Raw genomic sequence first — 44,100 nt, forward strand, 5'->3', positions numbered from 1 at the left:
GCAGAAAAATTAGCCATAAAAAACACCCCGTAAATGTTAGTTTGGTGTCTAACATTTACGGGGCAGTTCAACTCGATGAAAGTTGAGTTTGTCTACAGTTTTTTATGGCTTGTACAATTTGGACGTTGCTTTCCACTCCAGGCACTCGCTTTCCGCGGGCGGTCCGGGAGCCTCCTCGGCTTTCGCCTGCGGGGTCTCCCCTGGACACGCTTTTCCCGCAGGAGTCTCGTACCTTCCGTTCCAATCAACTTTGTTTTAACTTTTAGATAGAACACTTTTGCCTAGAGTCATTTTTGTTTTAAAATAGAAGTATTAGAACCTGAGGTAATGAGGATGCTTTCTAAACATGATTCTATTCAGCGAAATCAACTTGAATAGAGGCTGCCATTGACTTCACTTTCATTTATGACTTGGTGAAAGATATGTAATCAGTAGGACGCCCAAGTTATTGATCCAGTTATTTTAATTAAACTGACTTTCATTCAATATTCCTTCGGTATTCGTTCCATGCGTAAAATGATTGAAGAAGTTGAAACAAATATGGCTTACCGTTGGTTCTTAGGTTATGGTTTCCATGATAAAGTACCTCCTACTCCACGTTCGGGAAAAATTATAAGCGACGCTTTAAAGATACAGAACCTGTTTGAACAGATTTTCAATCGCATTTTAATGACAGCTACTAATAAAAAGTTAATAAGTGCTGAACACGTTTTCGTGGATTCCACACATGTGAAAGCCAGTGCGAATAAACGGAAGTTTGAAAAGAAAACGTCTTCAAGAAGAAATCATTCCAGATCGTGAAAACCATGGAATTACAAGCTACCTATTTAAGAGAGAAATCATACCCGCTTTACATTATACACATCCTCGCACAAACTTCCGCAAACAGGACTATGTCGATGAATATATTGATTGTTACCTTCGCCCTTCGGGAGAGCTATTAAAGTACTCAACAACAAATAAATAGGGCTATCGCGAGCATAAATCCCCAAAACACATCTGTGCAACATGCTCATTTTTATCTCGGTGAACAGAAAGCAAAGACGGTCAAAAAGTGGTGACTCGGCATATCTGGCATACATATGTGGAAGAAGCAGATCATCTGCGTCATCATCAAGATGTAAAACCTATATATGCGAAACGTAAAGAAACGATTGAGCGTGTATTCGCAGATGCAAAAGAAAAGCATGGTATCCGTTGGACTTCTTTAAGGGGACTTAATAAATTGTCGATGCAGGCGATGCTTACTTTGGCTGCCATTAATTTAAAGTAGATGGCCATTTGGACATGGCAAGGTCCAAAAATGTTCTAACATAGTGGGCTCGTAGAGCCCCAATCTCTGAACATTGGGGGAAAATTCAATGGGAATTTCAAAAGGGGTTCGGAATTTTTAATTCCGAACCCCTTTTGCTTTATTTCGTTTTTGATTTTCTTATTTTCACTGCCCTTGTTACCGGTTGTTTTTTAATCCACTTTAAATATTTTTTTAATGCTTCATCATCTTTTAACAAAAGCAAGGTATTTAGTCGGATGGCCAGTTCTCGGTTTGAATACAGTGCGTGAATCTGTTTGTGGCAAGATTTACAGAGATAGGCTATGGGTAAATGGCTTCCGCCAAATTCTCTAGGTGTTAAATGATGGATGGTCAGTTCTATCTCATCCCTGTCACAAAGCTCACAAGTACCTATCATTACATTACTCGGCCAATTATGGCTTTACGGATTTTCCTTCTTCAACAATATGAAACATCAAATGGGCAAGATGATGGATTGGTCCGTACTCTTCATTGTCATCATCTTCTTCATCCTCCACTTCCACTTCATCCATCCCTTGTAAATAAAGTGCCATGAACTCATAAAAATCATTTTTAGTAAAGGAGTAACAATCACTTGGATCCTGATTATCTTCTTCATACTGTAAAACTAGATGGGATAAATCACCCTCATCATCTTCAGCATCAAAAAATACGAAATAACCGATATTTGTATCCAGTTCAAATAATCTGCGAAATCCGCGTGATGTTGCTTTTTCAAACTCAGCCGACGTCAATTTTTGCACTTGCATGCTGTCTACATTATCTTCTTGATGAAAGCCCACGATAAATGTGTTCATAATCAAACCTCCTGTTGAATATGGATAACCATTAGTATCCCCATTTAACCGAATTTATTCCATTTAGAGGTTTGTTTCTAAAACGACCGGGCAATGATCGCTGCCCATGACATCGCAGTGAATGTTTGCCTCTATTAAAGAATCCGCCAGACGTTTTGAAACAATGAAATAATCGATTCTCCACCCAATATTCCGCTCCCTGACTTTTGCCATATATGACCACCAAGTATAAGAGCCTTCCTGGTCTGGATAAAAATGGCGAAATGTATCGATAAACCCTGAATCAAGTAATTCAGTCATCTTTCCACGTTCTTCATTTGTAAAACCGGAATTCCCTATATTGGGTTTTGGGTTTTTTAAGTCGATTTCCTGGTGTGCGACATTGAGGTCACCACAAAAGATAACCGGCTTCACCAGGTCCAGTTCCTTAAGATATTTTATCATCTCATCTTCCCATTCGAGACGGTAATTCAATCTTGATAAATCCCTTTTTGCATTGGGGGTATAAATATTCACCATATAAAAACTCTCGAACTCCAGTGTTATGATCCTGCCTTCCGGCTCCTCATCCAGCTCTCCTACACCATATTTCACTGAAAGCGGTTTTTCCTTCGTGAAAATGGCTGTGCCTGAATATCCTTTTTTCAGTGCATAATTCCAATATTGATGGTACCCTTCCAACTCAAGTGAAATCTGCCCTTCTTGAAGCTTAGTTTCTTGAAGGCAGAAAATATCTGCATCCACGTCTTTAAAGTAATCTAAAAATCCTTTTTTAACACAAGCCCTAATTCCATTTACATTCCAGGAAACCAATTTCATATTCTCTTAAATTCTCCTTATGGCCAATTAATTTCTTTACATTTCAACTATACTATTTATCTGCTTTTTTTCCCATTAGAGTACATTCGAAAACAATCTGGCAAATGATTCTTTTGAACGTTCCAGTAAACCACGATTGTTATACCCGATAGGATCTAGTTTGTCACTATCCATCATATCCTCTTTGTAATGAGTGATGAGATCTTCAATGGTACGGCTGCCCATAAGAAAGACATTCACTTCAAAATTCAGGTGGAAACTCCTCATATCCATATTTGCCGTTCCTATGGAAGCCATATCACCATCTACGATAATAAGTTTCTGATGTAGAAAACCTTTTTTGTACGAGTATACCTCTACGCCGAATTGAAGCAGCTCACCGAAATAGGAGCGACTGCCGTATTGGGTTAAAAACCCATCATTTACTGCCGGAACCATGACCCTAACTTGTATCCCCTTAATTGCGGCATGTTTAATTGCTGCTTTAATCGCTTGATTTGGTACGAAGTATGGACTTGCAATCCAGATTGATTTTGTGGCGTTCGTGATAAGTGAATAGTAAAAGTCACTCATGATCCCCTGTTGTGTATCAGGTCCGCTCGCTACCACTTGGACAGCTCCATCCCCTTGTACCACTTTATTCTTGAATTCTGGACGTCCTTGCAATACATCTTCGCCGCTGACATATTCCCAATCCAAAAGGAAAACGGTATGAAGCATATATACCGCTTCACCTTTAAGGATCATATGTGTATCTCTCCAAAAACCAATGCTTTTATTTCGGCCTAAATATTCCTCTCCTACGTTTAAACCTCCTACAAAGCCAACTTCCCCATCTATGATGATGATTTTGCGGTGATTCCTAAAATTAAATTTTTGATTGAAAAAACCGTGTTTCAATGGCGAAAAGGGATAGGCTTTAACCCCTGCATTTTTCATCCGTTTAACCTCATTATTTGAGAGGCTTAAACTTCCTGCCGCATCAAAAATGAATAAAACCTCCACACCATTTTTTGCTTTTTCAATAAGGATATCTATAATTTCAGTACCAAGCCTGTCGGAACGAAAAATATAGTATTCAATATGGATGAATTTCTCAGCTTTTCTTAATTGTTTTATGATTTCTGTAAACGTTTCGTTGCCATTTTTCAATACTTCCGTTTTCGATGATGTACTAATGGTGGTCTCAGATGCATTTTTGGCAAAAGCTGCGAATGATTTCTGATGATCATTCAAGAACGATAAATCTGGAGAGGATACCCGTGTAACAAGACTCTTCCATTCTTCTCGATCTTTTTTCCTTTTACTTCGGAATAAATACCCCTTTAAATAGAGCTGACCTGAGAATAGATAAAATACATATCCAAATACCGGGAAAAACAAAAGCACATACATCCATAAAAGTGTCTCGTGGGCAAATCTATTTTCGAGCATTAGTGAAAATAGGGTGATAAACATGACCAAAATATATAATCCAATAAAAAATAGCTTCACGTCGAAGCTAACTGAAGTGAACAGGATCATATAAACTGAAGCAATTAATATAAATAAAAATACAATTTCCATCCTTCTTCTTTTCATCTTTTCATTCTCCTACACAGCAATATTTTATATATAAATATCATATACCCATATTTGATGGTAAAAGAAACAAAACACTTACGAAAACCATGTTCGCAAGTGCTTTGTGTATTACCTATCTAGTTATCACTTCATGACAGGAATCAAACTTTCATACAGCTCCATATACTTTAATGACGATGATGTCCAACTGAAGTCTAACTTCATTGCATTTTCGGCCATTTTCCTCCATCTTTTCGGCTGGAATTTGTACAGGCCAACAGATTGCTCAATTGTATGGAGCATATCGTGTGCATTATAATTCGTAAAACTGAAGCCATTGCCTTCACCAGTAAATTGGTTATACGGTATGACCGTATCACGAAGTCCGCCAGTTTCCCTCACTAAAGGCAGTGTACCATAACGCAGTGCCAAGAGTTGGCCGATACCACATGGTTCGAATTGTGATGGCATCAGGAATAAATCAGAACCTGCATATATCCTTCTTGCTAACCCCTCATCAAAATATGTATGGACTGAAACCTGATTTGGATATTGGTCAGCTAAATGACGAAATGCCGATTCATATTGCTCTTCACCCGTACCTAAAAGAATGAATTGAACTCCTTGTTTCATCATTTCATGAAAAACATGGAGAACAAGATCTATTCCTTTTTGATCAACAAGCCTCGTTACCATTGATAAAACCGGGACGTCATCATTGACAGGAAGACCCAGCGATTCCTGTAGCTGACGTTTATTCTCCATCTTACCCTCATAAGAATCGAATGGAACAGCAAGATGTTCATCTGCTGCAGGATTATATTCCTCATAATCGATTCCGTTGATAATACCTTTAAGTTCACCTTTTCTCTTACGTAAAAACCCATCCAGATTTTCCCCGAAATAAGGTATCTGAATTTCTTCCGCATAACTTGGGCTTACCGTTGTGACAATGCTAGAAAAAGCCAGGCCGGCTTTCAAATAACTTACATTCCCATGAAATTCAAGACCATCGATATTAAAATATAACTCACTCAAATCGAGTAATTCAGCTAATACAACCTTAGGATAAACTCCTTGATAGCGTAAATTATGTATCGTAAATATCGTTTTAATATCCTGATAGAATGGATGGTTATGATAATGGGCTTTCATCAAAACGCTGACAAGGCCCGTTTGCCAATCATGGCAGTGTATAACATCCGGTTTTTCTTCCAAATAGGGTAATGCCTCTAAAATGGCACGGGAAAAGAAGGCGAACCTTTCGCCATCATCGAAGAAACCATAACTACCATGCCTTTTGAAATAATATTCATTATCCAGAAAATAATATGTAATTCCGTTAGCAACAAGTTTTTCGATGCCACAAAATTGCTGGCGCCAGCCAACAGGAACTTCTATACTCGTCATATGTTCCAATTCCTGTTTGAATTGGTTAGGAAGATCCCCGTATTTAGGTAGGATGACACTTACATGGACTCCCTGTTTTTTCAGCGCTTTCGGGAGCGCGCCTATAACGTCTCCGAGCCCTCCCGTTTTTATAAAAGGGGCGCATTCTGAAGCAGCAAATACAACATTCATTGCCGCACCTCCTCTATCCTCTATTAAATTACTTCCGCTTTTTTTATTACAGTAGGCTGTTTTAAACCAATGACTGATTTTTCACTAGTAACTCTCACTTCTTTATCAGTTATGATATTTTCAACGATGGCTCCTTCTTCAATCACGCCTTTTTGCATGATGATGCTATTTCTTACTATCGCACCCTTTTTCACCTTTACCCCACGGAAGAGTATACTGTTTTCGACAATTCCTTCAATATCACAACCGTTGGCTATCAATGAGTTGGTAACCTTCGAAGAACTTGAATATTTGGTCGGTGCCTCATGTTTGATTTTCGTATAAACATCCCAAGTATCCCCGAAGAAAGAACGGATTACCGAAGGGTTCAGGAAATTCATATTACTGGCATGAAAGCTTTCAATCGAATGGATGAATGGCATATCACCTGTAAAGTTATAGCCTTTTACGGTAAAACGATGAAGATTTGCTTTCACAGCGTCTTTCAAAAAGTCATATTCCCCACTGTCAACACAGCTTTTGATCAAATTCACCAATAGCGATTTACTTATGATGAAAGTTTCTAGACAAACATGGTCACCAGGTCTAGGGATTGTATAAAAGCTAATGTCAGTTATGTCTTCATCCGAATCTACCGAGCAGGTGTGATAGATTGGTTTTTCAATCAATTCCCCTACATAATCCTTATATACCACCGTGATATCCGCTTTATGTTTTTTGTGATAATCAAGCACTTCATTAAAATCCAATTTGCATACATGGCTTCCTGGGGAAATGATGACAGTATCTGCCTCTGCACGTTCGAAAAAGCTGAGATGATCATAAAATTGCTTCATATCGCCTGTTACCGTTTCATCCGGATGGATAGGGGGCAAGATGTATAAGCCTCCTGAACGCCGATCCAAGTTCCATTCTTTACCTGAGCCAAGATGATCCATAACTGAAAGATACTTTTCTTTTGGGAAAACGGCTACTTTTGATACATCTGCATTAATGAGATTCGACATAGTAAAGTCAATCAAACGGTAGCGTCCACCAAATGGCACAGATGCTACATTACGGTGAGCAGTCAGTTCTTTTAAATGTTGTCTTTCATTGATTAAGTTTATAATACCCAACACATTTTCCATAGCATCTTCCCCTTTTTCTAGTTAAGAGTGATCTTTTTTTTGTTTGGATTGATAATGGTCTGATTTTCACCAATTAAGGTAATATCGGATGTCACCGCTGAATTGCCAACTACGGCACCATCTTCTATAACACAATTACTGGCTATGATGCTTCTTTCTATATGAACGTTTTTACCAATCGTGACATTAGGCATGATGACTGAATCTTTTATGGTTGAACCATAGCCCACCTGTACATTATAGGATAAAACCGAATGTTCAATGTTCCCATGTATCATGCATCCTTCATTGATAAGCGACTGACTGACCTCGGCATCCGGTGATATATATTGCGGTGGATGATTTGCATTACGGGCAAAAATTTTCCATTGCTGATCATTCAACTGGAAATTTGGCGTATCCTCCAATAAGTCCATATGTGCCTGCCAAAGACTTTCGACCGTTCCAACATCTTTCCAATAATCATTAAAACGGTAGGCATATAGCTTTTTTCGATCTTCAAGCATTTTTGGAATGATGTTGCTGCCAAAATCATTGGAAGAATTTTCGTCTTTTTCATCATTGATTAAATACCGTCTTAGGGTTTTCCAATTGAAAAGGTAAACTCCCATGGAAGCAAGATTACTTTTTGGGTATTTTGGTTTTTCGTCAAATTGTGTGACTTTATCATCATCATTAGTATTCATGATTCCGAAACGACTTGCTTCCTGCCACGGCACTTGAATGACCGCTATTGTTGCCTCTGCATTTTTTTCAATGTGATAATCCAGCATCTTACTGTAGTCCATCTTATAAATATGGTCACCAGAGAGAATCAGTACATGTTCCGGATCATAGTTATCAATGTATTGGATATTTTGATAAACAGCATTTGCCGTCCCTTTATACCATTCACCGCCTTCTTTCCCTTGATAAGGGGGAAGTACGGAAACTCCGCCAACATCCAAATCAAGGTCCCAAGCTTTGCCATTACCAACATAATCATTTAGAATCAATGGCTGGTATTGGGTCAGTACCCCAACCGTATCTATACCAGAATGAGTGCAGTTACTTAATGGAAAATCGATGATTCTATATTTACCGCCAAAGGGAACAGCTGGTTTTGCCAAACCAATTGTCAATTCGCCTAACCTTGAACCCTGGCCTCCTGCCAATAACATTGCTATCCATTTTTTCGCTCCCATTATTCGGTCACTCTCCCCCGTCTTTTTTTTGTTTGCTTCATAAAAATAGAAATGCCTAATGGAGGTACAGTTATTTCCATGCTGTATGGTTGATTATGGTATGGTATCTTTTTGACATTAATGGGTTCTTCATTGATCTGACCCGATCCTCCGAAAGCTGCTGAATCACTGCTGAAAACTTCAATATATTTGCCTTGCGATGGTACACCTATTTGATAGTGAGCATGAGCCTGTGCAGAAAAATTACAGACAACAATGCAATAATCGCCTTTGCGTTTACCTTTTCTCATAAAGGTGATGATACTTTGTTCACTATTGTTCGGATCGATCCATTCAAAACCTTCCTGGACATGATCCAGTCTCCAAAGGGAGGAAGTTTGGCTGTAAAAGTCCTGAAGGGTACGGAAGTAATATGCCATCTTTTCGTGGGATTCATATTCCAAAAGCAACCAATCCAATTGTTCCTCATCTTTCCATTCTATGAATTGGCCAAATTCTCCTCCCATAAAGAGAAGCTTCTTCCCAGGATGCGTCATGAAATACCCAAAAAGTAACCGTAAATTTGCAAACTTCTGCCAATAGTCACCTGGCATTTTATTTAATAATGACTTCTTGCCATGAACCACTTCATCATGTGAAAAGGGCAAGACGAAATTTTCTGAAAAAGCATAGAAAAATGAAAATGTTAAAAGGTTATGATGATATGGCCTTTCATTTGTTTCAAGTTTCATATAACGAAGGATATCGTTAGTCCATCCCATATTCCATTTGTAATTAAAGCCCAGGCCGCCTATATCGGTAGGTGAAGTGATAAGTGGCCGGTCTGTCGCTTCTTCAGCCATCATTAATGCATTGGGATATTTCTTAAAAACCACTTCGTTAAGTTTTTGTAAAAATTGTATGGCTTCAAGGTTTTCCTCACCGCCAAACTGGTTTTTCAGCTTGACCGGCAATGGATTATCATGATTCAAGTAAACCATTGACGATACCGCATCGACACGGACCCCATCAATATGGTATACATCCATCCAAAACATTACATTTGATATAAGGAAACTTATTACTTCTGGTTTAGTAAAATCAAAGTTGTATGTCCCCCATAACGGGCGATCTGCTCTCGTGTAATCAATTGGTTCATAGAGAGGCGTACCATCAAAACGGGAAAGTCCATGCGCGTCTTTACAAAAATGGGCGGGAACCCAGTCAAGGATTACACCTATGCCCTTTTGGTGGCAAAGGTTAATTAAATATTTAAAATCTTCCGGTGAACCGTACCGACTGTTTACGGAATAATAACCTGTGACCTGGTATCCCCACGATTTATCAAAAGGGTGTTCCATTATGGCCATGATTTCAATATGTGTAAAACTATTATCAATCACATATTCAACTAATCTATCAGCCAATTCACGGTACGAATAAAATTCACCATCTTCTTTCTGTTTCCATGTTCCTGGGTGCACTTCATAAATGGACATGGGTTTTTGATAAATATTTTCCTTTTTCCTATCGGCTATCCACTTCGAATCTTGCCATTCAAAATTATCCAGCCTTTTAATGACCGAAGCAGTATTTGGTCTGACCTCCGAATAAAAGGCATATGGATCGGCTTTTAGGATACGTTTATTTCCGGGTGTATGTATTTCATATTTATAAAGTTCCCCTTCTTGTAATCCTGGTACGAACAACACCCAGATACCTGAACGCTCGATCCGTTTCATCACATGATCTTTTCCGTCCCAATTATTAAAATTACCGACTACTGAAACTTGCTTGGCATGGGGGGCCCAAACGGTGAAGCGTACTCCTTCATTACCTAATGTTGTCACAATGTGTGCACCAAGCATTTTATAGCTTTCATAAAGGGTGCCTTCATGAAACAAATACAAATCGAAATCGCTTGGATAAATCTCTTGTAGCTGGTCAATAATTGTACTCAATAAAACCCCTCCATCAGTATTAACTCGATAGTATTTTACCCATCCTTCCCCAGTTATTATATATATTCGATGAAAATGATATTAATCCTTCAAATGGAGGTGAAGTTATTGTTATAAATAGCCGATTTTTTGTAAATTTAAACACTTTTTTAAAGAAAAAAGACATTTATTGTAAAAATATTATTATACCAAGAAAAACTCTTCCCTTTTTTTGGGAAGAGCTTTAAGGAATCCAGTATGAATGCTTCATGTTATTTGTTCATTTCGAATCATGGAAGTCTTCGTCAAGAATAAATAGGATAATGAGACTGACCATGCCAAAGGAGTATTCCCGTTTGGTATATTACTGCCTCCAATATATAACTCAGGAACTTCCCAATTTTCCGGAATGATCATTTTTGTTTTATCTATATATTCATTAACTTTGTTCATCATGCCAAGTTCAAGGTAGCATAAGCCCAACCATGGAAGCCCGAAACACCATTCCGCTTCTTGACCGTCATTATAATAAAGGTCCTTCTCATATCTAATGCAACCATTTGTTCTTTCTAGTCTTTCTGTGACATTCTTCAATATTTCAAGTGCTATTTCACGGTCTACCAGCCGATACGGATAAATCAACGATAAAAGGGCTAAATCCGTCTCTTTTGAATAACTTTCCCTTGGAAGCAGGAAACGAAGTGTTTCTTCTCCCTTTTTAATCAGTTCTTCCTTGACGTTTACCAGCATTTTGACTGAATTCAATCCAGCAACACATGCACCTATGCTTGAAGCGTGGATTTCTATATTTTCTTCCCACATCCCGTTATCTTCCGACTGCCAATATTGCAGGCATTCCAAGTAATTGACCAGCTTTTGGACAATTTCTAAATCACGTTGGTTTCTTATCACCTTTTTACCATGCCTATATCCTTCACCGACACCCCATAAAAAGGCACCTACCGCATCATTTTGGGCATGCCCCCACTCATCGGGCAGTTCTTTTAGCTCAGTGGAATACCTTGCATGGATATGTTCAAATAGAAACTGGGGTTTCTGCACCGTATGAATATCTATCTTCCACTCATAGGTTTGAAATAAGTCGAATAAAGCATGATATGCTTTTTCGTAACGATTGGACGGATCATTTATAAAAGGTATTACTGTATAAACGACATCCCTTATCCAGACATAATTATAATCTTCGGAAACGCTTGCAGTATATGCACCATTAGGAAGCCGCATGCGATCAAGAACCTCTAGGGCACCATTAACATTCATCAATTGAACACCTCCATAGTTATTTGCTTATTCCCATTGTAGACAGACTCCCGTTTTCTAAACGTTGGTTGTTTCATTTTCATTTAGAAGCGCTTTCATTTCTGCTAACCAAAACGACCATTCAGAAGTACATTCAACCTAGTTTATGTAATCACTGGCCATTTTGATAATCAAGCTTCCAATGTTCATTAAAAAGCGTCATTTGCCTAACCGTAATGAACGAACTCAAAAAGGTGCGGTTTATGAAATATGTTCTTGGGAAATGAAAAACCAGTAATGGCAATCCATTACTGGTTATATCGGCCTATCATTAAAATGTTTAGTAATCATTAAAAGAAATTTAGTAATTTCATCAAGGAAAGCAAGCCAATCATAACCGTAGCCAATCGTCTTCTCGTAAAAACGGCAGCCAGGAAAGCTGTAAAAAGATTCGGCCAAATCCAACCCATTATCCTAAAGTGAAAAGACCTGTTCTATATGCAAAAAGCGCCGCCATTAAGGCTACTTGCTGATGCTTTAGCCAATCGATGCCCTATTCAGGAATCTGCGCATTATTACTAAGCAACGCCAAAAGAACGATTCTAGGTATGAGCGAGCCTGTTAGCAAAACCGATACTTAGGTATCCCATAAAATAGGTATACAATTCTTTACTCCTTGGCAATAATTCACCATCATTGACCTCGGAAAAGCCACCGCTTTTCCATTTTAGCATTATCCTGACTCGTATAATTTCACCGTTGTTTTAATAAGTTTCTTCAATTGCTTTTCAGCTGGCGAAGCAGAATGGGCAACTCACTATATATTTCGATGATCTCACTTATCGGCATTCTAACTAAACCGCTGGAAGAAGGGGCAACGAATTCCATGGTCTCATTGGATGTGGTTTCTTCTTGCAGCCCCCATGAGATTTTTCGTAATTGACGATATTCCTGATAGACACCCTTTCCTACAAAACAGACAAGTTTAGGTTTATACTTTTTTATTTTCCTTTTTAATTGTTTCCTTCCTTTTATGTACTCTTCTTTAGTGATATCGTCCGCTCCTTTTGTAGGCCTGGAAACGATATTGGTAAAACCATAACCTAAATCCAGCAATGACGAGTCTTCAGTCGGTTCATATTTCCTTGGTGTCAGCCCGGACTCGAAGAGGATTTTCCAAAAGCGATTATTTGGATTCGCATAATGATGACCAGTCTCACCTGAACGAATGCTTGGATTGAAACCTACGAACAAAATATCCAAATTTCCCTTTAAATGATCAGAGATGCCTTCCATATTAAAACTCCTTTTCAAATTTGCTATTTAATCATTGTACAAAACTGAAAAATATTTAACTACCTTTTGAACGGTGACGGCTCCATAGTATGGGTGCATACCTGACAAATTGTATTTAGAAGACCTATTTCTCCTAAAACATTATGTTCGCCTTCACTGGACACACTGCCAGACATTTGATATGAATAGGATACCATAGTGGAGGTAAAGATTTTTTTCCAAGGAATAAACCGGTTTTTCCGATGTCCCGGCATAAAGCAAAAACCTGCATGCTTTTCAAAGCTTGCAGGGATTTAAATTAAAGGATATCCGCGATTTTTTTTCATGTACTCATCGTCGGAAATGACAGAAAGCTAAAGGACATTAAGAATATGGCTGAGTGCATTCAATTTGCCCATTCATTTTCTAGTAATGATTTGAAGACCAATTGTAGGCACGGGGAGGGTTATTGGGGAAACCAAGACAAGCGAAAGACCCGTTATTTCTGGTGGAAATCACGGGAATTTTTGGACGCTGAATTAGCCTCCATCAATCAAATGCCGATATCCAAACAGGCAGGGATTTAAATTCGATAGAGTAAAAGAAATAGTTCCTCCTATTATATTATGTGAAAGTGTAAATCACTCATTTGACCAGTAGGAGCTATAAATTATTGATTCTGCTTCTGTTCTAAAATCATTCAAATCTCTCCGATGGCTTACTTTAGTAAAGGGTACTATGAATTCTTATACATTGGAGTGATAAGTCTCTCGATTTTTAGGAACCTTTAGAAATGGTAATGAATCTATTAAATAAGATCAAGATCCTTTATTAAAACCGCAGCAACTTTATAGTCGCAATTCCATTTGGCAAACGACTTTACTCGTAGGCACATACATACCTACGAGTTTATTTACGCATCGGAATATGCTTCTTGTGTACATTCGCTTCTTTCAAACTCGGGAATCAGGAAACATTCTGGCGGTGTTCGATATGATCATGTTTTCTCGCATTGGCCATTTTATTGATGGTAAGAAGAATTCCAGAAAACCATATTATCACGATGCCAGTATAGATGTATATATGGGCTTCAATCGGAATCCATGTAGCTAATAATGTTCTTACATTGATTAAGATAATGAAACCGCCCACTAAAACACCCATTAATTGAGCAGGAAGCATCCTGACAAGCCAGGCTGCAATTGGTGCGGCAACCACTCCTCCAATTATCAACGCTACGACCCAAAGCCAATTGACAGCTTCCCATCCAAGAGAAATGATAAAGCCAAGACTTCCAAAGAAAGCAATGGCAAATTCGCTCGTATCTACAGTTCCTACAGCTTTTCTCGCCGTCATGCCTTTTTTTGACAATAAAACAGGTGTTGCAATCGGTCCCCAACCGCCTCCGCCTGTTGCATCACAAAAGCCTGCAAAAAGGCCTAACGGAATGGATTGTTTTGCTGTCAATGGCTTTACGGTTTCATTTTCCTTTGACGGTTTAAAAATAAATAAAAAGCGGAATAAAACGTATACACCAAGACCAAATAAAAATATGGCAATATACGGTTTTGCTAATTCGGCTGGCAGGTTACTCAGGAAACATGCACCTACAAATGCACCAACAGAACCTGGAATGATCAAGCGATAGACCATATTTTTATCAACGTTCCCAAACTTGATATGTGAAGCTCCGGATACTGCTGTGGTCACTACTTCCGATAAATGAACGGATGCTGATGCTACTGCAGGGGCAATCCCGAATGTCAACAATAAGGAAGTGGAACTCACTCCATACCCCATTCCAAGCGAACCATCAATTAATTGGGCTAAAAACCCGATAAAGGCCAAAACGATTAACTTTTTCATGACATTCCCCTTTTTTCACTAAAATAGAACCTATATCATCGACCCGATGGTACCGTTTGCCTGTATAAATCATTTAGATTTCCTTTAAGGCACAAAGAGGCACCTAACCAAAATGAAATGACATGTTGGTTAGGTGCCTTCAGTTTTTCTGATCAGCCCATCGATATATTTTCTTCAGCTTCTACAGGTAAAAGCCTAGCTAAAAAACGATATCTTTCTTTTAAGGAATATTTATAAATATCCTCTATTGAATCTTTCAATAATTTAGATTTTTCTTCTTTTGAAAATGACCCATTCTTTATAATCATTCTTGCTTCAAAAAGGAATTCAAGATATTCTTCATATGATTCATCATATACTTTACCTAGGTCATTCCGTATTTTTTTTGCGAGCGTTGGACTTGCTCCATTGGTAGAAACACTTATGGAAAGCATGCCTCTATTCAATGTGGCCGGTATATGAAAATTACCCAACTCATGATTGCTGATTACGTTAACCAACTGACTTTCGGATGCATTCTTGTAAACTCGTTCGTTTACTTCAGTAGAATTGGTAGCAACAATGATTAAAAATGCATCATTATAGTCAGTTTCTTCCACTTCTTTAAGTAAGACCCGAATCTTACCTTCTTTCTCCAACACTTGAAAACCTGTGCATATTTCGGGGCTTACGACGGTAACTTCAGCACCAGCTTCCAATAAGGGGCCCGCTTTAAAGTAAGCTATTTTACCACCGCCAATTATGACACACTTTCTGTTCTCGATATTAAGCGTAATTGGATACATAGGCTCCCTCCCCACTCACTTCATGAATTCGTTCTGATATTGCTTGTTCAATCTTTGGGTGATAACCTAAATATCGGCAAAGTATGATTCTTTGCTTCCCCTTTTTTTGGATCTTTTTTATACTATTTTCAATCGACTGCATTAAGAGACCTGTAAACAATAAGTAAGGAATGATAAATACTTGGTTTGATCGAGATTCCACCGCAAATTCTAACGCTTCTCCAAAGCTTGGTGTGGCAGCTGTCAAATAACACTCTTGCACCCGGATTTTTGGAAACCTGTTCCTTAGCAAAACGGCCAATCGAGATAAATCCCTTTTCACGTCGGGGTCACTGCTGCCCCTTCCAACCAATAAAACCAAGGAATCATCTGTAACACTTACATTTGTTTCCTCCAACCGTTCCACTAAAATGTCAACCATTTTCTCGCTGACACCAATCGGCCTTCCGTATTTCAAGCCAACAGCGGGGTACCGTTCTTTCATTTTATTCAATATGACTGGAATATCATGTTTTGCATGTACAGCTGTCAGCAATAGAACTGGAATGGCCAATATGCTCGTCGCACCTTTTTGGACGCATCGTTCGTAGGCCTCTTCAATCGTAGGAGTTTCCAATTCCAAGAAGCAATACTCTTGAATGGAATATGGCTGTGCTTGCATACAAACTTTAATAAAATCAATGGCTTGGGCTGAAGCTTCTTTAACACGGCTGCCATGGCAAATATATAAAATGGCTTCCATTAAAAGGCCTCATTCGCCAACAAATTTTCGGTTTGTTTTCCTTCAAACCATTTGATTTTTTCCCGTAAATTAACGACATCCCCCACGACTATCATGCAAGGATTCGAAATTTGTTCGTAATTGGCGGTTTCCACTACTTTAGCCAACGTACTGACAGCTGTTTTTTGCGTTGTTAATGTACCCCAATGAATAAGGGCCACCGGAGTCTCTGGGCTTTTTCCATGTTCCAAAAGTTTTCCTTGAATATATGGCAGGTTTTTAACACCCATATAAATGGCTAATGTATCGATTCCTTTTGCAAGGGATTCCCACTTGATATTATCCTCTTCATCTTTTTTCCGATGACCGGTAACAATTGCAAATGATGAAGCATAGTCCCTATGTGTAACTGGAATTCCCGCATAGGCTGTAGCAGCGATTCCAGCTGTAATTCCTGGTACGATTTCAAAGCTCACGCCACTTTTGGCAAGGGCTTCCGCTTCCTCACCGCCTCTCCCAAAGACGAATGGATCGCCGCCTTTCAAACGGGTGACTATTTTTCCCTTTTTTGCATATTTAACGAGGAACCGATTGATGGTATCCTGCTGCAACAAATGATAATCCGGCAGTTTACCGCAATTAATCAGCTCGACACCGTCTTTTGCATGATTCAAAAGTTCTTTATTGACAAGTCGATCATATAAAATGACATCAGCTTCTTGGATGCATTTTAATCCTTTTAATGTAATTAAATCTGGATCTCCGGGACCGGCTCCTACTAGATATACTTTCCCCATTTTTGCATCCTGCCTTCCCTTAGAGAATTGTTTCGAATTCCGATAAAACGAAACCTGCTCCATTTTTAATTTTCCTTTTTTCATATAATGAGATGTCATCCACTTCAGGCGTTTTCAAATAATGCTTTTCCAGCTCGATATCAACAAGATCAAACGCCTTTTCATCTGAATCGGCAACAATGATGACATGAATTGGTTTTTCCTTGATAGTGACTTCAAAACGGTATAGATTCATGGAATGCTTACCTTCCCCTATTAAACGGCCACTTCCGCTAATATATCATCAAGTTTACTTTGTAATTCGTCTACCCCTACCCTTTCCACAAAGTCGAGAAAGGTTTCGGAAAGAAGTTTAGTTTCTTTGAAAAATAGGATCATTTCTTTCAAAACATGATGGAGCTTTTCAGCTTCCACTTTTCCTTTAAGCTTTTCATTGAACTTCCCGCCCTCATTCAGCGTTCCTCCAACGTATATCTCAAAAGCCTCGACCATCTTTTTATCCTGATTTTTCATTTTTATGCCTTGCAGCCCTATTTCGGCGATGGCTCTTTGACCGCAATTATTCGGACAGCCGACCATATGCATCCTTACAGGCACATCGAGATCTATTTCCTTGTCCAGTGATTCAGAAATGGTCCTCATTCGGTTTTTCGTATCAACTAGAGCCAGGTTGCAATACTCGATGCCTGTACACGAAACGGAGTACCCAATGAATTTCTTTGGTTGATATGGAAATCTTTCGAAGATGGATTCCTGCTTTAATTCCTCAATTTTTGCATCCGGCACATTAGGAATGATTAGATTTTGAGAATTACAGTTGCGGATTTCACCATTTCCATATTTTTTTGCAAGTTCGGCAAACTCGATCACTTCGTCTGGGTTTAGACGACCAACTGGTATATTGACGCCAACATAGTTCAGACCATCTTGCTTTTGTTTATGGATGCCGTAGAAATACCCTGCATTCCATCCCTTCACCGCACTTTCTCCCTTTTCAGGAAGCGGACCGGTGTATTCCAGCAATTTTTCCTTGAATTGTTCAGGACCCCAGTCAGCGACAAGGAATTTCAAACGTGAGCGATGACGCTTTTCACGGTACCCAAAGTCACGGAATATCGTCGTGATGGCGGCAGCCACTTCCACAGTTTTTTCAGGTAAAATGAATAAGTCAAGTTCTTCTGCCAGCATCGGAACGGAGGAAAGCCCACCCCCTACTTTTACGTGAAAACCGACTTCCGTTATTCCATCAATTACTTTAGTAGCTGGATTGAATGAAACACAGTTGATTTCAGCATTTGAAGCATTATGGATATTGGCACTTATGGACATTTTATATTTCCGCGGAAGGTTCGAATAGTCTTCATTAAGGCGGAAATACTCAAATACATCATATAGTACCTCGCGTGTATCAAATAGTTCATCAGGATCGATGCCTGCCAATGCATTACCGATGATATTACGGGTTATATCACCACAAGCTCCAGCCGTAGTCATTCCAACCTTTTCTAAACGATTCAATATATCCGGGACCTGTTCGATGGTCAGCCAATGGAATTGAATGGCTTGACGGGTTGTAATGTCATATACGTCCCTCCCGTAATCTTTAGCGATGTTAGCTAGAGTTATTTGTTGATCATAAGTCAGGATACCTCCGGGAATAACGACTCGCATCATCCAATAACCAGCTTCTTTTGGCCGTTGCAGGTATAAACCTGCCCACTTGAACATATCCCATTTCTCTTTAGGGATGGAATCAAACCCATTTGCTGCGTAATGTGGAATATCATCAAATATCTTCAAGCCGTCTTTTTCCAATTTCCAGATTTCCGTTTTATTTTTAGCGATTAGTGGATTTTCCGACCAAAATTTCTCGTAAACCATTACATTTCCTCCTTGATTAAATCGCTTTCTTTGCTGTTAAATAACCGATTACCTGTTCAACGCACTCTTCAATGCTGTATTGGTCGGATTCTAAAATGATTTCCGGTTGTTCAGGTTCTTCGTATGGAGAGTCGATTCCGGTAAAATCTTTAATGATGCCTTTACGGGCCTTGTCATAAAGCCCTTTTGGATCACGCACTTCGCACTCTTCAATCGGACACTTTATGTATACTTCAATAAACTCCCCTTCTTCGAGTAAATCACGTACAATCTGCCGATCTGCCCTGAAAGGTGATATGAAAGCGGTCAATACGAACTGCCCACTATCCACGAATAACTTGGAAACCTCACCGATCCGCCTAATATTCTCGGTTCTATCTTCTTCAGAAAAACCTAAATCTTTATTTAAGCCATGACGGATATTATCACCATCCAAAACATAACTTCGAATATTCCGATTGTATAATTCTTTAGCGACCGCGTTTGCAATCGTTGATTTTCCGGAACCCGATAGTCCTGTAAACCATAGAACCGTGCTTTCATGCCCGTTCTGCTTCCGTCGGTGCTCCTTGGTCAATGACGTCTCATGCCATGTGACATTCGTACTTTTACTCATTTGATATTCCCCCTCTTCATGTGACCCTTCCATTTATGTCCAATCAGTTATAAACTTCATTTTTTTTTAGACCTTCTATCAACACCTCGATGACTTCCTTACGGCTAAAGGTAGCTGGAGGAATTTCTCCATTACGCAACATTTCCCTTACCTTCGTTCCAGACAGGATGACATGGTCTTCCTTGCCATGCGGACAAGTTTTAGCGGAAGCCATATTGCCACATGCTTTACAGTAAAAACTATGTTCAAAGAATAATAGCGTGATTCCTAACTCATCTGCGTTAAAGTTCCCGAAGATTTTTTGGGCATCGTATGTGCCATAATAATCGCCCACACCCGCATGATCACGTCCGACGATAAAATGGGTGCAACCATAATTTTTACGGACCATCGCATGGAAAATGGCTTCTCTAGGTCCTGCATAACGCATGGCAGCAGGGAAAACTGCAAGGGAGACGCGATCCTTAGGATAATATTTGTCAAGCAGAACTTTATAGCTTTCCATTCTTACATCTGCCGGAATGTCATCTGATTTAGTGGCACCGACGAGAGGATTTAAGAATAAACCGTCGACGATCTCCAATGCTGTCTTTTGAATATATTCATGTGCACGGTGAACAGGGTTCCTCGTTTGGAAACCGACAACCGTTTCCCATCCTTTTTCAGCGAAAGCCTTCCTTGTCTCGACTGGGTCCAAATAATGAGCTTGAAATAGCGGACGCTCTATTCTCTTGATCAACTTTATTTCCCCGCCGACATATACATCCCCGCGGTTATATAAGTTTTTTACTCCAGGATGCTTCTCATCAGCTGTTTGATATACCAATGTCGCTTCCAATTGCTTATCTGGAGTGTAAATATCAGAAACGGAGAGAACCCCGTATGTTTCACCATCATGGGTTAATGTTACTTCTTCACCTATAGTAAGGCTTCCTGCAGTTTCTTCGGTCAAAGGCAGCGTAATCGGGATGCTCCATACATGTCCGCTGCTTAGCCTCATATCCTTTACCACTGTCTCATAGTCACTTTTTGTAAAGAATCCTTTAATCGGGCTGTAGGCACCAGTCCCTATCAATTCAAGATCGCTTAAAGCAATTTCATCGATTTCGATTGACTTCGTTATTTTACTAATATCATATTTTGGTTCCCAAAGATCGATTAATGTTCCTCCGTGCGGTAAACTGATTGTCATGCTAATTTCCCCCTATGGTTTCTATTTATTTATGCCTATAATTTCTATTTATTTAAGACAAATGCAATCCGCATTCCGTTTTTTGAGCCCCTTGCCAACGGCCTGAGCGTAAATCATCAGCATTGAAGGCAGGTGCAGTACACGTTTTACATCCAATGCTCGGATATCCATTATCATGCAGGACATTATATGGAAGACCATTTTTGTGGGCATAGCGCCAAACATCTTTCCATGTCCAATGTATGAGCGGGCATATTTTAACTGATTTGAACTTATTATCCTTATTGATATACTCGGTCTTAGCCCTTGTTTCGGATTGCTCCCTCCGCAGTCCCGAAAGCCAGGCTGTTGCCGATGAAAGCACATCTGTAAGCGGAACGATTTTACGGATGTTACAGCACTTATTGGAATCACTAAGCCATAATTCATCGCCATATTCCGCCGCTTGTTCCTCAAGCGTCAAGTCAGGTTTCTTCATTTCGATCAAAAGCTTCGGATATCGCTTCTTCACTTCCTCGATCAATTGGTAAGTTTCCTCAAAATGAACATCTGTATCTAGGAAAACTATTTTTGCCGAAGGATTGACCTTCGCCAATAAATCCGTAAGCACGATGCCTTCAATACCAAAACTGCAAGCATAAATCAGTTTGTCTCCATAATGGTCATTCGCCCATTGCAGTACTTCCAAAGCACCTTTTGTCTCAGTGTCTTGAGGAAATACAGGGAAGTCCCCTGTATTGAAATTTTCATAGTTTATTAATGCAGCCAACTTTGTAGCCCCCTCTAAAAACTTGCTGTATCAGGTTAGAGTAACTGTTGATCAATTCCCGTTGTAATCTTCCCCGGGTTATTTGAATCTAGGAAAAAGAGACGAATCTAACCAATACTCTCTTTATATCAGTTAAACCCGCCTCTAGTTTTTCTAGTCAGCAGATACCTTATTTAATTCTTAGTTTTTCATTTCTCTCCATTTGAATGATTTTACCATCCTGGACAATAAGTGTAATGGATCCATATTTCATTGAATTAAGCATTTCTTGAAGTCGTTCAAAAATTTCTTCAAGCTGATTCTCTTTATTCAAACCAGTTCCTCCTTTAAGAAAACCCGCGAATATTTTATTTTAAATTTTTTAGATTTATATAATTCCATACAACCTTACATTGTTATGGTCTGCCTAAAATTTTCACAAAAAACAAAAATCTTTCCATGATGGAAAGATCGCAAGGTAAATATCTTTACCTTATCTTCCAAAATGATCAACATTTTGTTGGAGTTAGCACCTTGCATCCATCATGCAGGTTGCCGGACTTCAAAGGGCCAATTCCCTCCGTCGCTCTGGATAAGTTTTATTATTTTAAATATTAACATATATTTAATCCTTGTCAATGGAGTTTTCTTATAAAATAACTTGGTTTAATATTATGGATGAACTGTTATTTTTATACACACTATTCAATTTATGATTTTATGTTCATATAAATACGAAAATAGACTCGTCTTTTTAGATAAAATCTCCAAAAAAATGAGTCTATTTTCATTAATAGGCCTATTATTGACGCGTGTTATTCTAAAAAAATTTCTAAGGTTCCAGTCTTTTTATAGAAGGAATTAATTTATTGAAGTCATTAATTTCTTAACTGTATCGCTTCTACAAATTCTTGAACCTGACTCTGGACGCGATCAATTAAATGCAAATCATTGATCGGATTTTCTGGATTCTGTTTATCTATTTCCTTATCAACAAAATAAATCCCCTGCAGCGGCTCGCCTTTTAATATTGAAATTAATGGTTTAAGCGCATAGTCAATCGCCAATAGATGCCTGTTACTTCCACCAATCATGATTGGCAACACCGGCTTACCCTTAAAAGCACCTTCTGGCAGCAAATCAATCAATGCTTTCAATACACCTGTATAAGAAGCCTTATAAACCGGTGAACCTATAATGACTCCTCTGGCTGCTTGAATTCGCTCTGAAAGCTTTGAGATATCCTCGCTATTATATTTCCCTTGGAATAAATCATCTGCTGAGAAATCCGTAATCGAGAAATAAGCTGTAGTAAATCCTGCATTTTCGACTAATGATTGAATATGTTTTAGTGAAATGTCCGTTCTTGATGGAATAGCCGGACTTCCTGATAAAATTACGATATCGCTCATTTGATACCCTCCAATGTTACAAGATTTCCAGATATAATTTTCTTAAAGCATTTCGTGAAGTATACATTTATCGTAATTGTCTGAAAAATATAAGTCAAATCTTACACTCTGGACTTCTACTCTTAATGAAAAAAGAAACGGTCATATTTACGGCTTGATTCTCATGCCCTTAAATATGACCGTTTCATTATGTATGATTTTGTTTCCCATGAATACCATATACCAAAAGATGAGCAATGCTCTTAATTCGTTCAGAAGTAAAATATGGCTCCTTTTTTTGTTGATGGATCTCATAATGTGTAGATAAAGCCAATGTGAAAGAAATGATCCCTACATTAAATAAAATAATATCAGAGATATATTGTATCTCTCCGCTATCTATTCTCTTCTGTATTTCAATATGCCTGGCATTTGGCTTGAAAATCTGATCTACATATTGCTTTGAAATATCTTGATCGAATTGTGTTTCCCTAAATAATATCGAAAACTGTTCTTTATTTTCAAGAATTTTTTTTATCATGGTAGTAACATGATTCTCCACTAGATCATCCGTGGATAGATGGCTAGTCCCATCTTCAGATTCCTCTTTTTCATTAGGGGTAATTGTAGCCAAAAGCAAATCTTTTTTGCTGTCAAAGTATTTGTAAATAGTAGCTTCGGAAACATTGCATGCAGAGGCAATTTCATTCGTTCTTGTCATGTCAAAACCTTTAGTGGCAAAAAGAGTCCGGGCTACATTTATGATTCGTTCTTTGGTTTGCTGCCCTTTTTTCAAAAATATCAACCTTCTTTTATAAAGATAAGACCGGTTTCACCCATCTATTTCCCATGATATATCGCTGGTATCAATCGGTCAATATTACCTTTGATCTATTAGAATTCAATATTCCCATATATCATAAATAGAAAACATCAACTGGTCGGGACGATGTTTTCTATTTATGAAAATCACTTAAAAGATGCATAGCCATCATCGACCATGACTACACTTCCATTGATCGCATAAAGACATGGGAATCATCGATAAATTGAATGCAAGTCAAATGCGCGGTGAATTGATTAAGCCAGAAGCCATTGCAAATGCCGTCTATCTATTATCGTTAGAGGAAGCGGATAACCTTGTATGATAGGAGTGTCGACCCCGCCCGGAGCAATGCCCACAACGCGTATGCCATGGGCACCCAATTCCAAAGCTGCTGTCTGTGTCATCATTCTTACAGCGCCTTTAGTCGCCTGATAGGCAAAAGTCCCATGGGAAGCTAAGTAGCCAAACACGGAAGCGGTATTTATAATGACTCCCTTGTTACCCAGTTCCTTCATTTTCCGTCCTGCTGCCATGATTCCAATGGCCACTCCGTACTGGTTCACCCCAATCGTTTTGTAGTAACCTTCCATATCTTGGTCTAGGATCATACCGCCCGCACCAATGCCGGCATTATTAAACATGATATCGAGCCTTCCGTATGTTTCCACTGCTTTATTGATTAACGATTCAACATCTTCCTACTTAGAAACATCCGTTTTAACATAAATCGCCACTCCACCATTAGCTGTTATCTGATCAACGGTTTCCCGACCCATTTCTTCATTAAAATCCGCAACAAACCTTGTCCCCTTTTGCTGCAAATTTCAGGCATGTGGCTCGGCATAAACTGCTTGCTCCCCCTGTGATAACTGCAACTCTTGCTGTCATATACATTCCCCTTCCAAAAAAGTAAGTAAACACTTACTTTTTATTATAAAAGTAAAGAATAGTAAATTCAAGCAAAATGTATTTTTATTGAGTTTTGAGCTTTCAAAAGTAAAGCTGTCCTATTAATAGGACAGCTTCATTTGTTTAGCAGGTTTTCAATTCGGCCTTACTTACGGATGTCTTCACCATTTCAATGAAAAGTTGAAGGAAGCGATCATCACCTGTCAATTCTGGATGAAATGCACTTACGAGGACATGGTCTTGTCTCGCAGCCACTACATTCTCTTCATAAACAGCCAATACTTCTACACCTTCTCCAACTTCATCAGCAAATGGCGCCCGGATGAATACTGCCTTATATGGGGCTTCCATTCCTTTGATGGATAGGTCAGCCTCGAAACTTTCCCGTTGACGTCCAAATCCGTTCCTTTTCACGGAAATGTCCATTAGTCCGAGATAGGCCACCTCATCGCCAGTCAATTCATTTGCCGCCAATACCATCCCAGCACATGTACCGAAAATTGGTTTTTTATCTTCGAAGAAAGTTTTGATCGGTTCCATAAATCCATAACGATCCATTAGCTTCCTCATCGTCGTGCTTTCTCCGCCTGGAATGATCAAGCCATCGATTTCCCGCAACTGTTCCGGTTTTTTTACTATAATCGCTTGTTCGCCGGCAGCTTTGATTTGGTTCAAGTGTTCTTCAACCGCTCCCTGTAATCCCAAAACACCGATCGTTATCATATTACCATCCACGTTCCTGCATCCGTTCTGCCGGAGCTAGTTTGGAAATATCAATGCCCTTCATTGCACTGCCCAATTCTTTTGACAACTTGCCAATCAATTCATAATCGGTGAAATATGTAGTCGCTTGAACGATTGCGGATGCGAATTTTTCTGGAGTTTCAGATTTAAAAATACCAGACCCAACGAAAACGCCATCTGCTCCCAATTCCATCATCAATGCAGCATCTGCTGGAGTGGCAATTCCGCCCGCTGCAAAGTTAACTACAGGCAATTTACCTGTGCGTTTGATTTCTCTTAAAATTTCAAATGGGGCTCCAAGATTTTTTGCCTCTGTCATTAATTCATCATCACTCATGATGCTAACTTTGCGAATTTGTGACTGTACCTTTCTCATATGACGCACAGCTTCCACAATATTACCTGTTCCTGGTTCTCCTTTTGTACGAAGCATGGATGCTCCTTCACCAATACGGCGCGCAGCTTCGCCTAAATCACGGCAGCCACAAACGAAAGGTACTGTGAAATCACTTTTTAGAATATGGTATTCTTCATCTGCAGGAGTCAGCACTTCACTTTCATCGATATAATCCACTCCCATGGATTCCAGGACCCTTGATTCAACGATATGGCCAATCCTTGCTTTAGCCATGACCGGGATTGAGACTGCATTCATTACTTCCTCGACAATTCGCGGATCTGCCATTCTTGCTACGCCGCCAGCCGCACGGATGTCGGAAGGTACCCTTTCCAATGCCATGACAGCGACCGCACCAGATGCTTCTGCGATTTTTGCTTGTTCTGCGTTAATGACGTCCATGATTACGCCACCCTTTTGCATTTGTGCCATTCCTCTTTTTACTGTGTCAGTTCCTAATAATTTTTCCATTTTTTTCTTCCCCCTAATATTTTCATTTTTTAGATTTGTTAGGCTTAGTATAAAAAAGAGTTGACCACATTGAAAGTGTCAGTTTTAATAAGTTTAATGAGGTCAGTAAAAATTTATCAAAAAGGTGGCAACAAAATGAATATGCTTTCTTGCGATTTAAATCGGTTAAGTGAAGTACCTTTGTACGAACAATTATATTCATATATTAAAAAAGAAATCATTGAAGGCCGTCTTCTTTACGGCACAAAACTACCTTCCAAGCGGAAATTGGCAGAGTTCCTTCAAATAAGTCAAAATACCGTGGAGACTGCATATGAACAATTGACTGCTGAAGGATACGTTGAAGTCATACCAAGAAAAGGGTACTATATTCAAACTTTCGAGGATTTAGAGTATACACAAACTAACCAAGTATCAGTGGAACAAATCAATCATAAACAAGGGGAATTGCTATATCATTTTCATCCCAGCCAAATTGACACGGAACATTTCCCATTTGAAAAATGGAGAAAATACATGAAAAGCAAAATCGATGAATCACATCAAGATCTTCTTTTACTTGGGGATTCTCAAGGGGAATATGAATTACGATGTGAAATTGCCCATTATTTGTATCATGCACGTGGTGTTCAATGTGTCCCAGAACAGATCATTATTGGTGCAGGAATGGAAATTTTATTACAGCAGCTTGTCCTTCTATTCGATAAAAATGCCATCTATGGTGTTGAAGATCCCGGGTATCACTTGATTCATCGGATTTTACGCAGCTACCCAAATGAAGTCCATCCACTGCAAATTGATGAAGAAGGCGTAAAGGTGAACCAAATTGAAGATTCAAACATCGACGTTGTGTATGTCACTCCCTCACATCACTTCCCCAATGGGACAATCCTATCCGTTAACAGACGGACGCGATTGTTGAACTGGGCTCAAGGGGCAGCAAACCGTTATATTATCGAAGACGATTATGATAGTGAATTTCGTTATAGTGGAAAAACAATTCCTTCCTTACAAAGTATGGATGCTGGTGATAAGGTGATATATTTAGGGTCATTTTCAAAATCATTGATGCCATCAATTCGGATCAGTTATATGGTTCTTCCCGCTCCATTGTTACAAATGCATCAACAGGAATTGTCTTTTTACCATTCAACCGTTTCACGGATTGATCAGCACGTGTTGACACAGTTCATGAAGGAAGGGGATTTTGAAAAGCATTTAAATCGGATGAGGAAAGTGTACCGTCGGAAGCTGGATAAAGTGATTGATCTATTTAAACCCCATCAACAAATAAAAATCATTGGAGAGCGATCAGGATTGCATATCGTCCTCATCGTCAAGAACGGCATGGATGAACAGACACTTATTCAAAAGGCAAACGAAGACCATATTAAAATTTATGGATTATCAACATATTCAATCGAGAAAATTGACGAACATCCTCCAAAAATTATATTGGGCTTTGCAGGGATTCCTGAATCCGAATTGGAAAAAGCCATTCACCTTTTATTGAACTCATGGGGGTTATAAAAGTGGCTCATAGAGCCCCAATTTCTTAACTTTAGGAGATATTTCAATGAAAATGTCAAAAGAGGTTCGGAATGGTCTCATCCTGATTCCCTCTCACGATTGTATCGGGATGATTACCCTGATTTTAATACAAGACTTTTCTTTGTGATGAAATTCGGATTGAATGTCTGGAGCCCAGCCACTGCTTGAAGCATGCGGTGAGGAGTATTTGGCAGGACGTCGACCTTAAGGGAACGGAATCATCATCCGGACCGCAAAATTTATGCTCCGGGGTTCGAATAATTCGTTGTCGGTCAAATAAAGTGCGGTTTGGACGAAAAACGGCTTCGTCTGAAAACAACTGAGAGGTTTTTCAAATAAAAATAATGCAGGCAAACTCATTTTTCTACGAGTTTGCCTGCATTCTGAAAATTTCACTCTTGTGGATTTTTTTAACTTTTAGATAAATACAGTTCCATCATATCTTTTGGTACCATGCTCCCTCCGGTAGCCCAGATGACATGCGTCGACTGGTTCATTTTATCCAGCAGTTTTTGATCCATAAGATATTCCCTTCCTTCTTTAGCTGACAAAAGTTGTATCGGACCAAATGCTCCTGCTAGGGCAGATGGCTCTAAATAATGGCCTTCCGTCTCTGCCATTTCCTTGAGTAGTTCGAATAACCTTCTATCCTCTATGGTATAGCTCCCGCTTAACATGGTCGTCATCATACTGGAAACCAATGCTGAAGGCCTTCCTACTGCAAGACCATCCGCTTCCGTCTTATTATCGATGCCAAAGTCCTGAACCGAAACTTTGTCATGAAGTCCTGTCATCAATCCGAGCGTCATGCATGGTGAATGTGTCGGCTCTGCAAAAAAACAATGTACATCATCTTCAAAGGCTAACTTGAGCCCATATGTTATGCCGCCTGGCCCGCCGCCGACACCGCATGGTAAGTACACAAACAAAGGATGATCTTCATCTACGGCAATAGACATATCTTTCAATTGTTTCTTCAGTCGCGTTGCAGCTGTCGCATAACCTAGCAGCAGATCCATGGAATTTTCATCATCAATAAAGTGGCAATCGGGATTAAGTGATGCTTCTTTACGGCCTTCTTCTACAGCTTTACTATAATCATCATCATATTCCTTTACAATGACACCCAGACTAGTTAATTTATCCTTTTTCCACTGTTTGGCATCTGCAGACATATGGACCGTTACTTTAAATCCCAGCTTCGCGCTTATTATTCCAATACTCATTCCTAAATTGCCGGTTGAACCGACAGCAATCGAATATTTTGAAAAAAGCTCCTTATATTCATCACTCGCAAGTATTCCATAATTATCAGTCCGCTTTAAACCGCCATGCTTCATTGCTATTTCCTCAGCACGTTTTAAGACCTCATAAATACCTCCGCGTGCCTTGATTGAACCTGATATAGGTAAATGACTGTCACATTTCAGCAAAAGTTTTCCCGCAATTTTAGTTCCATAGGATTTTTCCAAGTTTTTTTGCATGAAAGGAATCTCTACTAGAGGTGATTCAATGACCCCCTCCATTGGTTCAGTTTCTGGAAATGCTTTAATTATATAATTGGCAAATCTATTTAATCTTTCTTCAGCCGATTTAACTTGTTCAGCTTGGACCATTGGATTTTCTTGTTTGTTACCGTAATCTGGATTCTTCCAGAAGACTTCATTCATCTTTATCACATTATTAAGTATTGGATCTTTCGCTTTCCATTCGTTAATCGATAATCCTGCGATTTTATGCATCTCCTCAGCAGTCCCTCCCCCAAATGTAGTATTCATCATCTACTATAACTCAACAAACTGTAATAAAGATTACACTTTTCACTTTTTTACGAATTATCAGCTTAGAAAGTTAAATTCACTTTTAATTTCCCTCGCACACTATTAATGAACCAAATTTCCTCAGCGTTATTGAGGTCTGCCTTTGAAATGTTTTTTACCTTGATTTCCTTCTTCCTGATCAATTCTTGACGAAATGTTCCTGCAAGCAAACCTGATTCCACCGGAGGGGTATAGAGGTCACCATTTATCTTTACCACTACATTTCCGTTCGTGAATTCCGTAATGTATCCTTCTTCATTCCAAAGCAGAACATCCTGGAAGTCGGGATTATTCATTTGAAAGCCTTCATAGACATCACGATTGGTGGTCTTATGAAATAGAAATGGATTTGCCCTTGATATTGGAGCTTCAGCTAGTATGGCCTTGAATTCTGGATCAAGGGGCTTGATTGCTTGTCCCAAGACTTCAATTTCACCATTTTCATGTAGTAGTACCCTTACTTTTTGCAGCGTCCCATTGTTTATTTCCGCATACTTTTGGAGTCGATCTCTAAGATACAATTCAGAGAATCGATAATCGAAGTACTCAGCGGATTGTTTCATCCTGTCGATATGATCATTCAACAAATAATATTCGCCATCGCTGAGCTTTAACGATTCCAATAGTTTGTAAGCAGGCCGTTCAACCGTTAATAATTTGGCTTTTAAAAAGGCTTCGTCATATTCTTCCGATAACTCGGAATCCCAAGTGATCCCCCCGCCAACCCCATACTCGGCTTTCCCTGTTTCCTTATCAATCACGACCGTACGAATCGGCACATTAAAAACGGCTTCGGATTCAGGAGTGATAAACCCGATTGCACCGCAATAAACTTCACGCGGTGAATTCTCGATATCAGCGATGATTTTCATCGTTTTAATTTTAGGTGCCCCTGTTATCGATCCACAAGGAAAAAGGGCCTTGAATATATCAATGATTGTTGTTCCTGGATTCGTATCGGCTGTAATCGTGGATGTCATTTGCCAAACGGTCGGATATTTTTCAATTGCCTTAAGTTGTGGAACTTCGACACTTCCTGGTTCCGCAATCATTCCCAAATCATTTCTTAGCAGGTCCACAATCATGTAGTTTTCAGCTTGATTCTTTTCCGAGGCTGCCAACCATTCTGCATTGAGCTGATCCCCTTTCAGTGTCGTGCCCCGCTTTACCGTTCCCTTCATGGGCCGAGTAATCAGCTGACCATCTTCCCAACGAAAAAACAACTCGGGTGAAGCAGATAGGATTCGATGTGAACCCACGTTCAAATATGCACTATAGTTCGAGCGTTGGGCTCTCTTCAAACGTTCAAAAAAAGCGAAGTCATCTCCTTCGAACTGAGATTGCAAACGCATCGTATAATTGACTTGGTATGTGTTGCCTTTCTTGATTTCCGATTTTATTCTTTGAAATCCAGAACGATAGGCATTTGAATCCGTTTCTGATTGCCATTCAGCTAAATGAAAAGCCCCGGTCACTTTTTCAGGTATTTCCGCTTCCGGTTTATCAAAAATCCCGAACCATAATAATGGCATTTTGGCTCCATCTTTTACTTTAAAGGATTGTTCAAAAGCAGGTGCCGCTTCATAGGAAACATATCCCGCTGCATAATTCCCCTGTTCGATCGCTTCCTGGACTTTTTGGAATTGGGGAAGGACATCCTCAATTGAATGGGCGGTGATCACTTTTTTCGGATTCGCAAAATATAGTGGCCTGCTGTCACCTTGTTTATCTGTGAAGTGAAATATTAAGGATAAAGGATCTTCTCGTTTCATTACTCTCTCCTAACTATGTTTATGAAGCCAATCGGTATGTATTTTTATAAAAAAGCTTGCAGACACGGGATCTGCAAGCTCATTCTTTAACAATTATTTCATTCCAGTAACCTCTGCAATGATTTCATAAGAACGAAGGCGTGCATCCTGATCATAAATGGCAGAGTTTATAATCATTTCATCCGCCTGTGTTTCATTTAAAAATCCCTGCAACTGCTCTTTTACCTCTTTTGGATTACCTATAATGGAAGCGTTCAGCTGCTTCATGACAATGGCTTTTTCATATTCTGTCCAAAGGCCTTCCATCGTATCAACTGGAGGAGCTAGTTGACCGGGTGTGTTCCGTATCAAATTCAAGAACTGCTGTTGATATGAAGTAGCAATCCTTTGCGCTTCTTCCGTAGTATCGGCTGCAAAAACATTGATACCAACCATGACATAAGGTTTATCTAGAACGTCGGATGGTTGGAAATTATTGCGGTAGCGGGCTAAAGCTGGTTGAGTATTTTCAGGGGAAAAATGGCTTGCAAATGAAAATGGCAATCCCAGCTGTGCTGATAATGCTGCACTGAACCCACTTGAACCAAGCAGCCAAATCGGGATGTCCTGCCCTTCTCCAGGAATGGCGCGAACACGATTATGTTTAGAATCCGCATCTAAATAGCTACGGAGCTGCGCCAATTGTTCAGGAAAATCCTGACCGTTATTACGTACATCACCCCGAAGTGCCATGGCTGTATATTGGTCGCTTCCCGGAGCACGCCCCAGTCCTAAATCTATTCTACCAGGATACATTGCTTCCAATGTTCCAAATTGTTCTGCGATAACCAGCGGTGCATGATTCGGTAGCATTATGCCTCCAGAACCTACCCGAATCCTTTCCGTCCTGCCTGCAACATAGCCTATAAGTACTGACGTTGCAGAGCTTGCAATCCCAGGCATGCTATGATGTTCTGCAACCCAAAAACGGTTGTAATTCCATTGCTCTGCATGTTTAGCTAATTCTACTGTATTTTTAAAAGCTCCCGAAACTGTACCACCTTCAACAATAGAAGCCAGGTCCAGAACGGAAAAAGAAATGTCGCCAAGTTTTTTTGCATATTGATCAGCATTCATATCTTCATCTTCTTTCTTTCAATTATGATAAATCGGACGCAAAGCCATCATATAGAAAATACACAAAAAATGCACATAAAATGCTTAAGGATTAACTGTTAAGAATTTCCCTGGCAATCAATCGAAACGAATTAAGCCGATCCTCCAACTTATGAGTGATGGTTATCAACATGATTTCATCTGCCTGATATTTCTCCTGAATCGTCAATAGGCGATCCTTAACTTGTGAAGGGGTACCAAGAATCAGTTTTTTATGCATGGTTTCCATCTGTGTTTTTTCTTTTTCAGTCCATTCATGATTCCTTACTTCTTCTATACTTGGAACTTGCTTTCTTTCCCCATGTCCACTTTGAATTTTCCACAGGGTGTTGCTGAGGGCGATTTCTTTCGCATATTCTTCCGTTTCAGCACAAATGGCCGATACCGTAATAATCGTTTTAGGTGCTTTGAGTATCCCTTTTGTTTGAAAGTGCTCACGATACTGTTTAATACTCTGCACGCCATCATTTTCGCTCATGAATTCCCCAAACGCGTATGCAGTTCCATTCTCAGCGGCTAGTTTTGCACTTTTCCCGCTTGTTCCCAATATCCATGGTTCAGGGGATAGCATTGGGATAGGAGCAGCAGAGACATTTGAAAACGGATGTTCTTTCGGAAATTCATCTCTTAGAAAATTCAACAGTTCTTGAACAAGTTCGGGCATTTTATATACATTTTGAAGGAAATTATCGGATAAGGCCATCGTTGCTTCGGCAGATCCACCAGGAGCACGTCCCATTCCGATATCAATCCGGCCTGGAAAAAGCGTGGCTAGCATATTATATGTCTCTGCTATTCGGTATGGCTTATAATGTGGAAGCAGTACTGCCCCTGATCCAATCCGGATATTTTTTGTTTGTGAACCAATATAGCTTATCAAAACCTCTGGAACGGAACAGGCCAAGCCAGGCAAATCATGATGTTCAGTAAACCAGATTCTGCTATAACCCAGCCTATCTCCTTCTTGAGCTAGTTGAAGTGAAGCCTGCAAAGCTTCTTGTGCTGATTGCCCGGATGCAATCGGGGATTGATCCAATATGCTCAATTTCAATTTGTTACCTCCTTTCTTGGCTTTCGTAACTTAATCGTAAATCATAACCAGCCGAAAGTCGCCTGAAACGCTTGCTTTGTTGTTTAGTTTGCAGCCTTTAGCAGAAAATATAAGGAGTTGAATCCAAATTAGGGAGTATAAGTGAATTGTATATTCTAGCGAGGTGTTTGGTTTAATATACTAAGGACGCAAGTGGCTCAAATGGTCATCATTTATTCTATCGAGGTCTTTTTAGGGATTTATGTAAAAAAGAAAAGCCCTTTTAAGGGGCTTTCCAGTTTGTAGACAAAAGAAGTTCGGAATTAAAAAATTCTGAACCCCTTTTGAAATCCCCTTTGAATTTCGCCAAAAGTTAAGAGATAGAGGGCTCTACGAGCCCACTTTCTTATGCTATTTTTGGTCCTCGCCATGTCCAATTGGCCATCTTCTTTAAATTAATTTCAGCGAAAGTAAGCATCGCCTGCATCGACAATTTTTTAAGTCCCCTTAAAGTAGTTTTCTTTTGCATCTGCGAATACACGCTCATTCTTTACGCTTCGCATATATAGGTTTTACATTTTGATGATGACGCAGATGATCTGCTTCTTCCACATTTGTTTGCCAGAAATGCCGTGTCACCAGGTTTTAATACTTCTATTTTAAAACAAAAATGACTCTAGGCAAAAGTGTTCTATCTAAAAGGTAAGACAAAGTTGATTGGAGCGGGTGTACGAGACTCCTGCTTAGAAAAGCGAGTCTAGGGGAGACCCCGCAGGCGAAAGCCGAGGAGGCTCCCGGACCGCCCGCGGAAAGCGAGTGCCTGTAGTGGAAATCAACGTCCAAATTGTACAAGCAATAAAAATAGACAAACTCGATTTTCATCGAGTTTGTCTACAGTCTGAAAAGCCCTTATAAGGGGCTTTCCAAAGCTATTCACTTTTTTTGAATTGAGATAGTAATTCATCTGCCATGATTTTTGAATCCAAACGAGCCGCTATATATGGGGGCTGAACCCGATTATTGGACTCCACGGGCAAACCTAGCCAAATAACTCGATGATCAAAGATGATAAAGGAAAAGGAAATAGGTGAACAAATAAAATGATCCGAGTTGATATCAGGATTTCTTTTTGCTGATATGATCGTCAATTTCACTGCAGGGTTCCGTTTCTTTAAATATTGCTGCCATTCTTCTGACAAACTGTTCAAATCCGGTACAGCGATAACCATGTCATGTTTTGTTGTTTCAATATCTCCCTGAAACTCCCCCAATTTACGGGCATGCATCCATCGTAATTTCGGGTGCTGGTGGTTAACCCATTTTCCAATGTCTTTCTTTGATACAATCTGATCATTTTGAATTTGATGATCGACAAGCTGACGAAGTGTTTTACTGCGATAAACGTGTTTGTTAACAAACGAAGTGTCACATACATGTACGAACTTACCTTTAGTCCTTGTTATTGCCACGTTAATCAGCCTTTCACTTTCTCTCCCTGTCAATAACATTCCAGCTCTGTTTTGCGGATAACTATCAACTGTGTCAAAGATCATCATCTCACGTTCACTTCCCTGGAAACGATGTACAGTTGCAGCGATGATATCCGCAGTTTGCCGTTCTTTATCATATAAGTCATCCAATAGCTTTTCCATCAATTCTGCCTGAGCCCGATATGGTGCGACATAACCAATTGACCTTGAACCGCCCACATAAGCTTCATGAATCAACTGAAAAGATAAAAGCAATTGCCATAAATTCATTCTCGAGTGGGATGTCCGTTCAGTGATGCAATATTCCCCTGCTAAGCTAGTATCAAGAAGTGCCGATGCCCTATTGGCAAACGGTTCCGCCAGCATTATGCCCTCCCTGCTAGTCGCAACACTTTTATGATCGCCAACAAAATTGTTATAGACGACACGATTAGTGAATGCTGAAATATCCGGATGCATGCGGCGTTGTTCCTTTAATAGGAATAGATGGGGATGGAGTTCTCCTTCTTCAACAGACTGGGCGACACCGGCCCGATGAAATATGTCTTCCTTCAGCCAAAGTTTCACGAGGGAATCACGAGCCGAAGCAATGGGCGGCAATTGTTTGAAATCACCACAAACGATAATATGCTTGGCTAACGCTGCAGCAAAAGCCACCTGAGGAACGTAAGCCATACTCGCTTCATCCAAGATGACCAGATCATACTCCTTTTGATAAACCGTTTCGTCATTTGCGGCTTTAGCTAAGGTCGTCCCGATTACTTTTGCTTCTTTTACGAATTGAATCTCTTTTTGGCGGATTTTCTCCAATACTTTGGCCAGCTTTTTCTCTATCTCAATTAACTGATCTGTATCCCTTTTACTGAAGGAACCTGCCAAATCATATTTTAAAAGACGTTTTTCTTCGCCAAGTTCTTCTTTTTCTTTAATTAATGTCGGTTCATGTTTACCTAATAATTGCCCCGTAACAATATCATCATGGATAGCTAGTGATTCACCGATTTGAGATCCATAGCGAAGCACATCGCCTTCTTTGAAACGATCTTTCTTTTTAATGAATGATGAAATTTCAGCCATCAAAACATCTACAGCCTGGTTGCTATGGGACAAAACCAGAACTTTTTTAGCTTGTAAATAATGATTGGCTACAGTACGAGCCAAAGTATAGGTTTTTCCTGTTCCAGGCGGTCCCCAAACAAAAGTGACAGGATTGAACTTCGAGCGGGAATATAATTCTTTCACACTGCTTTGTTTTTCAGTTAAAGGATGTTTTTGCGGCATGGACGGATCCATCAGGCGCTTGATTCGAAGTCTTTTCCTTTTACTCCTCTTGATTTCATCCAAGCGGATAATCAATTGCTCCAGCAATTCCCAGGGATCATGGTATAAAAAGGCTTCACTGATGATATCGCCTAACGAGCGATCAAAAACAATGATTATACTTTTCCCTTCCGATGAGAGGATCCTTCCATCCTGTTTAATCCCTCCCCATTCAAGTCGAACGAGGGAACCGACAGGGATTTTTACCGATGAACCTGTTTCAAAATAATAGTTGAAGGAACCGTCGCTTGTAAGCAGATGGCCGTTCGAAACCAAGTATTTTGTGCTGCCATATTTTTTCAAATGCAGGATTTCAAGTTGAAGTGCCTGCTGCCATTCTTTTATATAATTAACTGTCGAATTCATTTTTCACTTTCCTCACAAAATATGCCATTGTAGTACGAAGAAACTGGCCCATTGGCTAGGCTCCGATGTTGAAAATAACGCTGTCATCATGACTTTTTTCGCGAAATACCTGTTTCTTTTGCATATAAAATAAGGCCCAATCTATTGATTGGGCCTTTCATACGCCAATGTTTTAACTATAGCATTTTTTATAACATCATACCATGGGCTCTTTTGGAAGAAATGGTTTAGATTAGCCTTCTGTCAACTCACTAAATTGGTCGACGAGATCACTGAAAATCTTCATTGCATTTTCGATCGGCTCAGGTTTCGTTAAATCCACTCCTGTTTTCTTAAGCAGCTCCAATGGGAAATCGGAACTCCCGCTTTTCAAGAAAGTCAAATAACTTTCAAGTGTTTTTTTGTCCCCAGAAAGGATCTTATCAGCGATCGTAATGGCTGAAACGTAACCAGTAGCATATTTGTAGACATAAAACGGACGATAAAAGTGTGGGATGCGTGACCAGCCATACTTCACTTCTTCATCGAAACTTATTTCATCTCCATTATATGCACGAAATATCGTTTCATAGGCTGTATTAAAAACCTCGGCATTTAGAGGTTCTTCATTTTCAGCTTTTTCATGTACAATTTTTTCGAACTCCGCAAACATCACTTGTGTGAAGAATGTCCCTTTAAAACTATCTATGAAATGGTTAAGTAAATGTTTTTTCTTTTGTACGTCTTTTGTTGTCTTAATTAAATGGCGAATCAAAAGGATTTCATTCACAGTGGAAGCAACCTCAGCGACAAAAATGGAATACCCAGCACTTATTTGCGGTTGGTATTTTGAGCTATAGTATGAGTGCATGCCATGTCCAGATTCATGTGCAAGTGTAAATACACTGTCTAAATCATCACGATGATTTAATAGGATGAAAGGGTGAACACCATAAAGTCCTAAATTGTAAGCACCTGAACGTTTTCCAGGTGTTTCCCTGACGTCGATATACCTGTTTTCCTTAAAGGTTTTAAGGATTGTGATATACTCTTCGCCAAGTGGCTTTAGTGCCTCCACCATCAAAGCAAAACCATCATCGTAAGAAATCTCCTCTTTAGCCCCTTCGACTAATGGTAAACTTAAATCATAAGCACGTAATTCTTCTACACCCAGCAATTTTTTTCTTAAATGAATGTATTTATGCATGGGTCCGATATTTTGCTTAGTAGACATAATCAAATTATCATAAACCTCTTTTGGAACTTGATCTCCAAATAAGGATTTTTCCAAGGCAGATGGATAATTTCTCAGCTTTGAAAGATTCACATTATTTTTGATTGCCGTTGCAAGTGTGGAAGCGATTGTATTCTTCAATTGTACATATGGCTGATAATATGCGAAATAAGCCTCTTTTCTTTTATCCCGATCATCATCTTCAATCAATTTGGAATACATTCCTCGCGTCAGCTCTACCCTCTCGCCGTCTTCATTCGTAACTTCCCCAAATTTTATATCCGCATTGTTGATCATTCCGAACGTTTTTTGTGGAGCTGAAAAGGCTTCGCCTATTTGCGAAAGCACTTCTTCTTGTTCTTTCGTTAATACATGGGCTTTATAGCGGAAGGAATCCAATAAATCCTCTTCAAAATATTTCAAACCCTCGACTTCTTTTATGTACCCTTTTAATGTTTGTTCTTCCAGGCTTAGAAGAAACGGCATGAAGAATGCAGAAGCATTACTTATTTTCTGCCCTAACTTACCAGCTCGATCCAGCAATGCTTGTGATGAGGTGACCCGTGTATCCAAATCGGCTTGAAGCATGGCAAATACATATAGCTTGTTATAAATGTAGCCAACTTCCTCACTTAACCGTAAATACTCGAATAAATCTTGGGCTGACTGAATATGGCCATCGTAAGTTTTTAATTTTTCTGTCATCTTCAGGACTTCTTGATAATCTTTTTCCCAATTAGCCTGATCTTCGTAAATATCCTTTAAATTCCAAGTTTCTTCTATCTTTAATTCGTCACGTGATTTAAACGTTTGCATATCCTTTGCACTTCCTTTCATGCTTATAGCTTACCCTTTATTATAATCGACTTTCAGAAAAATCTGCATAGAAAAACCAGTATGCTAAAAATACATACTGGTTTTCCTTTTAAAAAATTAGAATTTTGCTGCAGTTTCAGCAACTTTCGCCAATCCTTCTGCAACGATATCCTGTGAGCGATCTGGGTATTGATTATGTCCCTCGATTACGACCGTTTCTGGGTTTTTAATGCCCCATAAGTTTAGATTCATCGTTACGTATTTCTCAGCCATTTCGCCAGCTTCCATTCCAGGCAATGCATAATCGGATCCGCGTGCATTAAGTAAGGCTACTTTTTTATCTCCAGCTAAGCCAACTGGGCCTTCAGCTGTATATTTGAATGTTGTTCCCGCTTGGGCAAGATAAGAAATATAAGTTACCAATGGTGCCGGAACCGTTGCGTTCCATAGCGGGAAGGCAAATACTACTTTATCGGCAGCGAGGAATTGATTCAAGTATTGTTGCACGATATCAGCAATTTCCACTTCTTCTTCAGTCAATTCCATGCCTTGGTTGCGTTTATATAAGGCAGTGATTGCAGTATTTCCGTAATAAGGCAAATTCAATTCAAATAAATCCAATTCAGTTATTTCATCGCTACTATTAGCTTCCTTATATGCGTTCAAAAACGTTTCATACATTTTGACACTGATAGCTTGATCCGCTGGGCGGTCATTTGATTTAACAAACAATACTTTAGACATTTTCGTTCCCCCAATTGTTGATTTTGTATATTTAATAAAAATAGCATTTAATCCATATATCTCGAATTAACTGCAATTGCTACTTTCACATTATAAAACTGAAAATCCAATAAGGCAAGGATTATGTTTTTTATTTTCAAACGCAAAAAAACCGAGAGCAATTTGCTCACGGTTACGTTAATTGTTTATGATGGAAGGGACACTTACCTTTTATCGGTTCTATATCATCCCCTATGAAAAATTGTTTCCATTCATTATGATTTACATCGCCAAAGTGACTGATATCAGGATGCTTCGGGAGATTATCCCATTTCTCCACCCGTTCCCGGACCTTTTCCCGTGACATGATTCCGCCTTTTTCCGTTCCTTCCAATCCTTCAAAGATCATCCTGGGCTGGAAACCAAGGACGAGGCTATTTCCTAAATCGCGAGTTTTACGCTGTTTATAAGCAGGTGCATTACCAAAGACAAAGATTGGTTCCCCGGCAAAATGATAGTCCCATAAATAATGATCCGGATCTTTCGGCTTTTCAATTGGCCAAGGTTTTTCATCCGCTTGATGCAGGTATTGAAGGATCTCCCAAAACCTTTTACGGTAAAATTCTATATCACCCTCTATCGAATCAGGCTCCATAAAAACGAAAAGTCCATGCCTTATATATGGTGGTTCCTGAAATAAATCAAGAAAGCTTTCCACTGCTTTAGGGAGATTGGACCAATCTTCCTGTGTGATATAAGCATAACGAAGTTCCCCTTTATTTTCAGCTTTCATACCAAAATAACAAGGAAAGGTTTTATCGGTCACTGTTTCATGGAATGTTTGATATTCCTTGATTAGCCATTGCGGCACTCGATCGGGATTTGTCATATCTTCTTTTGTTAACAAACTTGAATTCGCAGTCAGCATCATTTTCTCCTTAAATCGTCGTTTTATTATATGTTACCCGCTTTAAATAAACTAAAACTTCTTCGAATTGCAAATCAGGTTTATCATTTTCATTTCATTAGGATAACCTAAGAAAAAAATAGGAGGAGGTTGCTAAATGACAAGGAGAAGGAAAATATTAGTATCTGAAGCGCGACAAGGCCTTGATGATTTAAAAGCCAAAATCGCTGGCACAAAGAATCCCGAAGAGGCAAAGTTCGAAGTAGCAAAAGAAATGGGCGTACCGTTGAAAAAAGACTATAACGGTGAACTGACATCCAAGCAGAATGGAAAAATAGGCGGAAAGTTAGGCGGAGGCATGGTCAAGGAACTTATAAAGATGGCACAGGAAAACTTAGGAAAAAAACATTAACCAGAGTCTATCACTGTAGTTCTTAGACATCAGATAAAGAAATGAACTTTTGAATGGTAAAATTCGGGACTTAACACGTTACAACGCAATAAAAGCCAACCTTTACGGGCTGGCTTTTTTAGATCAGTTAATTCTTACGGGTGAAACTCTTGAAATAACTGACATTATTAATTCCTCCGACATCGGGTAATTAGCGGCAGCTGGGTCGGTCATTACTGCTTTCAGAATTCTTTCCATATCCGACTGGTTAATTTCATAGGCGCTGAAGTCGGAGGGCAGCCCAAGATCAGATAGGAAAACACGTAGCTTTTCTACCACTTTCGCTAAGATCCTTTTTGAATCTTCATCCTGTACTTTCACACTAAAGGCTTCAGCTATCAAATGGGCCTTTTGAAGATATAAATCCGGGATTGATTCCATGACGACCGGTAATAATACGGCATTGGCCAGTCCATGCGGAATACGGAATAACGCCCCATATGCGTGGGCAAAGTTATGAACAGGAATCGCATTCAATGCACTACAAAATGCAGTGATTCCCATCATGCTTCCATGCAGCATTTCCATTCTAGCCTCAATATTCGTTCCATCCTTTACGGCCCTCGGTAAATTTCTTTCAATAACTCGAATGGCCTGATATGCATATGCATCGGTTATTGATGTCGCAGCAGGTGAAATGATCGCTTCAATTGCATGTGTCAATGCATCGGCACCAGTAAACGCCGTAATGTCAGACGGCAGTCCGACTGTTAACTCGGGATCTAGAATCGCAACATCCGAACTTAAAAAAACATTGTATATATTCATTTTGACATTTTTATGTTCATTATATATGACTGCGATCGGGGATACTTCAGAACCGGTTCCTGCTGTTGTGGCTACGGATATATGCGGGATATTCATGGATTGTGCTTTTGGAAAACCCTCATATAGAAAACCGCTTGGTATTGAATCATTTATATCCGTAATTCCTTTATATAATCCGTATTTCAATGCTTTTGCGGTATCGATGACACTCCCTCCACCAATGGCAAGTATGGCATCGGCATGAACTTCGCGTGCATATTTCAATGCTTCGTTTACACATTTACTCGCTGCGTCTTGTGTTACACCCAGAAACTGTCCAACTATTTCAGCTTTGGCACCCAATTTCTGCTGCTCAAAAGTTTCGGCAACTTTTTTAACGACGCCTGCATTTTCCAAGCCAGCATCGCTCACGAGCAGAATCCTTCGTGCCCCCAGACCATTGAATAGGCCCGGTATGAGTGAACGAGTGTTAGTGCCACTGTAAACCGAAGACCTTAACCAAAAATTCGAATGAGCATTTACCTTCATATCGTTTCACCTCGGATTTAATAGTCTATATTCGCAGTTAAGAATCGTTCATACGTTGCATTCAAGTTCCCAATGGCCATCCATTAACGAATGTAAACTTACAGTATGCTTGTATCTTATTTCGGCATTATAACACCCCATATTCCTTTTCATTGCTTTGATAGATTTCTTCAATCCCTTTCCCTTTTGCCCTGGCTAATATCTCCATCCGCACTGATAATTGTTTCAGGGTAAAATTCAATACAGCTTGTTGGTCATTACCAAAGGGATTTCCTAACCGATCATATCCCTCCGTATTTAACCTGATGGCCAGTGGTGAAAGCTCCTCCATCCTCTTTTCAACCTGTTTAAAGATATGTGGATGTTCACTGATGATTCGCTGCAGCAGGAAAGTCCCATATGCAATATGGCGTGATTCGTCCTTTTTCAAAAAACCCACACCTTTTAATAAACCAGGCATCATTTTATTAGCTTCGAGAGTCTGATAGAACCCGAAATATCCAGTTTCTGCAAGAACGCCTTCGGTAAACATATTATAAACAGTGGCTGCTTCTGCCAAGGCTTCTGGTGATTGATCGGTTAAAAGTTTCTCCATCGTTTCAGGCAAAATTTCATAAAAAATCGATTTATAAGTGTCTGAGTGATAACCCGTCAAATCACCCGTTTCACCAATTTGATCTAATGTATAGCGAAAGAACTCCATATGCTTCGCTTCCTCGAACAGAAATGTCGTTAAGTACATTTCTTCTTCGATCCGGCCTTCTTTGGCTATTGTCATTATGAGCGGCAGCAAATCCAAAGTCACGGCTTCTTCCCCGCCCTGAAAAAGGGAAATGATTCTTAATAACACTTCCCTTTCAATGTCAGTAAATGACTTCCAATCTTCTTTATCCTGGCTGAAATCAATGTCCCGAGGATTCCATATACCGAATTTCTTTGCCTTTTGGTAAAGTTTAAATGGTAGGGCATCTTCTCTAAAACTCCTGCTTGTGGTCGTTAAACTCTTTCTTTTCATGGTAATGCCTCCTTGAAATTATGAACTTTAAACTTTTGAATCTCTAAGGATTTTTAAATTTGTAAGAGTTTTCATTATATTGTAAGATATTAGTAGCATTTATCCTAGTACTGAAAATGTAGGGAGGAATTAAGTCGAATGCTTGAGGAAACTCTGATGAAACATGTAAAAAAGATTTCCCAACAAAAAGATATGGCAAATAAATCACAAATGATCGTAAAGGGCTGTGTGGATTTTTTTTCATTTCAACGAGCATCTTTATTCAGTTACTCATGTTTAACAGGAATGGGTGAAGGAATTTGTGCATGTACAAGTGAAGATACTTTTTCATTACATAATGTTAGGGAAAATATTCATGATATATACCCGATCCACCAAGCAGTCATCCATAACAAGCCCATATACTTAACCATCCAGCATGCGAAATCCTCCATCCCTGCAAAATACGTTAAAAGATTTTCCATCTCTTCATTGGCAATCATTCCGATAATTGTGAATGACTTGGCCATCGGTTTAGTGTTGGTTGACCCCATTCACACCAACGAGCCCGTTACCAAGAATGATTTAATGAAGCTTTCCCATTATTTGAAGCTGGCTGTCAGTTCAACATTCGATTCCGCCCCTCCCACTCACCTTCTAAGCAAACGTGAAGTGGAGGTACTTCAATATTTAGCGAATGGGATGGGATTAAAGCAAATGGCACCAAAAATGAGCGTTAGTGAATTTACTGTCAGAGATCATATTTCTTCTGCCATCAGGAAATTGGGAGTGAATCACCGGACCGAGGCCGTCGCAGTTGCCATAAGGCACAAAATGATTATCTGAAAGCAAAAAAAAACCTTCAAAGAAGGTTTCAGACTGTAGACAAACTTGATGAAAATTGATTGTCTTTTTTATGGCTTGTACAATTGGGACGTTGATTTCCACTCCAGGCACTCGCTTTCCGCGGGCGGTCGGGGAGCCTCCTCGGCTTTCGCCTGCGGGGTCT

The 44,100-nt window shown here is 39.5% G+C and carries 39 protein-coding genes, 3 pseudogenes and 1 riboswitch; of the genes and pseudogenes, 6 read left to right on the plus strand and 36 right to left on the minus strand.

The window, feature by feature from the left end; all coding sequences use genetic code 11:
• Positions 1-374 precede the first annotated feature (374 nt).
• Both AC3WLU_RS24295 and AC3WLU_RS24300 read left to right on the plus strand, forming a co-directional pair.
• A pseudogene (locus AC3WLU_RS24295) lies at positions 375-768 on the plus strand (transposase); the annotation flags it as partial.
• Between the two features lie 286 nt (positions 769-1,054).
• Entirely contained in the window at positions 1,055-1,273 is a 219-nt protein-coding gene (locus AC3WLU_RS24300) for a transposase (RefSeq protein ID WP_082854623.1), read from the plus strand.
• 139 nt (positions 1,274-1,412) lie between these two features.
• On the opposite strand, the gene hlpB is transcribed toward AC3WLU_RS24300, so the two are convergent.
• The 10 genes from hlpB to AC3WLU_RS24350 all read right to left on the minus strand — a co-directional run bounded on the left by hlpB (position 1,413) and on the right by AC3WLU_RS24350 (position 12,864).
• Positions 1,413-1,691 carry an HNH nuclease-like protein HlpB gene (hlpB, locus tag AC3WLU_RS24305; RefSeq protein ID WP_413004082.1) on the minus strand — a complete coding sequence of 93 codons (279 nt, stop codon included), beginning with the start codon at positions 1,689-1,691 and terminating at the stop codon, positions 1,413-1,415.
• Positions 1,692-1,707: 16 nt separating this feature from the next.
• Positions 1,708-2,112, minus strand: a complete 405-nt coding sequence (locus AC3WLU_RS24310) for a hypothetical protein (protein WP_034306917.1) — start codon at positions 2,110-2,112, stop codon at positions 1,708-1,710.
• A gap of 63 nt (positions 2,113-2,175) precedes the next feature.
• Positions 2,176-2,931: an exodeoxyribonuclease III gene (locus AC3WLU_RS24315; RefSeq protein ID WP_492598063.1), complete on the minus strand. Its 756-nt coding sequence runs from the start codon at positions 2,929-2,931 to the stop codon at positions 2,176-2,178.
• 75 nt (positions 2,932-3,006) lie between these two features.
• Entirely contained in the window at positions 3,007-4,512 is a 1,506-nt protein-coding gene (gene cls / locus AC3WLU_RS24320) for a cardiolipin synthase (RefSeq protein WP_278089112.1), read from the minus strand.
• A gap of 126 nt (positions 4,513-4,638) precedes the next feature.
• Positions 4,639-6,075 (minus strand): glycogen synthase GlgA, encoded by a 1,437-nt coding sequence (gene glgA, locus AC3WLU_RS24325; RefSeq protein WP_492598064.1) that lies wholly within the window; start codon positions 6,073-6,075, stop codon positions 4,639-4,641.
• 23 nt (positions 6,076-6,098) lie between these two features.
• Positions 6,099-7,205 carry a glucose-1-phosphate adenylyltransferase subunit GlgD gene (glgD, locus tag AC3WLU_RS24330; RefSeq protein WP_492598065.1) on the minus strand — a complete coding sequence of 369 codons (1,107 nt, stop codon included), beginning with the start codon at positions 7,203-7,205 and terminating at the stop codon, positions 6,099-6,101.
• Between the two features lie 17 nt (positions 7,206-7,222).
• Positions 7,223-8,389, minus strand: a complete 1,167-nt coding sequence (locus AC3WLU_RS24335) for a glucose-1-phosphate adenylyltransferase (RefSeq protein ID WP_057277564.1) — start codon at positions 8,387-8,389, stop codon at positions 7,223-7,225.
• Complete coding sequence (glgB, locus tag AC3WLU_RS24340) at positions 8,389-10,329, minus strand: 1,4-alpha-glucan branching protein GlgB (RefSeq protein ID WP_492598066.1); 1,941 nt, start codon at positions 10,327-10,329, stop codon at positions 8,389-8,391. Before glgB ends, AC3WLU_RS24335 begins: the two co-directional genes overlap by 1 nt.
• A gap of 246 nt (positions 10,330-10,575) precedes the next feature.
• A complete protein-coding gene (locus AC3WLU_RS24345) occupies positions 10,576-11,589 on the minus strand; it encodes a glycoside hydrolase family 15 protein (protein ID WP_492598076.1) in 1,014 nt (337 codons plus the stop codon).
• Between the two features lie 756 nt (positions 11,590-12,345).
• The gene (locus tag AC3WLU_RS24350) at positions 12,346-12,864 is read right to left on the minus strand and encodes a mismatch-specific DNA-glycosylase (protein ID WP_283928564.1); all 519 of its coding nucleotides are present in this window, start codon (positions 12,862-12,864) and stop codon (positions 12,346-12,348) included.
• A 371-nt stretch (positions 12,865-13,235) separates the two neighbouring features.
• Here AC3WLU_RS24350 and AC3WLU_RS24355 point away from each other — a divergent pair, with 371 nt between their 5' ends.
• On the plus strand, positions 13,236-13,430 hold the full coding sequence (locus AC3WLU_RS24355; protein ID WP_492598067.1) for a hypothetical protein: 195 nt from the start codon (positions 13,236-13,238) through the stop codon (positions 13,428-13,430).
• Positions 13,431-13,809: 379 nt separating this feature from the next.
• Here the strand turns inward: AC3WLU_RS24355 and AC3WLU_RS24360 are convergent, their stop codons facing one another.
• From AC3WLU_RS24360 to pdxS, 15 genes and pseudogenes are all read right to left on the minus strand, one after another.
• A complete protein-coding gene (locus tag AC3WLU_RS24360; RefSeq protein WP_034306930.1) occupies positions 13,810-14,709 on the minus strand; it encodes a sulfite exporter TauE/SafE family protein in 900 nt (299 codons plus the stop codon).
• 152 nt (positions 14,710-14,861) lie between these two features.
• Positions 14,862-15,494, minus strand: a complete 633-nt coding sequence (locus AC3WLU_RS24365; protein ID WP_492598068.1) for an NAD(P)-binding protein — start codon at positions 15,492-15,494, stop codon at positions 14,862-14,864.
• Positions 15,475-16,236 carry a sirohydrochlorin chelatase gene (locus AC3WLU_RS24370; protein WP_283928567.1) on the minus strand — a complete coding sequence of 254 codons (762 nt, stop codon included), beginning with the start codon at positions 16,234-16,236 and terminating at the stop codon, positions 15,475-15,477. Before AC3WLU_RS24370 ends, AC3WLU_RS24365 begins: the two co-directional genes overlap by 20 nt.
• Entirely contained in the window at positions 16,236-17,012 is a 777-nt protein-coding gene (cobA, locus tag AC3WLU_RS24375; protein WP_095679685.1) for a uroporphyrinogen-III C-methyltransferase, read from the minus strand. The genes AC3WLU_RS24370 and cobA overlap by 1 nt, the downstream gene beginning before the upstream one ends.
• Before the next feature lie 19 nt (positions 17,013-17,031).
• The gene (locus AC3WLU_RS24380; RefSeq protein WP_057277557.1) at positions 17,032-17,247 is read right to left on the minus strand and encodes a DUF3906 family protein; all 216 of its coding nucleotides are present in this window, start codon (positions 17,245-17,247) and stop codon (positions 17,032-17,034) included.
• Between the two features lie 20 nt (positions 17,248-17,267).
• Positions 17,268-18,893 (minus strand): nitrite/sulfite reductase, encoded by a 1,626-nt coding sequence (locus AC3WLU_RS24385; RefSeq protein ID WP_492598069.1) that lies wholly within the window; start codon positions 18,891-18,893, stop codon positions 17,268-17,270.
• A 16-nt stretch (positions 18,894-18,909) separates the two neighbouring features.
• Positions 18,910-19,509: an adenylyl-sulfate kinase gene (gene cysC, locus AC3WLU_RS24390; protein WP_048680807.1), complete on the minus strand. Its 600-nt coding sequence runs from the start codon at positions 19,507-19,509 to the stop codon at positions 18,910-18,912.
• Positions 19,510-19,552: 43 nt separating this feature from the next.
• On the minus strand, positions 19,553-20,701 hold the full coding sequence (gene sat / locus AC3WLU_RS24395) for a sulfate adenylyltransferase (protein ID WP_063576144.1): 1,149 nt from the start codon (positions 20,699-20,701) through the stop codon (positions 19,553-19,555).
• 52 nt (positions 20,702-20,753) lie between these two features.
• Positions 20,754-21,470, minus strand: coding sequence for a phosphoadenylyl-sulfate reductase (locus AC3WLU_RS24400; RefSeq protein ID WP_098864584.1), 717 nt, complete (start codon positions 21,468-21,470; stop codon positions 20,754-20,756).
• A 169-nt stretch (positions 21,471-21,639) separates the two neighbouring features.
• Positions 21,640-21,783, minus strand: coding sequence for a YezD family protein (locus AC3WLU_RS24405; RefSeq protein ID WP_082609336.1), 144 nt, complete (start codon positions 21,781-21,783; stop codon positions 21,640-21,642).
• Positions 21,784-21,939: 156 nt separating this feature from the next.
• A riboswitch (SAM riboswitch) is annotated at positions 21,940-22,048 on the minus strand.
• A 279-nt stretch (positions 22,049-22,327) separates the two neighbouring features.
• Positions 22,328-22,861: an NADPH-dependent FMN reductase gene (gene ssuE / locus AC3WLU_RS24410; protein ID WP_048680796.1), complete on the minus strand. Its 534-nt coding sequence runs from the start codon at positions 22,859-22,861 to the stop codon at positions 22,328-22,330.
• Positions 22,862-23,048: 187 nt separating this feature from the next.
• Positions 23,049-23,636 carry a TetR/AcrR family transcriptional regulator gene (locus tag AC3WLU_RS24415; RefSeq protein ID WP_492598070.1) on the minus strand — a complete coding sequence of 196 codons (588 nt, stop codon included), beginning with the start codon at positions 23,634-23,636 and terminating at the stop codon, positions 23,049-23,051.
• Between the two features lie 284 nt (positions 23,637-23,920).
• Positions 23,921-24,554: pseudogene (locus tag AC3WLU_RS24420) on the minus strand (SDR family NAD(P)-dependent oxidoreductase).
• A gap of 144 nt (positions 24,555-24,698) precedes the next feature.
• Positions 24,699-25,298 (minus strand): pyridoxal 5'-phosphate synthase glutaminase subunit PdxT, encoded by a 600-nt coding sequence (gene pdxT / locus AC3WLU_RS24425; RefSeq protein WP_063576142.1) that lies wholly within the window; start codon positions 25,296-25,298, stop codon positions 24,699-24,701.
• 1 nt (position 25,299) lies between these two features.
• Positions 25,300-26,187 (minus strand): pyridoxal 5'-phosphate synthase lyase subunit PdxS, encoded by an 888-nt coding sequence (gene pdxS / locus AC3WLU_RS24430; RefSeq protein WP_034306956.1) that lies wholly within the window; start codon positions 26,185-26,187, stop codon positions 25,300-25,302.
• A gap of 135 nt (positions 26,188-26,322) precedes the next feature.
• Between pdxS and pdxR the strand changes: the two genes are divergently transcribed.
• The gene (pdxR, locus tag AC3WLU_RS24435; RefSeq protein WP_063576141.1) at positions 26,323-27,717 is read left to right on the plus strand and encodes a MocR-like pyridoxine biosynthesis transcription factor PdxR; all 1,395 of its coding nucleotides are present in this window, start codon (positions 26,323-26,325) and stop codon (positions 27,715-27,717) included.
• Positions 27,718-28,148: 431 nt separating this feature from the next.
• On the opposite strand, the gene dsdA is transcribed toward pdxR, so the two are convergent.
• From dsdA to AC3WLU_RS24480, 9 genes and pseudogenes are all read right to left on the minus strand, one after another.
• The gene (gene dsdA / locus AC3WLU_RS24440) at positions 28,149-29,480 is read right to left on the minus strand and encodes a D-serine ammonia-lyase (protein WP_492598077.1); all 1,332 of its coding nucleotides are present in this window, start codon (positions 29,478-29,480) and stop codon (positions 28,149-28,151) included.
• Positions 29,481-29,581: 101 nt separating this feature from the next.
• Entirely contained in the window at positions 29,582-31,330 is a 1,749-nt protein-coding gene (gene pabB, locus AC3WLU_RS24445; protein ID WP_492598071.1) for an aminodeoxychorismate synthase component I, read from the minus strand.
• A gap of 93 nt (positions 31,331-31,423) precedes the next feature.
• Positions 31,424-32,446, minus strand: coding sequence for an LLM class flavin-dependent oxidoreductase (locus AC3WLU_RS24450; protein WP_057277548.1), 1,023 nt, complete (start codon positions 32,444-32,446; stop codon positions 31,424-31,426).
• Between the two features lie 91 nt (positions 32,447-32,537).
• Positions 32,538-33,536 (minus strand): LLM class flavin-dependent oxidoreductase, encoded by a 999-nt coding sequence (locus AC3WLU_RS24455; RefSeq protein ID WP_427524797.1) that lies wholly within the window; start codon positions 33,534-33,536, stop codon positions 32,538-32,540.
• A gap of 385 nt (positions 33,537-33,921) precedes the next feature.
• Positions 33,922-34,157: pseudogene (locus tag AC3WLU_RS24460) on the minus strand (transposase); the annotation flags it as partial.
• A 287-nt stretch (positions 34,158-34,444) separates the two neighbouring features.
• On the minus strand, positions 34,445-36,691 hold the full coding sequence (locus AC3WLU_RS24465; protein ID WP_492598072.1) for an AAA domain-containing protein: 2,247 nt from the start codon (positions 36,689-36,691) through the stop codon (positions 34,445-34,447).
• Between the two features lie 232 nt (positions 36,692-36,923).
• On the minus strand, positions 36,924-38,720 hold the full coding sequence (gene pepF / locus AC3WLU_RS24470; RefSeq protein WP_492598073.1) for an oligoendopeptidase F: 1,797 nt from the start codon (positions 38,718-38,720) through the stop codon (positions 36,924-36,926).
• 117 nt (positions 38,721-38,837) lie between these two features.
• Positions 38,838-39,464: an FMN-dependent NADH-azoreductase gene (locus AC3WLU_RS24475; protein WP_052137253.1), complete on the minus strand. Its 627-nt coding sequence runs from the start codon at positions 39,462-39,464 to the stop codon at positions 38,838-38,840.
• A 172-nt stretch (positions 39,465-39,636) separates the two neighbouring features.
• Positions 39,637-40,371 (minus strand): YqcI/YcgG family protein, encoded by a 735-nt coding sequence (locus tag AC3WLU_RS24480; protein WP_034306969.1) that lies wholly within the window; start codon positions 40,369-40,371, stop codon positions 39,637-39,639.
• A 136-nt stretch (positions 40,372-40,507) separates the two neighbouring features.
• Here AC3WLU_RS24480 and AC3WLU_RS24485 point away from each other — a divergent pair, with 136 nt between their 5' ends.
• A complete protein-coding gene (locus AC3WLU_RS24485) occupies positions 40,508-40,762 on the plus strand; it encodes an alpha/beta-type small acid-soluble spore protein (protein ID WP_492598074.1) in 255 nt (84 codons plus the stop codon).
• Between the two features lie 123 nt (positions 40,763-40,885).
• Here the strand turns inward: AC3WLU_RS24485 and AC3WLU_RS24490 are convergent, their stop codons facing one another.
• Both AC3WLU_RS24490 and AC3WLU_RS24495 read right to left on the minus strand, forming a co-directional pair.
• Positions 40,886-42,097 carry an iron-containing alcohol dehydrogenase gene (locus AC3WLU_RS24490; RefSeq protein WP_492598075.1) on the minus strand — a complete coding sequence of 404 codons (1,212 nt, stop codon included), beginning with the start codon at positions 42,095-42,097 and terminating at the stop codon, positions 40,886-40,888.
• 127 nt (positions 42,098-42,224) lie between these two features.
• Positions 42,225-43,112: a R2-like ligand-binding oxidase gene (locus tag AC3WLU_RS24495; protein WP_413004114.1), complete on the minus strand. Its 888-nt coding sequence runs from the start codon at positions 43,110-43,112 to the stop codon at positions 42,225-42,227.
• Positions 43,113-43,250: 138 nt separating this feature from the next.
• Here AC3WLU_RS24495 and AC3WLU_RS24500 point away from each other — a divergent pair, with 138 nt between their 5' ends.
• Positions 43,251-43,937 (plus strand): helix-turn-helix transcriptional regulator, encoded by a 687-nt coding sequence (locus AC3WLU_RS24500; protein ID WP_369316466.1) that lies wholly within the window; start codon positions 43,251-43,253, stop codon positions 43,935-43,937.
• Positions 43,938-44,100 lie beyond the last annotated feature (163 nt).

Source organism: Peribacillus sp. FW305-BF15 (genome assembly GCF_058783805.1).

Bases quoted from the DNA above. Each gene is read 5' to 3' on its own strand.
- glgA (WP_492598064.1), bottom strand. From the start codon at position 6,075: ATGAATGTTGTATTTGCTGCTTCAGAATGCGCCCCTTTTATAAAAACG.
- AC3WLU_RS24475 (WP_052137253.1), bottom strand. From the start codon at position 39,464: ATGTCTAAAGTATTGTTTGTTAAATCAAATGACCGCCCAGCGGATCAA.
- pepF (WP_492598073.1), bottom strand. From the start codon at position 38,720: ATGCAAACGTTTAAATCACGTGACGAATTAAAGATAGAAGAAACTTGG.
- AC3WLU_RS24385 (WP_492598069.1), bottom strand. From the start codon at position 18,893: ATGGTTTACGAGAAATTTTGGTCGGAAAATCCACTAATCGCTAAAAAT.
- AC3WLU_RS24335 (WP_057277564.1), bottom strand. From the start codon at position 8,389: ATGGGAGCGAAAAAATGGATAGCAATGTTATTGGCAGGAGGCCAGGGT.
- pdxT (WP_063576142.1), bottom strand. From the start codon at position 25,298: ATGATAACGATCGGTGTTTTGGGATTACAGGGAGCGGTTGAAGAACAC.
- AC3WLU_RS24480 (WP_034306969.1), bottom strand. From the start codon at position 40,371: ATGCTGACTGCGAATTCAAGTTTGTTAACAAAAGAAGATATGACAAAT.
- cysC (WP_048680807.1), bottom strand. From the start codon at position 19,509: ATGAGTAAAAGTACGAATGTCACATGGCATGAGACGTCATTGACCAAG.
- dsdA (WP_492598077.1), bottom strand. From the start codon at position 29,480: ATGCATAAAATCGCAGGATTATCGATTAACGAATGGAAAGCGAAAGAT.
- AC3WLU_RS24490 (WP_492598075.1), bottom strand. From the start codon at position 42,097: ATGAAGGTAAATGCTCATTCGAATTTTTGGTTAAGGTCTTCGGTTTAC.
- AC3WLU_RS24345 (WP_492598076.1), bottom strand. From the start codon at position 11,589: ATGAATGTTAATGGTGCCCTAGAGGTTCTTGATCGCATGCGGCTTCCT.
- sat (WP_063576144.1), bottom strand. From the start codon at position 20,701: ATGACAATCAGTTTACCGCACGGAGGAACATTAATCGATCTTTGGGAA.
- cls (WP_278089112.1), bottom strand. From the start codon at position 4,512: ATGAAAAGAAGAAGGATGGAAATTGTATTTTTATTTATATTAATTGCT.
- ssuE (WP_048680796.1), bottom strand. From the start codon at position 22,861: ATGAGCGATATCGTAATTTTATCAGGAAGTCCGGCTATTCCATCAAGA.
- AC3WLU_RS24495 (WP_413004114.1), bottom strand. From the start codon at position 43,112: ATGAAAAGAAAGAGTTTAACGACCACAAGCAGGAGTTTTAGAGAAGAT.
- AC3WLU_RS24315 (WP_492598063.1), bottom strand. From the start codon at position 2,931: ATGAAATTGGTTTCCTGGAATGTAAATGGAATTAGGGCTTGTGTTAAA.
- AC3WLU_RS24380 (WP_057277557.1), bottom strand. From the start codon at position 17,247: ATGAATCTATACCGTTTTGAAGTCACTATCAAGGAAAAACCAATTCAT.
- AC3WLU_RS24365 (WP_492598068.1), bottom strand. From the start codon at position 15,494: ATGTATCCAATTACGCTTAATATCGAGAACAGAAAGTGTGTCATAATT.
- pdxR (WP_063576141.1), top strand. From the start codon at position 26,323: ATGAATATGCTTTCTTGCGATTTAAATCGGTTAAGTGAAGTACCTTTG.
- AC3WLU_RS24500 (WP_369316466.1), top strand. From the start codon at position 43,251: ATGCTTGAGGAAACTCTGATGAAACATGTAAAAAAGATTTCCCAACAA.
- AC3WLU_RS24370 (WP_283928567.1), bottom strand. From the start codon at position 16,236: ATGGAAGCCATTTTATATATTTGCCATGGCAGCCGTGTTAAAGAAGCT.
- pdxS (WP_034306956.1), bottom strand. From the start codon at position 26,187: ATGGAAAAATTATTAGGAACTGACACAGTAAAAAGAGGAATGGCACAA.
- cobA (WP_095679685.1), bottom strand. From the start codon at position 17,012: ATGGGGAAAGTATATCTAGTAGGAGCCGGTCCCGGAGATCCAGATTTA.
- AC3WLU_RS24355 (WP_492598067.1), top strand. From the start codon at position 13,236: ATGGCTGAGTGCATTCAATTTGCCCATTCATTTTCTAGTAATGATTTG.
- pabB (WP_492598071.1), bottom strand. From the start codon at position 31,330: ATGAAACGAGAAGATCCTTTATCCTTAATATTTCACTTCACAGATAAA.
- AC3WLU_RS24350 (WP_283928564.1), bottom strand. From the start codon at position 12,864: ATGGAAGGCATCTCTGATCATTTAAAGGGAAATTTGGATATTTTGTTC.
- AC3WLU_RS24485 (WP_492598074.1), top strand. From the start codon at position 40,508: ATGACAAGGAGAAGGAAAATATTAGTATCTGAAGCGCGACAAGGCCTT.
- hlpB (WP_413004082.1), bottom strand. From the start codon at position 1,691: ATGATAGGTACTTGTGAGCTTTGTGACAGGGATGAGATAGAACTGACC.
- AC3WLU_RS24450 (WP_057277548.1), bottom strand. From the start codon at position 32,446: ATGAATGCTGATCAATATGCAAAAAAACTTGGCGACATTTCTTTTTCC.
- glgD (WP_492598065.1), bottom strand. From the start codon at position 7,205: ATGGAAAATGTGTTGGGTATTATAAACTTAATCAATGAAAGACAACAT.
- AC3WLU_RS24310 (WP_034306917.1), bottom strand. From the start codon at position 2,112: ATGAACACATTTATCGTGGGCTTTCATCAAGAAGATAATGTAGACAGC.
- AC3WLU_RS24360 (WP_034306930.1), bottom strand. From the start codon at position 14,709: ATGAAAAAGTTAATCGTTTTGGCCTTTATCGGGTTTTTAGCCCAATTA.
- AC3WLU_RS24465 (WP_492598072.1), bottom strand. From the start codon at position 36,691: ATGAATTCGACAGTTAATTATATAAAAGAATGGCAGCAGGCACTTCAA.